The organism is Bacteroidota bacterium (assembly GCA_013360915.1).
Classification (GTDB): domain Bacteria; phylum Bacteroidota; class JABWAT01; order JABWAT01; family JABWAT01; genus JABWAT01.
The window spans coordinates 1-57,671 of record JABWAT010000013.1 but is presented as its reverse complement, the minus strand read 5'-3'; the positions used below and the strand labels follow the sequence as shown (position 1 = coordinate 57,671).

60 protein-coding genes (1 of these 60 running past the window's edge) are annotated in these 57,671 nt (G+C 47.3%); 45 read left to right on the top strand and 15 right to left on the bottom strand.

Annotated elements, in window-relative coordinates; translation table 11 throughout:
- The 15 genes from HUU10_12465 to HUU10_12395 all read left to right on the top strand — a co-directional run.
- Positions 1 to 1,439: the final stretch of an AAA family ATPase gene (locus tag HUU10_12465; protein ID NUQ82417.1), read on the top strand. 1,906 nt of this gene lie to the left of the window's left edge; only the last 1,439 of its 3,345 coding nucleotides appear in the window; the start codon falls outside the window, past its left edge; its stop codon occupies positions 1,437 to 1,439.
- A complete protein-coding gene (locus HUU10_12460) occupies positions 1,436 to 2,791 on the top strand; it encodes a hypothetical protein (protein NUQ82416.1) in 1,356 nt (451 codons plus the stop codon). The genes HUU10_12465 and HUU10_12460 overlap by 4 nt, the downstream gene beginning before the upstream one ends.
- A gap of 32 nt (positions 2,792 to 2,823) precedes the next feature.
- A complete protein-coding gene (locus HUU10_12455) occupies positions 2,824 to 5,178 on the top strand; it encodes a site-specific DNA-methyltransferase (GenBank protein ID NUQ82415.1) in 2,355 nt (784 codons plus the stop codon).
- A complete protein-coding gene (locus HUU10_12450; protein NUQ82414.1) occupies positions 5,178 to 7,862 on the top strand; it encodes a DEAD/DEAH box helicase family protein in 2,685 nt (894 codons plus the stop codon). Before HUU10_12455 ends, HUU10_12450 begins: the two co-directional genes overlap by 1 nt.
- A 5-nt stretch (positions 7,863 to 7,867) precedes the next feature.
- Positions 7,868 to 9,613, top strand: a complete 1,746-nt coding sequence (locus HUU10_12445) for an AIPR family protein (protein ID NUQ82413.1) — start codon at positions 7,868 to 7,870, stop codon at positions 9,611 to 9,613.
- Positions 9,598 to 9,804, top strand: coding sequence for a hypothetical protein (locus HUU10_12440; GenBank protein ID NUQ82412.1), 207 nt, complete (start codon positions 9,598 to 9,600; stop codon positions 9,802 to 9,804). The genes HUU10_12445 and HUU10_12440 overlap by 16 nt, the downstream gene beginning before the upstream one ends.
- 217 nt (positions 9,805 to 10,021) lie before the next feature.
- Positions 10,022 to 10,279: a hypothetical protein gene (locus tag HUU10_12435; protein NUQ82411.1), complete on the top strand. Its 258-nt coding sequence runs from the start codon at positions 10,022 to 10,024 to the stop codon at positions 10,277 to 10,279.
- The gene (locus tag HUU10_12430; GenBank protein ID NUQ82410.1) at positions 10,272 to 10,589 is read left to right on the top strand and encodes a hypothetical protein; all 318 of its coding nucleotides are present in this window, start codon (positions 10,272 to 10,274) and stop codon (positions 10,587 to 10,589) included. The genes HUU10_12435 and HUU10_12430 overlap by 8 nt, the downstream gene beginning before the upstream one ends.
- 305 nt (positions 10,590 to 10,894) lie before the next feature.
- The gene (locus HUU10_12425; protein ID NUQ82409.1) at positions 10,895 to 11,368 is read left to right on the top strand and encodes a nuclear transport factor 2 family protein; all 474 of its coding nucleotides are present in this window, start codon (positions 10,895 to 10,897) and stop codon (positions 11,366 to 11,368) included.
- Positions 11,369 to 11,419: 51 nt separating this feature from the next.
- Entirely contained in the window at positions 11,420 to 11,881 is a 462-nt protein-coding gene (gene arr / locus HUU10_12420; GenBank protein ID NUQ82408.1) for an NAD(+)--rifampin ADP-ribosyltransferase, read from the top strand.
- Between the two features lie 71 nt (positions 11,882 to 11,952).
- On the top strand, positions 11,953 to 12,519 hold the full coding sequence (locus HUU10_12415; protein NUQ82407.1) for a pentapeptide repeat-containing protein: 567 nt from the start codon (positions 11,953 to 11,955) through the stop codon (positions 12,517 to 12,519).
- A gap of 129 nt (positions 12,520 to 12,648) precedes the next feature.
- Positions 12,649 to 12,885, top strand: coding sequence for a DUF4160 domain-containing protein (locus HUU10_12410; GenBank protein NUQ82406.1), 237 nt, complete (start codon positions 12,649 to 12,651; stop codon positions 12,883 to 12,885).
- Complete coding sequence (locus HUU10_12405; protein NUQ82405.1) at positions 12,882 to 13,403, top strand: helix-turn-helix transcriptional regulator; 522 nt, start codon at positions 12,882 to 12,884, stop codon at positions 13,401 to 13,403. Before HUU10_12410 ends, HUU10_12405 begins: the two co-directional genes overlap by 4 nt.
- A 220-nt stretch (positions 13,404 to 13,623) precedes the next feature.
- Positions 13,624 to 13,986, top strand: coding sequence for a DUF4406 domain-containing protein (locus tag HUU10_12400; protein NUQ82404.1), 363 nt, complete (start codon positions 13,624 to 13,626; stop codon positions 13,984 to 13,986).
- Positions 13,987 to 14,083: 97 nt separating this feature from the next.
- Positions 14,084 to 14,743 (top strand): YdeI/OmpD-associated family protein, encoded by a 660-nt coding sequence (locus HUU10_12395; GenBank protein NUQ82403.1) that lies wholly within the window; start codon positions 14,084 to 14,086, stop codon positions 14,741 to 14,743.
- 162 nt (positions 14,744 to 14,905) lie between these two features.
- Here HUU10_12395 and HUU10_12390 read toward each other — a convergent pair whose 3' ends face one another.
- Positions 14,906 to 17,236 (bottom strand): hypothetical protein, encoded by a 2,331-nt coding sequence (locus HUU10_12390; protein ID NUQ82402.1) that lies wholly within the window; start codon positions 17,234 to 17,236, stop codon positions 14,906 to 14,908.
- 195 nt (positions 17,237 to 17,431) lie between these two features.
- On the opposite strand from HUU10_12390, the gene HUU10_12385 reads away from it, so the two are divergent.
- The 6 genes from HUU10_12385 (at position 17,432) to HUU10_12360 (ending at position 22,419) form a co-directional block, all read left to right on the top strand.
- Complete coding sequence (locus tag HUU10_12385) at positions 17,432 to 19,690, top strand: pullulanase (GenBank protein NUQ82401.1); 2,259 nt, start codon at positions 17,432 to 17,434, stop codon at positions 19,688 to 19,690.
- Between the two features lie 12 nt (positions 19,691 to 19,702).
- Positions 19,703 to 20,209 carry a DUF1905 domain-containing protein gene (locus tag HUU10_12380; GenBank protein ID NUQ82400.1) on the top strand — a complete coding sequence of 169 codons (507 nt, stop codon included), beginning with the start codon at positions 19,703 to 19,705 and terminating at the stop codon, positions 20,207 to 20,209.
- Positions 20,210 to 20,291: 82 nt separating this feature from the next.
- The gene (locus HUU10_12375) at positions 20,292 to 20,837 is read left to right on the top strand and encodes a Spy/CpxP family protein refolding chaperone (protein NUQ82399.1); all 546 of its coding nucleotides are present in this window, start codon (positions 20,292 to 20,294) and stop codon (positions 20,835 to 20,837) included.
- Between the two features lie 71 nt (positions 20,838 to 20,908).
- A complete protein-coding gene (locus HUU10_12370) occupies positions 20,909 to 21,484 on the top strand; it encodes a sigma-70 family RNA polymerase sigma factor (GenBank protein NUQ82398.1) in 576 nt (191 codons plus the stop codon).
- Positions 21,481 to 21,804: a hypothetical protein gene (locus HUU10_12365; protein ID NUQ82397.1), complete on the top strand. Its 324-nt coding sequence runs from the start codon at positions 21,481 to 21,483 to the stop codon at positions 21,802 to 21,804. Before HUU10_12370 ends, HUU10_12365 begins: the two co-directional genes overlap by 4 nt.
- A complete protein-coding gene (locus HUU10_12360) occupies positions 21,805 to 22,419 on the top strand; it encodes a hypothetical protein (protein NUQ82396.1) in 615 nt (204 codons plus the stop codon).
- Here the strand turns inward: HUU10_12360 and HUU10_12355 are convergent, their stop codons facing one another.
- Positions 22,420 to 25,518, bottom strand: a complete 3,099-nt coding sequence (locus tag HUU10_12355; GenBank protein ID NUQ82395.1) for a hypothetical protein — start codon at positions 25,516 to 25,518, stop codon at positions 22,420 to 22,422.
- A gap of 144 nt (positions 25,519 to 25,662) precedes the next feature.
- Between HUU10_12355 and HUU10_12350 the strand changes: the two genes are divergently transcribed.
- The 10 genes from HUU10_12350 (at position 25,663) to HUU10_12305 (ending at position 34,902) form a co-directional block, all read left to right on the top strand.
- A complete protein-coding gene (locus tag HUU10_12350) occupies positions 25,663 to 27,408 on the top strand; it encodes a family 43 glycosylhydrolase (GenBank protein ID NUQ82394.1) in 1,746 nt (581 codons plus the stop codon).
- A gap of 5 nt (positions 27,409 to 27,413) precedes the next feature.
- The gene (locus HUU10_12345; GenBank protein NUQ82393.1) at positions 27,414 to 29,108 is read left to right on the top strand and encodes a hypothetical protein; all 1,695 of its coding nucleotides are present in this window, start codon (positions 27,414 to 27,416) and stop codon (positions 29,106 to 29,108) included.
- Between the two features lie 16 nt (positions 29,109 to 29,124).
- Positions 29,125 to 29,655 carry a dihydrofolate reductase gene (locus HUU10_12340; GenBank protein ID NUQ82392.1) on the top strand — a complete coding sequence of 177 codons (531 nt, stop codon included), beginning with the start codon at positions 29,125 to 29,127 and terminating at the stop codon, positions 29,653 to 29,655.
- A gap of 129 nt (positions 29,656 to 29,784) precedes the next feature.
- Complete coding sequence (locus HUU10_12335; GenBank protein ID NUQ82391.1) at positions 29,785 to 30,126, top strand: hypothetical protein; 342 nt, start codon at positions 29,785 to 29,787, stop codon at positions 30,124 to 30,126.
- Between the two features lie 6 nt (positions 30,127 to 30,132).
- Positions 30,133 to 30,663 (top strand): hypothetical protein, encoded by a 531-nt coding sequence (locus HUU10_12330; GenBank protein NUQ82390.1) that lies wholly within the window; start codon positions 30,133 to 30,135, stop codon positions 30,661 to 30,663.
- Complete coding sequence (locus HUU10_12325; GenBank protein ID NUQ82389.1) at positions 30,660 to 31,241, top strand: hypothetical protein; 582 nt, start codon at positions 30,660 to 30,662, stop codon at positions 31,239 to 31,241. The genes HUU10_12330 and HUU10_12325 overlap by 4 nt, the downstream gene beginning before the upstream one ends.
- Positions 31,241 to 31,846, top strand: a complete 606-nt coding sequence (locus HUU10_12320; protein NUQ82388.1) for a YdeI/OmpD-associated family protein — start codon at positions 31,241 to 31,243, stop codon at positions 31,844 to 31,846. The genes HUU10_12325 and HUU10_12320 overlap by 1 nt, the downstream gene beginning before the upstream one ends.
- A gap of 53 nt (positions 31,847 to 31,899) precedes the next feature.
- Positions 31,900 to 32,121: a heavy-metal-associated domain-containing protein gene (locus HUU10_12315; protein ID NUQ82387.1), complete on the top strand. Its 222-nt coding sequence runs from the start codon at positions 31,900 to 31,902 to the stop codon at positions 32,119 to 32,121.
- A 26-nt stretch (positions 32,122 to 32,147) separates the two neighbouring features.
- Positions 32,148 to 34,298 (top strand): cation-translocating P-type ATPase, encoded by a 2,151-nt coding sequence (locus tag HUU10_12310; GenBank protein NUQ82386.1) that lies wholly within the window; start codon positions 32,148 to 32,150, stop codon positions 34,296 to 34,298.
- Between the two features lie 79 nt (positions 34,299 to 34,377).
- Complete coding sequence (locus tag HUU10_12305) at positions 34,378 to 34,902, top strand: CoA-binding protein (protein NUQ82385.1); 525 nt, start codon at positions 34,378 to 34,380, stop codon at positions 34,900 to 34,902.
- Here the strand turns inward: HUU10_12305 and HUU10_12300 are convergent.
- The 5 genes from HUU10_12300 to HUU10_12280 all read right to left on the bottom strand — a co-directional run bounded on the left by HUU10_12300 (position 34,899) and on the right by HUU10_12280 (position 40,497).
- Complete coding sequence (locus HUU10_12300) at positions 34,899 to 35,246, bottom strand: hypothetical protein (protein ID NUQ82384.1); 348 nt, start codon at positions 35,244 to 35,246, stop codon at positions 34,899 to 34,901. The genes HUU10_12305 and HUU10_12300 overlap by 4 nt on opposite strands.
- Positions 35,247 to 35,398: 152 nt before the next feature.
- Complete coding sequence (locus HUU10_12295) at positions 35,399 to 36,463, bottom strand: hypothetical protein (GenBank protein ID NUQ82383.1); 1,065 nt, start codon at positions 36,461 to 36,463, stop codon at positions 35,399 to 35,401.
- A 7-nt stretch (positions 36,464 to 36,470) separates the two neighbouring features.
- Positions 36,471 to 39,662 carry an ammonium transporter gene (gene amt, locus HUU10_12290; GenBank protein NUQ82382.1) on the bottom strand — a complete coding sequence of 1,064 codons (3,192 nt, stop codon included), beginning with the start codon at positions 39,660 to 39,662 and terminating at the stop codon, positions 36,471 to 36,473.
- Between the two features lie 23 nt (positions 39,663 to 39,685).
- The gene (locus HUU10_12285) at positions 39,686 to 40,132 is read right to left on the bottom strand and encodes a chemotaxis protein CheX (protein NUQ82381.1); all 447 of its coding nucleotides are present in this window, start codon (positions 40,130 to 40,132) and stop codon (positions 39,686 to 39,688) included.
- Entirely contained in the window at positions 40,129 to 40,497 is a 369-nt protein-coding gene (locus tag HUU10_12280) for a response regulator (GenBank protein ID NUQ82380.1), read from the bottom strand. Before HUU10_12280 ends, HUU10_12285 begins: the two co-directional genes overlap by 4 nt.
- 333 nt (positions 40,498 to 40,830) lie before the next feature.
- On the opposite strand from HUU10_12280, the gene HUU10_12275 reads away from it, so the two are divergent.
- The 13 genes from HUU10_12275 to HUU10_12215 all read left to right on the top strand — a co-directional run bounded on the left by HUU10_12275 (position 40,831) and on the right by HUU10_12215 (position 51,894).
- Positions 40,831 to 41,382 carry a hypothetical protein gene (locus tag HUU10_12275; protein NUQ82379.1) on the top strand — a complete coding sequence of 184 codons (552 nt, stop codon included), beginning with the start codon at positions 40,831 to 40,833 and terminating at the stop codon, positions 41,380 to 41,382.
- Positions 41,372 to 42,571, top strand: coding sequence for a helix-turn-helix domain-containing protein (locus HUU10_12270; protein NUQ82378.1), 1,200 nt, complete (start codon positions 41,372 to 41,374; stop codon positions 42,569 to 42,571). The genes HUU10_12275 and HUU10_12270 overlap by 11 nt, the downstream gene beginning before the upstream one ends.
- A gap of 75 nt (positions 42,572 to 42,646) precedes the next feature.
- The gene (locus HUU10_12265) at positions 42,647 to 44,401 is read left to right on the top strand and encodes a hypothetical protein (protein NUQ82377.1); all 1,755 of its coding nucleotides are present in this window, start codon (positions 42,647 to 42,649) and stop codon (positions 44,399 to 44,401) included.
- A 176-nt stretch (positions 44,402 to 44,577) separates the two neighbouring features.
- Positions 44,578 to 46,815 carry a TonB-dependent receptor gene (locus HUU10_12260; GenBank protein ID NUQ82376.1) on the top strand — a complete coding sequence of 746 codons (2,238 nt, stop codon included), beginning with the start codon at positions 44,578 to 44,580 and terminating at the stop codon, positions 46,813 to 46,815.
- 12 nt (positions 46,816 to 46,827) lie between these two features.
- A complete protein-coding gene (locus HUU10_12255; GenBank protein NUQ82375.1) occupies positions 46,828 to 47,289 on the top strand; it encodes a YhcH/YjgK/YiaL family protein in 462 nt (153 codons plus the stop codon).
- Positions 47,290 to 47,336: 47 nt separating this feature from the next.
- Positions 47,337 to 48,503, top strand: a complete 1,167-nt coding sequence (locus HUU10_12250; protein NUQ82374.1) for an acyltransferase family protein — start codon at positions 47,337 to 47,339, stop codon at positions 48,501 to 48,503.
- 91 nt (positions 48,504 to 48,594) lie between these two features.
- On the top strand, positions 48,595 to 48,927 hold the full coding sequence (locus tag HUU10_12245; protein NUQ82373.1) for a hypothetical protein: 333 nt from the start codon (positions 48,595 to 48,597) through the stop codon (positions 48,925 to 48,927).
- Positions 48,924 to 49,295 (top strand): hypothetical protein, encoded by a 372-nt coding sequence (locus HUU10_12240; GenBank protein NUQ82372.1) that lies wholly within the window; start codon positions 48,924 to 48,926, stop codon positions 49,293 to 49,295. Before HUU10_12245 ends, HUU10_12240 begins: the two co-directional genes overlap by 4 nt.
- Before the next feature lie 12 nt (positions 49,296 to 49,307).
- Entirely contained in the window at positions 49,308 to 49,637 is a 330-nt protein-coding gene (locus HUU10_12235) for a TfoX/Sxy family protein (protein NUQ82371.1), read from the top strand.
- Positions 49,638 to 49,685: 48 nt separating this feature from the next.
- Entirely contained in the window at positions 49,686 to 50,117 is a 432-nt protein-coding gene (locus tag HUU10_12230; protein ID NUQ82370.1) for a VOC family protein, read from the top strand.
- Positions 50,118 to 50,127: 10 nt separating this feature from the next.
- Positions 50,128 to 50,697, top strand: coding sequence for a GNAT family N-acetyltransferase (locus tag HUU10_12225; protein ID NUQ82369.1), 570 nt, complete (start codon positions 50,128 to 50,130; stop codon positions 50,695 to 50,697).
- Between the two features lie 12 nt (positions 50,698 to 50,709).
- Positions 50,710 to 51,375, top strand: coding sequence for a Vat family streptogramin A O-acetyltransferase (gene vat, locus HUU10_12220; GenBank protein NUQ82368.1), 666 nt, complete (start codon positions 50,710 to 50,712; stop codon positions 51,373 to 51,375).
- A gap of 60 nt (positions 51,376 to 51,435) precedes the next feature.
- Positions 51,436 to 51,894 carry a DUF1801 domain-containing protein gene (locus HUU10_12215; protein NUQ82367.1) on the top strand — a complete coding sequence of 153 codons (459 nt, stop codon included), beginning with the start codon at positions 51,436 to 51,438 and terminating at the stop codon, positions 51,892 to 51,894.
- 446 nt (positions 51,895 to 52,340) lie between these two features.
- On the opposite strand, the gene HUU10_12210 is transcribed toward HUU10_12215, so the two are convergent.
- From HUU10_12210 to HUU10_12185, 6 genes are all read right to left on the bottom strand, one after another.
- Positions 52,341 to 53,135 (bottom strand): hypothetical protein, encoded by a 795-nt coding sequence (locus HUU10_12210; GenBank protein NUQ82366.1) that lies wholly within the window; start codon positions 53,133 to 53,135, stop codon positions 52,341 to 52,343.
- Positions 53,136 to 53,224: 89 nt separating this feature from the next.
- Complete coding sequence (locus HUU10_12205; GenBank protein NUQ82365.1) at positions 53,225 to 53,368, bottom strand: hypothetical protein; 144 nt, start codon at positions 53,366 to 53,368, stop codon at positions 53,225 to 53,227.
- Between the two features lie 118 nt (positions 53,369 to 53,486).
- Positions 53,487 to 54,173, bottom strand: coding sequence for a hypothetical protein (locus HUU10_12200; protein ID NUQ82364.1), 687 nt, complete (start codon positions 54,171 to 54,173; stop codon positions 53,487 to 53,489).
- A 41-nt stretch (positions 54,174 to 54,214) separates the two neighbouring features.
- The gene (locus HUU10_12195; GenBank protein NUQ82363.1) at positions 54,215 to 54,982 is read right to left on the bottom strand and encodes a hypothetical protein; all 768 of its coding nucleotides are present in this window, start codon (positions 54,980 to 54,982) and stop codon (positions 54,215 to 54,217) included.
- Between the two features lie 53 nt (positions 54,983 to 55,035).
- A complete protein-coding gene (locus HUU10_12190) occupies positions 55,036 to 55,203 on the bottom strand; it encodes a hypothetical protein (protein ID NUQ82362.1) in 168 nt (55 codons plus the stop codon).
- Positions 55,200 to 55,601: a hypothetical protein gene (locus HUU10_12185; GenBank protein NUQ82361.1), complete on the bottom strand. Its 402-nt coding sequence runs from the start codon at positions 55,599 to 55,601 to the stop codon at positions 55,200 to 55,202. The genes HUU10_12190 and HUU10_12185 overlap by 4 nt, the downstream gene beginning before the upstream one ends.
- A gap of 313 nt (positions 55,602 to 55,914) precedes the next feature.
- On the opposite strand from HUU10_12185, the gene HUU10_12180 reads away from it, so the two are divergent.
- On the top strand, positions 55,915 to 56,091 hold the full coding sequence (locus HUU10_12180) for a hypothetical protein (protein NUQ82360.1): 177 nt from the start codon (positions 55,915 to 55,917) through the stop codon (positions 56,089 to 56,091).
- Positions 56,092 to 56,115: 24 nt separating this feature from the next.
- Here the strand turns inward: HUU10_12180 and HUU10_12175 are convergent, their stop codons facing one another.
- Entirely contained in the window at positions 56,116 to 56,691 is a 576-nt protein-coding gene (locus HUU10_12175) for a hypothetical protein (GenBank protein ID NUQ82359.1), read from the bottom strand.
- A 12-nt stretch (positions 56,692 to 56,703) separates the two neighbouring features.
- Positions 56,704 to 56,961 carry a hypothetical protein gene (locus HUU10_12170; GenBank protein NUQ82358.1) on the bottom strand — a complete coding sequence of 86 codons (258 nt, stop codon included), beginning with the start codon at positions 56,959 to 56,961 and terminating at the stop codon, positions 56,704 to 56,706.
- Positions 56,962 to 57,671 lie beyond the last annotated feature (710 nt).

Here is a 57,671-nt window from a genome sequence, read left to right as displayed (position 1 = left end):
TTACTGCTCCAAGAGTTCCTATTATTAGAAAACATACTTTAGACCGTAAACTGGAAGGATGGAAACAGCAAGTGAGAGAAACTGCTGAAAGAAACTTCAAAAATAATATAAATAGTTTCAAGCAAAATCTTCAAAAAAGCAATCCATTTGCATCAACGATTTTTGAAATATTAAATGAAGTAAAAGACTGGAATAAAGCAAAAGAAAAAATAGAACACATTGTTAGCCGAATTCAAAATCTGAAAGAACTTCATAATTTACCTAAAACCAAAAGCGAAGCAATTCCATTCATTGACAATGTACTTAAAACAAATATCGGTGAATTTGTTAAACGGCAAGATTTGCACAGAGACTGGATTGTAACCATTAATTCACTTGATGAAAAAAGTGCATTAAATCAAAAGCTTGTTGATAGTATTCGGGTTATTGGTGCAACTTGTAATCACATAGCAGCAAAGAAATACAACAAATACCACTTCGAATTTGACTATGTAATTATGGATGAATCTGGCAAAGCGACTACAGCCGAAGCTTTGGTTCCAATTATAACTGGGAAAAATCTGATTTTCGTTGGTGACCATAGGCAATTACGCCCCATGCTCACAGCGACAAGAGAAGTCGAAGGTTGGCTAAGAGAGAAGTTTAAAAAAGAATCCGATGATCTGGAAAACTGGGACGATTATTTTAACCGCCCAAGTTTATTTGAACAGGTTATAACACAAATAGAACCCGATTACAAAGCACAACTTACTGAGTGCAGACGTTCATCTGAACAGCAAGTTCTTTTAACTTCAAAATGCTTCTATGAGCCAGAGGGCGATGAACCTATTATTCCGGTAAAAAGAGATATTTCCAAAGAACACAATCTTCCTTTAGCCGTTAATAGCTCAATTTTATTCATTGATATTGGGAGTCACACCAAAAATGAAAAGGACAATAATAATTCTTCGTTTAATAAATTAAGTGCAGATTTGATTGCTGAAATTCTGGAGCATCTAAATAAATATCCAAAAGTTAAAGAGTATTCCTTTGGTGTTATTACTGGATATACTGCACAATTCAGAGAATTAAAAAAGAAAATTGACAAGAAAAAATATCAGAACGGTATAAACAATATTTGGAAGTGGAATAAATCCGAAGATAAACTTACTGTTTCAGTTGTTGACCGTTTTCAGGGTTTAGAACGTGATATTGTAATTGTTGACCTTGTTAAAAGCGGAGCTGGCTTAAATCTTGGTTTCCTTGAAGTACCAAACCGAATTAATGTAGCCTTATCACGACAAAAGAAATTGCTCATTATTGTGGGTGATTATCATGGCTTAATCAATGCCCCGACAAAAAGGCTTAATGGGAAAAAAGCAGCTTTGCAATTGTATCTTGAATATCTTAAGCCGGAATGGGTTGCAAAGGCTGAATTTATTAAACAATTGGCGCAATGACAGAATTAGAAGCATATAAAGAATTAAAAGATAAATCGCCAACCGGATTTAAGTTAAATGAACTTATTGCATTTAGCTATCCTGTTAGAAAGATAAAAATTGATGCACTTGTAAACAAGCAGCCTGACGGCTCTCTTGTGAAGGTTTATAATGTCCTTCTTAGAGCAATTCAGCAAGGTTTTAACACTCAAAAAACTCTATTTCAATTCCTCGGATTGGGTGAGCAGGATGAGTTTATACTTCGAGAGTTATTTCTTCTTAAAGAAAAGAATTATGTTGATTTAATTGCAGATAAATGGATTGTAGCACCCGAAGGGGAAAAGTTTCTGGAAAACGAAAAGATTCTACGTATTGAAGAACACGAAGAATTTGAGTTTTTATTGGATGGAATTTCAGGTGATGTTTTGACAATTAAACAGGAATCTGCTAACAAAGCCAAACTGCAAAAATATCTTACATCGGAGATTAAAATACCGAACAGAAGCCCTGAGATTATTGAGAATAAATTTCAACAGATTGCAGACACGTTCAAACAACTCAATGAAAACAAATGCTATTTAATAAGCTATAATGCCGATGAAATTAAGTTTGACAGTTTCAGAGATGGTGAAAGTGGCTTTTGGTTGAATTATTGGCTGATTGAGTACATTCCAGAAAGAAATTCAAATCTTGAAGCGAAGTTGGAAGTAAGAGATTTTGACACACTTAAACCTGATAAAACATTATCTGCAAAATTCAACTCGGAATACCGACACTACATTTATTCATTAAGCAGTTCAGACCGCACCAGTTTTGAAGAACTTGCAGCAGTAACCGAAGAACCAGTACAGCCTATTAAACCACAAGTTATAACTTCAGAACTTGCCACATTAACAATATGGGAAACCAAACATAAATTTCTTGAAGCATTAAATAATGTAAAAGAGAAAATCTTGATTGAAAGCCCTTGGATTAAACGTGCCACAATGGAATACCTACCATTGTTTGAAAAAATGCTGAAAGACAAAAAGCAGTTGATAATACTTTACGGAATAAACGAAAAAGACGAACACGATTACCAAACACTTGAAAAAGTAAAGGAACTGCAACGCGAAAACAAAGAAACATTCATCCTCATTCATTTACCGACACATTTTAACAGCATTGGTTCACGCCTGACAGGCACGCACCGCAAACTGGTTATCAAAGACAATGACTATTATATTGCAGGCAGTTTCAATTTTCTATCATTCGGCAAGAATGAGAAGCAACAGGTAGCAAATGAAGAATCTATGATGATTTCGAAGGATGTGCAAAAAAAGTGGGAACAGGTAATGAAGGAATATAGCCTGAATCTGAAAACAAACAAGTAATTTAGAAACCTGAATTTAGATATTTTGATATAATGGCAAACGACAAAAAAGGATACATAAAAGTTAAAGCAGAATACGAACTGGTTTATGCTGACAAAGAACCAAGAGCAAGTATTTTGACCAATACACTTGAAGCCCCATTGCAGGAAGTGAGAGTTTTTAATGAAGGCAACGAATGGGAGGACGGTTGGCGGAATATGCTCATTTTTGGCGACAACTTACTTGCACTAAAATCTCTTTACGAAGACCTGAAAGAAGGTGGCCCAAACAAATACGGACTGAGAAATAAGATAAAACTCATTTATATTGACCCGCCTTTTGCTACAAAAAGCGACTTTATGAAAGACAAGGAAAAAGCTTATGCTGATAAAGTTGCTGGTTCAAAATTTATTGAGTTTATAAGAAGAAGACTTGTGTTTCTTAAAGAAATTTTAGCAGATGGTGGTTCTTTATATCTCCATCTTGACTATAAAAAGGGAAATTATATAAAAGCAATTTTGGATGAAGTTTTTGGTGAGGAAAACTTTAGAAATGAAATTATTTGGCAAAGGTCGGATCCTCATAATGATGCTAAAAATAAATATGGGAATATTCATGATGTAATCTATTATTATACTAAAGGGGAAGCAGATTATTATTGGGATAGAATTACAACAGCAATGTCCAAAAGTGCTTTGAAAGAGTATTCATGGATGAAATTGCAAGATGGGAAAATCGTAAAACTGAAATTTCCTTTGCCAGTTGGAGCAAAACCTTTAAAACTTGAAAGGGCTACTTGGAAAGGAAGTAATAAAGATAAATATTTTAATTGGAGAGGAGTAATACCCAAAAAGGGATTGCAGTGGATTGGAACAGAAGAAGAAATGGAGGAAAAACTTAAGACTGGTTATTTATTCCTCCCACAATATCCTAAAGGTGCTCAAAGATGTAGAGTTGTGTATTTGGAAGATAGAATAAAATCTGGGCAAGTAATTCAAGATATTTGGCAGGATTTAGGACGTATGAAGGGTGGCAAAGGAAATTATCCAACTCAAAAACCTGAAAGGCTTCTTGAACGAATTATTAAAGCATCTTCAAATGAAGGTGATATTGTAATTGACTGTTTTGCTGGTAGTGGAACAACTTTATCTGTTGCGGAAAAACTACATAGAAAGTGGATTGGTATAGATTGCGGAAAATTATCCATATACTCTATACAGAAAAGACTTCTTAATTTACATTCTGAAATAGAAGGTAAACAGAACGAAAAACAGAACGAAATTGAACGTTTAGATGATATTGAAAAAGCTCTCTCTAATAGCATAAGTATAATATTTACAGACAAATCAATAAAAGCGATAAAAAGTATAGACTATAACTATCTTGAGAAACTTACTTTATTCATTAAAGAAACTACAAAGGAAAAAACTATAAGTTTATCATTAAACAGAGACCAACTTAAACTTACTGATGAAGAATTATATGAAAATGAAAAGGGATATATTTGTTTTGAAATAAACGACATCGAAATTCAATTTTTATTTATTGAGTCAAAAGGCAAAAATGAGACGGGTAAAATCATAAACACTAAAACATTTTCATATTTGACGGCAGGTGTTTATGATAAAGAGAATATTTTAAATCTTCATTGGGAGCAATACAAGGAATTTGTAATGAAGTTGTTTGAAGTCCGAAAAAATGAACACAGTATTAACGGCTTTAATGTTGATGGTTACATTGGTGTTCATAGTGCTTACATCTGGAATTATCCTGAAAAGAAAAAAATTGCCATTGATGAAGATTACGTTTCGGAATTGCACAGTTATTTGAAAGGGAAAGCCGGTGAACGTTTTTATGTGATTGCACCTACGCAAAGCATTAACTTTATGCAGGATGAAATTAAGCTGGGCGATACTGTTTACACTTTTCTGAAAGTTCCTGTTTCTGTTCTTATCCGACTTATTCAAAGCGGAGAGTTAAGCAGTTTCAAACAACCCAAATCAGAAGAAAATGTTAACGAAGTTATAGATGCGTTTGGCTTTGACTTTGTTTCTCAGCCACAAGTGAAATATAATTTGCATAAGCAGAAAAAGAAAGAAGGAATGTTTGAAACAGACCAATTTACAATCAGGTTGAGTGAATTTTATTCTGATGGTTTGCTTTATTCTCCGGAGGATTTTAAAAATTTTGAAACACTTTCATTGGTTTTAATTGACCTTGATTACGAAGCCGACCCGTTTACAATGGATATGCACCTTTGGGGAAAAGACTTGGTAAAAGATGAAACAACTCCTGTTGAAATCAGCATTGATGCGGAAAAGTGGAAAAAAGCAAAGCTTGCAGTCATTTTGATTGATGAATACGGTAACGAGAAAAAATTAGTTTTAGACAAAAAAGATTTTAAATAATGAGTATAAGCATACGCAATACCGATTTGGTATTAAAATTCGATGATGATGCCGTTAATGACATCCTGAATAAATACGACACCTATCTTGAAGCATTGTACAACGATGATTATTCTTTTCATCGTGATGCAGTTAAATCTGCCGTTGGTTTTCTTCTCTCCGAGAAATATAAAACAATGGAAGATTTAGCAAAGGAAAACTATTTAAAAAATCCTAAAATAAAAGACCGTTATCCAAGCAAGGATGATTATTTGTCGGACAATGCAATTCCATTAAGAAAATTCAAAGCCTGCTCAATGGACTTGGCAACAGGTTCAGGAAAAAGCTTTTTAATGTTTGGTATTGCTCAGGTAATGCTTTGCGAGCAAGCTATTGATAAGGTATTGGTGCTTTGTCCGTCTTTAACCATAGAAGAAGGATTAACAGATAAATTCAAAACACTTAACAGCCGTAAGGATTTGGTTGATATTTTGAAAGCGATTAACCCAAAATATGTTCAACCGGAAATCAAAAATGCTTCTGAAACTATTTTGCCAAACGACATTTGCATCGAAAACATACACGCAACATATCAGCGGACTGGTTCATCAATTCAGGCAAGTTTTAAAAGCGAAGGTCAGAGTGTTTTAGTTATGAATGATGAAGCACATCATATTTTTTCAGGTGAAGCAGACAGTAAGGATAAAAAATGGATTGAATTTCTGAAAGACAAGGAATACAATTTTAAATACATCGTAAATGTAACCGGTACAACTTACTATGGTTCAGATAATAACGACTATTTTAATGATGTCATATATCGGTTTGGCTTAAAACAAGCCGTTGACAAAGGCATTGTAAAAAAAGTTGACCCAAAAACTTTTGATGAATACAAGGATGATAAGGGCTATCAACAAATATGGGCAGTACACCAGGAAAATATTAAAACATACGGTAAATATGTAAAACCTATTTCTATAGTTGTATGTGCCAGCATAGCAGAAGTAATAATTGAATGGAATGAATTGGTGAAATTTATTTCAGAGAAAGAAAAAATTAGTTTTGAAGAAGCTGCAACAAATGCAATTTGGGTAACATCTGGATTGCCTGGGAAAGACACGAAAGATGGCAAAGCAATTGCTCCAATATTATCAAAGGACAAAGAAGGCAGAGCCGGAGAGAGTATCAGAAAAGACAATCTGAAATTATTAAAATCGGTAGATAATCCTAAAGAAGTAAATCCCGTTGAATGGATTATTTCAGTCGCAATGCTTACAGAAGGTTGGGATGTGAAAAATGTATTTCAGGTAGTGCCTCACAAACAGAAAGCTTTTAATTCAAAATTGCTTATTGCACAGGTCTTAGGTCGTGGTTTAAGAATACCACAAAACCTTAAAGATGCCATTGGTGCGGATAAAATTTTTCTGAAAGTAAATAATCACGAGAAGTGGAATCACGAAATCCAAAACCTATATAATGAGATATTGGAATTAGAAAACCGGCTTTCATGGGGTTATGATAAAAGCAGAAGTAAATATGCTTTCAAGTTGCATAACCTGAAATATGAGCCAAAGGAAACAACAAAAGAAACCAAAAAAGAAAAAGCACAATCCCCAAAGACATTTGGTTTTAATCCACAAAGAAAAGTGTCGGAATACAAAGCCGATTTTCAATATAATTCTATCAGTTATGTATTTGAAGAAAAAGAGGTTTACGGTATTGATCAGGCAGTTACCAATCTTTACACATATTTGAAAGATAAAGATCCAAAAATTGCTCAAGAATATCCAAAAGGGAAATTAAAAACATCCATTCAAAAAGAACTGAAAGATAAAGGGTATGAGAATGATTTTTTAAGCAAGGAAAACTATTTATCAGCTCAACAGGCATTTGGCCCAATGTTCAGAGAAACCGGAAAAGAAGTGCCAAGGGTATCAAATGTTTCTGATGCACTTTTTGAAATAAACCCAGAACACTTTCCATCACTTTCATTCAGCGAAGACAGTTTGAAGAGAAATGGATTTTTGTTCTACACAGAAAAAACAATTGACTTTTACAAAGACGATGAAAAGACATTGTTTAAAACCTATACCAGTCTTGATAAACAAATAGCAGATTTAACGGCTGACTTATCAAAGCCCGATTCCGACAAGGTTGCAATTGCTTCAAAAATTGCCGAATTAGCATCTCTTCAGACAGAAATAAATAAGCACTTGCAAAAGGTTGACGAATCAAAATTTAAAACAAGTCTTAATTCATTGTACGTTTCATATACTCCTGAAATTGAATTTGCAAAAACACTTTTCCTGAATATTGAATTGGTTGATGCATTCCTAAAATCGGCTGATAAGGGATTTTATGGTTTCCCATATTCATACAAACCGGAGACTAAAGCAAGAACTCACGTTAAGAACGAAACATTCAATCCTGACTTTTTCCTGAAAGTAAAAGGCACAAATGACATCCTCGTTATTGAAACCAAAAAGAAAGATGATGACAGCAATAAGAACAAAGCGAAATACAGAGATGGTAAAGTGCATTTTGATAATTTAAACAAGAAATTGGAAGAAGGTAAATTGGAAGAACGGTATTATTTCAAGTTCCTTTCCGATGATGGAAGCGATATTGCAGCATTTTTCCAATCAATAAAAGACGAAAAGTATAAAATCTGGAAATCAACATTAATGAATCAACTTGAAAAATAAATATTATGAGCATACTACAGAAGATAAAATCAGAAATAAGTAATGATAAATTTTATCAGGATCATTTTTCTAATGATGGATTTAGATTCGTTGCTTGGTACGTCAGAAGAGTTCTTTTACAATCTCCACAAGCAACAAAAATATGCGTTGTTGATGGTGCAAACGATAAAAAAATAGATGCTCTGGTTATAGATGATGAAAACAGAAATATTCTGATTATTCAAGGCAAATTTTATGAATCTGGAAATGTTGACAGTGGCCCTTTACAAGAAATTTTATCTGCATGGGTTAGAATTCAAGATCTACATTCATTACAAACGGATGGTAATGATAAGCTAAAGGAAAGGATTGAAGCTCTGAGACAGGCATTAGATGATGAATACGATATTACATTTGAATTATTGACCACCGGGAAACTTACAACTGCTGCTGACAGCGATTTTAAAGTGTTTGCTGAAAAATTGGAACAATCAAAGGATTTCAATGCAAATATAACTCTTGTTGATTCAGAAGTTATTGAAACAAGATTAACCGATGCTGAGTCTAAAGAATTGCCAGCAATCAATCATACCATAAAAATTGAAAGTGATAAAGTAATGTCATTTGATATTAAAGGTACAAGGAGTGTTATTGTTGCCTTGCCATTAAGTGAATGTTTGAAATTTCCTGGAATATCCGATCAAAGGCTTTTTAGAAAAAACGTAAGGCAATCTTTAGGTTGGAATACAATAAATAAAAAAATAAAACAGTCAATCAAAAGTGATAGACCGCAAGATTTTTTCTTTTCTCATAACGGTATTACAGCTATCTGTAAAGAATTCAAACTTAACGAAGCCAAAACATCACTTGAATGTTTTGATCTAAATGTAGTAAACGGTTGCCAAAGTTTAACGACAATTTATAAATGCTCTGAAGATGTAAGAAGAATTGAAAAAGAAACAAGTTTTATTTTATTCAGGTTTTATGAGATTCCGCAAAAGGACTTAGCAGATAAAATAAGCATAAATACAAATAGCCAAAGCGCCGTTAAACCACGTGATTTAAAGAGTAACGATCGTGTTATTTTGAGTTTGAAGCGTGCTTATGAAGCAATGTATCCTGATGGGTTACTAATAAATCAAAGGGGTATGGAAATACCTGGCAATAAAGATAAAAGTAAAGTTGTTGATGTTTCGGACTTTGCTAAAACAGTAATGGCTTGGCAATGCCAAAGACCAAATATTTCTTACAATGAGAAAAAACTATTCGATGAACTGTATAGAAACGTATTTAAGTCCGACTACAATCCAGTTTCTGTTTTAGCATTAAAGAAATGGGATTCGATAATAATGAAGGATTGGGATAATTTGCCCTTAGACGATTTACTGAAAGCAACAAAAAGTTATGTGAGATTCCACATTCTATTCTCAATATCTTCAATAATTGCCTATGCAAATAATCAAGGTGATAAGGTTCCATTTCCATCTGCAACATTAGCCATTGTTGAGCAATATGGTAAAGAAATTTTGCATTATGCTTCAACTTGTTTAAATCAAGCATTAAAGAGCGCTAATCAACAAGCCCAATTAAGTGGAAAAATATTTAGCCCTCAAAATTGGTTGAAAAAGAATGATAGCGTAATGGCTCAATCTTTAGTTGCTAGTACGATGGTTGGAATGATGGAAGGAATGAGTTCAATTGGTGGTAAAAATATAAAAGAGATATTGAAACTGAATCCAGATCAATTTGAGTTAAGATGGAAAGCAGATTAAAACCCACGCATTTGCAAGCACATTGCCAAAGCCCCGCAAGCCAACGCTTCAACCAAAGCTTTGTCAAAGAGCTTGCAAAGCCAACCCAAGAGATGAATTTAAAAATTTTTCTCCCACGCTTAAAAGAAAAAATTAAAACACGCCAGCACACGGGCGACACAGACAGAAAAGAAAATGAAGTAGTAATTTGACAAGTTTAATATGAAAGAGCAATTTGACAGGAACCTACGGACAGACAAGAACCGCCAGTGCATAACAGGCGGTATATTTTATTGCCGAGATAGTGGGTATTTCAGCGTTTGTGCATCTAATAAACTTTCGTGTAACTTGACAGGACAGTGCTTCGAAATCGGCAACAAAAACATACCGCCAAACCGTTATGCGGCAGCTTAAAACGACAGACAGACAATGACAACAAGAAAAATATTTGGATACATTTTTATAGTAGTTTCTATCATACTGACGCTTGCAATCGTTGGACAACTTGCTAAATTTCTTGGTGCCATAGTCGGGGTTATCAAAATATTTAGCGGTCAATTAGATAGTTATCAGGTTGGACAAGTCATTGGGACTTTCATTTATTGGGTGTTCCACATTTCATTGACAATTTTTCTTTGGACTATTGGCAGACGTTGGACAAAAAACAAAAACACAAAAAATGAATAAATGGAAAATTGCGTTTTGGTATTGCTTGACACTATTGGTTGCCGTGACAGTTTTTTCCGTTTATTCAATTATTGACCATGGCGTGACAATGACTTACCAAAATGAAGGTTACACAGACACAGAAAACGACCTTGACCAGCTTATTGAAATCATAAATGAAACTGACTTGACAAAATCAGCGATTAAAAGCGAACTAAAAGACCATAGACTTTTTGAATATATGGACTTCAATTCTGATACAATTTCGCTTGACAGAGTTTCACTTATTTTCGAGACAGATAAACTTAAAAACGTAACGAAACAATGGTAATACAAGAAAGCCGACCGCATAACAGCACCTACCCAAAAGGCGGGGTTTCATGTTCCAAAGACAGTTTTGTGGTTAATCAAGCAATTGTTTTTCAAATCATGTTTTGTGGTAAAAGTCCCGCCCTTCGGGTAGCTGCAAAACGTTATTCATGAGGCAACGTAATGTGCAACCCTCAGTCTTTTCATCCGGTCCTTTTCCATGATACAATACCGGCGACAACCGGGTGACCCGAACCCACACTTTTCTGCTGGTCACAAATTGATAATACAACCATCCTGCGGAACATTTTACCCCAGAGGCGAGCCATGAGCATTAAATACGTGTTTTCAACCTTCCTGGCATTGACTCTTTATACATCCGGCCATTGCCAGAATCTAACGGATGATGAAATAAAAACAGAGGCATGGAACACGGTTAAGACCATTAACCGCCATTGGGCTATCACCGAAAACATGGATAGTCTGGGATTATTCATTCACCCGGATATGGTTATTTTCTTGCCGGATACACCGGAAAGAATGAGAGGAAAAGCCAGCATCATTGAGTCATATCAAAGTTATGCCAATTATGCACAAACCATTTCATTCATCGAAACAGACCCATTGATTCAGTTGTATAATGAAAACAAAACCGCAGTTGTGACCTATTATTACACCCTGGAATTCCTGACTTCGGCCGGCGAGACCCGGCGCTTCAATGGCCGTGACATGTATACGTTCATTTACGACAATGGCCGATGGGTGGCCGTTGCTCAGCAGTATACCCAGATTCCAGACTAAGTAAATTCCCGGTCACCACACACTTTTCAATACTTAATATATAATGCCCTGATGACCTCAGAAAACACACAGCCTGATGCACCCACACCCGTAGCCGGTGCCACTCCGTTTGTCCAAACCTATTTTCATGGGACCAAGGCAGACCTCAGAATCGGTGACCTGATTAAGCCCGGTTTCCATTCAAACTACGGACAGCGAAAAAACGCCCCCTTTATTTTTCTGTCTGCCACATTGGATGCTGCCATCTGGGGAGCTGAACTCGCCGTTGGTGACGGTCCGGAAAGAATCTACCTGGCAGAGCCCACCGGAGCAATCGAAGATGACCCGGATCTGACGGATAAAAAGTTTCCGGGCAATCCGACAAAATCATATCGCTCCAGGGAACCTTTCAGAGTGGTTGGTGAAGTGACCGTATGGATAGGCCATCCGGCAGAACAGGTGAAGGCCATGAAAGAGGCACTGAAGAAACTGAGTGAACAAGGATATCATTCACTGAATGATGAACAGTCCTGAACCTCCTTCACCAGACCCCGATTTACATCAGACAACAGCCAACCTTCTACCAGGACAACTCAATCAGCCCCATGCAGGAAACTTACCACTCCGATAAAACCTTCGACCGGATCGACTCAATAGAAAAGGGCGAGTATGAAGCCTGCCGGTTCGACAGTTGCAACTTTTCCAATTCCAACCTTTCCGACTTCGTTTTTACGGATTGCACGTTTACCCATTGCAATCTCAGTCTGGCCCGGCTCGACCATACCGCCTTCCGGGAGGTCCGGTTCAGGGATTGCAAACTGCTGGGACTCCGGTTCGAGTTTTGCAATGACTTCGGACTGGCCTTTTCATTCGAAAATTGTCAGTTGAATCATACAACCTTCTTCAGGAAGGATATCCGGAACACGGTTTTCCGCAATTGTCAGTTAAAGGAATCCGATTTCACCGAAGCCAATCTGACCAGTGTGGTATTCGATCTGTGCGATCTGTCCAAAGCAGTGTTTGACCGTACCATCCTTGAGCATGCCGACTTCCGGACTGCCTATGGTTATTCCATTGATCCGGAGCTGAACCGCCTGAAAAAGACACGTTTTTCTTTAGCGGGTTTGCCAGGATTGCTGAACAGGTATGATATCGTTATTGATAACGGATAGCAGGCAAAAAGCTGACCATCCGGTCATGAGAACCCCTTCCCAACCAAAATCGTCGTCAGACTGACTGGTTTATTCAGAAACTTGAAAACGTGTACCTAATTAGATACATTCGCTTATACGAACGCTACCATGCCTTTAATTGATCGTTTCAATGGTATCAAGATTCACGTTTATAATGGGGAGCATCGTCCTCCGCACATTCATGCAGTTTACAATGACCATGAAGCGTTAATCGTGATTGAAACCAGGCAGATTTATGCTGGTTATTTACCAAAAAAACCGCTTAAGCTGGTTTTTAACTGGTTAGCTGAACACTCTGAGTGGGCACTTGCCATTTTTTATGAATTAAATCCGGATTTAAAATGAGACAACGTATTAAAATCCCCCGGATCATTAAAATCAACTGGGTAAAGGAATTAACCGTATCGGTCGTTTTTAATAATGGGGAATCCCGACTCATTGACTTTCACCAGGTGTTTAAGTCAATTGGTGTGTCAGAAAAGTCACCAGCCTTTGTGCTCTTTAATCCTGACCAATTTTCAAAAGTTGAGCTTCAGAACCATACCCTGTCGTGGGAAACGGTCGATCAATTCATAACCAACCGGGATGGCCGGAAAGTCAGGGTTCCCTTTGAAATCGGGGCGGATGTATTGCTGAAGTTCAGCAAGCCGGAACAATCAGATCATTCCAGCAAAATCGGGCAACTGGTACGTGAAGAGAGGTTAAAGTCTGGCATGACCCAACAGGATCTGGCAATCAGGAGCGGAACCACCAGAGCCTATATTTCAAGGATTGAAAACGACCGATCCGATCTGGAATTGGCCACACTAAGAAAAATCGTCGAAACAGGATTGGGGAGGAAACTGGATATATCAATCAGGTAAGAACTGACTCTCTCTCGTCAGACTTACCGTTGAATTTGAGATCACCTGTCAATCAGCATGGAACCCAAATCCATTGAACAGGTTTCTTTAACAGTCCCATCCCCTTCATTTTACCCCATCTCTGCACCCCGGTCCTGAATGACACACCTGTATCTTTGATCACACGCCGGTTAACCGATTACCGGCGAGCATCTCAACACACACCAAAACCCACATAGCTATGATGATTTTAATCGCCGGTCCCTACCGGGGCGGCACCAACGATGACCCTGTTTTAATCAAAAAGAACCTGGACCGGCTCGAATCAGTTGCGCTTCCGCTGTTCAGAAAGGGTCATCTTCCCGTGATCGGTGAATGGGTGGCCCTGCCGCTGATGCATCTGGCCGGTTCCACCCGGATCGGCGATGCCATCTGGGATGAAATCCAATACCCGGTCGCTCACCGGCTGCTCGAAAAATGCGATGCGGTTCTCCGGCTGGAAGGGGCCTCAAAAGGCGCCGACGAGGACGTCCGGCTGGCAAAGGAACGAGGGTTACCCGTGTACTACCATCTGGATGACATTCCGGATGTGAGCGGAAAATAACACCGATCCTGCCGGGCGATTTGCATCGATTCTGCCCTTCCCTTGCCTGTTTCGCAACGGCCGGTGTATTTTCCGCCATTTAAAACAGGAAGGCTCCATGTCACATCCCAATCCCGATGTTGATTCCTATTTCACCGATGGATGCATGCGTTGCGAGCATGGCGGCACCCCGCAGTGCAAAGTGCACCGATGGGAGCAGGAAATGGCGGTGTTGCGGTCACTCATTCTGCAATGTGATCTGACCGAAGAACGGAAATGGGGTGTGGCCTGTTACACCCTGAACGGAAAGAATGTGGTCATCCTCGGGGCATTTAAGGAGTACTGTGCGCTGGCCTTTTTCAAAGGGGCACTCATGAAGGATCCGGAAGGCTTGCTGACCAAGGCAGGTGAACATTCACAGGCGGGCCGGCAGATCCGGTTTACCTCGATGGCTGATATTGAAGGCAAAGAGGACGTCTTACAGGCCTATCTCTTCGATGCAATTGAGGTGGAATTGTCGGGAGTTCCCATTCCGCGTCAACCGGAATCGGAGTTCCCCATGCCATCCGAACTGGCTGACCGGCTGGAATCGGATCCCTTTCTGAAAGAAGCGTTTGAGGCGTTAACGCCAGGCCGGCGCCGCAGTCATCAGCTGCACATCTCACAGGCCAAACAAGCACAAACACGCCTGTCACGTGTCGAGAAATCCATCCCCATGATCATGGCCGGACTGGGTTTTATGGAGGACCGGTATACGGGGAAAGGATCACGGGAGTGAGTGGTGAGTGGTGATCAGAAATCGGTGAGCAGAGAACGGTAAATGCCGGTTATTGCTGATTGGAAAAGACCGAACCCATCACAAGGTTCTCCCCCTCCGCCGGAGGGGGAGAAATTCTGAATTCTGAATTCTGAATTCCTTACTCCTGTCTCCTGCCTTTTCTCACTCCCTCCAGACGGGGGGACCATCCATTCCGCGGTATCGCGGACGGGGAGCGGGCTGTGCGAAGGTCATGCCGGCAAAAATCCGGTTGGCCTGATCGATGATGGCTTGTTCAGCCGGATTAATAAACAACACCCGTTCGGCGCGGGAAGAGCCGGTGGAATCGATCAGATCCAGTTTGAGTTTCGTGCCCTCGATGGTGACAACGACTTTTTCCCCGGTATAGACCACGGCCGGGACTGGTTCAAATCCGGGAAATTTGATAATCAGGGTCAGGTCAGAGGAAAGACTATCCACACTCCAGGTCCAGCGGATGTGTTCGAGCGACCGGTGAAAACTGCCGCTCAACTGACCATCGAACAAACCAACCCGGTAATCGAGAGAAAACAGACTGTCTGGCATTTGCGGCATGAGCACCACCTGGCGTTTGCGGCCATCCGGCCGGATGCCCAGAAATCCTTCATACCAGACGCGCAGGAACTCTGACATGGACCAGGCCTGAGAAAAGGTGCCACTCAGGCTCGGCTGGGTTTTCCCTTCATGCGGAAAGGCATCGAGCAATTCGGGCATGGCACCGACAGCCCCGGGAGGTTCAATGGCCAACCGGGCCTGATTCCGCCAGAGTGCATAAGCCGGATCCGGTTGAAACCCTTCAATCATGCGCTGAAGAATGATGCCGTTGTTCCAGAGCCAGACTGACCCGTTGTGATAAGCCCAATCCTTATGATAATCGGACCGGTAACCCTGCCAGCTGGTGTGGTACGGGTAGAAATTGTCATGGGACTGATTCAGTGAACCGATTCCCCACGGATAAACCAGATCCTCCCAGATTTTCCGGGTCAGTTTCCAGCGAAGACTATCCGGACGGATGAGATCGTATGTAAACAATTGGTTGGGCCGGAGGCTGTAATCGGGTTTCCCTGAACTCAGCAACCGGTCGGCGACCAGCAACCGGGATTCATCAACAAAATCGGACTGGAACCGGGACCGCAACTGATCGGCCAGCTGAGTCCAGGCACGTGCATCTTCCCAGGAACCGGCAATGCGTGCAATTTCTGCTCCGGCACGAAGCTGCCCGTACCACAGGGCCTGAATGTCATTGGCCCGGTTTCCGCGGGGAGAGAGCGGAATTCTGTCGGCAATTTTTGCATCCATCCAGGTATCGGCATCGTCGTGAGTGAGGTAACCGTTTTTATCCACCCGGTATTTCAGCGGACCTTCCATGGCCTTTTTCACTTTGGGATACAGAATCCAGGCCAGGGTGGTGTCACCCGAATAATGAATGTAATTAAGAAGTTCAATCACGAATCTCGGTGTTCCGTCGGTGGTGTTGTAGATGATATCATCCGGACGCAGACGGTTGGGAACCCGACCGTAATCGGGAGATTGTTCCTGATTGTTCTGAAAGTTGGCAAAAGACATCAGGATGGAACGGGCCACTCCGTACTGTCCGGTTACCAGCGTCGCGCCAGGCAGGGTGATAAACAGATCGCGGCCCCAGTAATCGTTAAACCATGGCAGTCCGGCAAAAATCCCATCACCGCGCTGGCGGGTGATCAGGGCATCGAGTGAGAGCAGGGTCCATTTCAGGGATAAATCCAGACTGGCATCATTCGACCGGAAAAAGTTGGTGGCCAGCAGGTTTTCCATCCGGGATTCCCGCGCGGCAACAAGTGCTGCCCGGTTGGCACGCATGGAAGCCAGCAGGTCGGTGATCCGTGCTTTGGATGAATCGGCAATGAGGAAAAAACCACCCGAGGCGGCGTTGGTCGTCAGGGTCGGGCGACTGCGTTTCCCTTCCACCCGCAGGGGCTGGGCATTGACTGGTGCCACTCCGATGAGAAGACCATTGGCCGATTCGATGCAGTTGTAAAACGCCACATCATCCCGTGATTCGCTCCACGCCAGCTGATAGCCATCCGGAATGATCGAGATTTCTTCACCCGGCGTTCTGATTCCGACTTCCAGCACCCTCAGATTGTCATACATCCGGAACGTTTCAGCGGTTTCTCCCCATTCTCTCACCAACTGATGCGGATACACAGTCACGGAGGCTTCGGGGCGTTTCAGGCTGTCACCATCCACCAGAAGCGTGTAATCCTGCAGCACCCGGTGGGTGGCAATGTTCCATCCGGAGAACCATTCAACAGAGGTCTGATGGGATTTTACATAGTAGTAGGCGGTCCTTTTATCGGTAAAGGTCACATCGCGGTTATCGGCGGCGGGAACCATGATCCCCATCGAGTCAATCATGCGTGGGGCGGGGCCTTCGGGCCGGCAGGCCGTCAGGAAGGAGGTAAGGAGAAATAAGGTAACGGGAACCGGTTTCATGGGTAAATCCAAAAAATGTGACTGGATCCGGAACAAAAATGCAAGTTAAGACGGTTCCATCACATGATGACAATTTGTATACATAACAAAAACCGATTTTAACATTTTTTGACGACATGGTGAGTATTTGGTGTGGGGATTTTTCCCATCTTGCAGAAATTTTTTGCGGTTGCTCTGGTGTGTTGAAAGTCCCACATGTTTGCTGAACGTCCCCATTCAGAAGGTCATCCCTTCTCCCATTCCCCTGTTTCTGTCTCGATTGTATCGGCTGATCAGTTAAGTCTGACCACCGTCTTTGTGCGTGTACAGGGACTTCATGGTTTACCCGAATTCGGTCATATACAGTTTCTGCCCGGTCTTCAGGTGGTTTCTGTCAGTCAGGCGTACGATGGTCTCATGATCGAAACCAGTCCGATGCGGTGGGATGAAGTGTACCGGATCAGCATTGGCGGGTGTGAACCACGGCTGCTTAATCAGGATCCCTGGCTGGACAGTCTTTTCAGCGAAAAACCGCTTGGCTATGAATTAACAGACACCTACACACGGTTTGGCGTGTTTGCCCCCCGTGCCACCGAGGTCCGGCTGGTGCTTTTTGCCGATGCCAGTTCGGAGAATTATACCGAGCACACCATGAACCGGGATGAGGAGGGGGTCTGGGAACTGTTTTTCCCCGAAAGTCTAGATGGGTATGCCTATGGGTACCGGGTCTTTGGCCGTCAGGGAGACGGGGAATGGTTCAATCCGGAAGTGATCATTGCAGATCCGTACTCACCGGCTGTCACCACCATGAACACGTTCCACCATCAGGCGAGAACGCTGATCCGCCGGTTCGATTTTGACTGGAAGGATACCAATCCGGTGGCCATTCCGCGGAATGAACTCATCATCTACGAAGCTCATCTCCGCAACATGACGGTTCATCCGTCGGCCGGATGTTCTGCACCGGGCACCTATCTGGGTTTTGTTGATGATTCTCAGCGCGGCGGTCTTCCTCACCTGAAACACATGGGAGTGAATGCTGTCGAGTTTCTTCCCCTGATGGAATTCGGCAACATCGAAACACCCTACCAGAAACAGTCCGATACGGGAGTGTTTAATACCTGGAATCCGTACGCCCGAAATCACTGGGGCTACATGACCAGTTATTTCTTTGCTCCTGAAAGCTACTATGCCTCGGATGGACATTTGAATCCGGGTCAGCGGACGGGGGCTTCGGGCCGGCAGGTTTCCGAAATGAAGGAAATGGTGAGGCGGTTGCATAGTGAGGGATTGGCCGTCATCATGGATGTGGTGTACAATCACGTCTCACAATACGACTACAATCCGCTGAAACTGATTGATAAAAAATATTACTTCCGGCTGGATTCACACGGAAATCCCCTGTCGGAAAGCGGATGCGGGAATGATCTGAAAACCGAACGTCCCATGACCCGCCGTCTGATCATCGACAGTGTGCGGCACTGGATGACCGAGTATCACATTGACGGATTCCGTTTCGATCTCGCTCAGCTGATCGATAAGGAAACCTGTGCGCAGGTGCTTGCCGAGGCGCGGAAAATCAATCCGGCGGTGATCATGATTGCCGAACCGTGGGGGGGCGGCTACGATCCCAACGGATTTTCTGATATCGGCTGGGCGGGCTGGAACGACCAGATCCGGAATGGCCTGAAAGGATTTCATCCGCAGGACGATGTAAAGGGTTACGTGTTCGGCCGGTTTTTTCATCACAACGACTATTTCTCGCTGGTCCGTTACATCCGCGGATCGCTGCGGGTCGATGGCGGTCCGTTTCACAAGGCCGAGCACACCATCAACTATCTCGAAAGCCACGATGATCACACCTTTGGTGATTTCATCCGGATTGGAATCGGGAAATACCGTCACGGACAGAAAATCGACAATCTTGAAGAACATGCCCGTCTGAATGAGCATGAGCTGAAACTGCATAAACTGGCCGCCCTGTTTCTTTTTTCTGCACAAGGAAATGTGATGATTCATTCGGGCCAGGAGTATGGCCGCAGTCAGGTGGTTGCTCCCACCTCGATTCACGACCCGCAGGTGGGTGAAATCAGTTCCAATTCCTACGATAAGGACAACGACACCAGCTATATCAATTTTGAGCATGCCGATCTGAACCAGTCTCTGGTCGATTTCTACCGTCAGCTGATCCGGCTGAAGAAAACATTCCGGGTGTTCACGGCTGCTTCTCACCGGGATATCAATTTCTTCCCCTCACTTAACTCACTGGCCCTGTTTTTCGAACTGGTCGGAACCGCTTTCGATGAGCCGAACTTCTTCGTGGCCATGAACAGCAACCACCGGCACCCGAGCGAATGCTTTCTGCCCGAAGGAAAGTGGCAGGTTCTTCTCGCCAATGTGGATGGTTACAAGCCGGTTCAGTCCGGCCGTATGGTCATTCATCAGGGCGAAGCATTCCTGCTGATGAAACTGTAAGCCAACCGTCTTATGGAAAGCGGACCACTGACGTTCACCACCCGGGTCGGGCGATTGGGGTACCTGAACATGCATTGCGTCGAAATTCCGGCCGATGTGGTTTCCCATTTTGGCGGAACGTTTAAGGGACGTTTTCTGGTCACCGTTAATGATCGGGTGACCTGGCAGGGCGGACTGATGACTTATGGCAATGGCATGGCCTACATCATGTTCAGCACCAAAAACATGAAAGCAGCAGGAACCCAGGCCGGCGCCACGATCACCGTCCGGATGGAAAAAGACACCAGTCCGTACGGACTTCCCATGCCGGAAGAACTTCAGGTCCTGCTCGATCAGGATCCCGAATCAGACAAACGGTTTCATGCACTCACCCCGGGCAAACAACGATGGATTATCACCTGGGTTTCCAGCGTTAAGGATGTGCAGAAACGCATCGACCGGTCGGTTCTGGTCATGAACAATCTGAAGTCCATACCGCCAGGAAAGGAGACTTTCCGGCTGATGGTGGGACTGGACTGAAAAAAAAAATTCCTCACCCCGCAAGTTTATCTGCCTCTGCGGCATCTGAACCATCAGAACCAATCAAACAAGGAGATCTGATATGACAACCAAACTTGCCCTTTTCACCTTCGCCGGTCTGCTCATTGCCACCAGTCTGACTGCTCAGGAAACAGTTCAGAAACGGGTGATTGTCAAAGGAGGCCCCGACCAGATGGAAGCCATGGCCCCCGGTCAGGAACATGAAATCATCATTCAACGTGGCGACGGACCCGATATGATCGGATTCATTCCTGATCTGACTCCCGAACAGGAGAAGAAAATTGATGACATCCGGTTCAAATACCGTAAGCAGTTAAAACCTTTGAAAAACCAGATGGGTGAACTGCGGGCGAAAATGCGCACCGTCATGTCTGCCGATAAAATCAATAAATCGGATGCATACAAGCTGGCCGAAGAAATGAATGCAGTCGAGCTGAAAATGGAAAAGCTGCGGATTGATGAGAAAATCGAAATTTCGGAGCAACTGACCGAAAAGCAGCGGCTTGAATGGACCGACATGCCTGGACCGGGATTCGGACCGGGAATGGCACCGGTCATGAAAAAGATGCGCTGGATGCAAAAAGAAGTCGACACAGATAAACCCTGAAAACGAACTGAAAACAGCCGGGCCGGTTTCCCTTGCGGGGAACCGGCTTTTCTGCTTATTCAACGGACCCCATGACCCCAACCGATCAGGTACTGACCGAACAGCTCAGAACAGGACATCCCGGTGCCTGCGAGGCTCTGCTTCGCCGGTTTCAGGATAAGGTCATGAGAACGGCCTATGGCTACACAGGAAACCAGTCCGATGCAGAGGACATTTTTCAGGACACATTTGCCGAGGTCATCCGATCCATTGGCACCTTCCGCGGCGAATCGGAACTGGGAACGTGGATTTACCGGATTACCATCCGGAAAGCGCAGGAACACCACCGGCGCAAGCAGCGGAAATGGATGTTCAGTTGGTTCTCCGATTCAGAAGACGAGTCTGCAGATCCGGCCGACCCGGATGGTCACACGCCCGAAAGTCTGTACATCGGCCACGAGGATCTTGAAAACGTAAGGCAGGCCGTGAACCGGTTACCCGATCTGCAGCGACAGGCCATCACCCTGTTTTATTTTAATGATTTACCTTATCAGGAAGTGGCTGCGGTCATGGAAACCAGCGTTTCCTCTGTGGAATCGCTCCTGTTCCGCGCACGCCGCAACCTGAAGAAAACGCTTGAACGACCGAACGAAGAGGTATCCGTATGAAACCCGATGCTTCATATACCGACATGGACCAGCCTTTACGCAGACTGGCTTCACAACCCATTCCATCCATATCAGACCGGCTGATCCGGCAAACCCTGGACCGGATGGAACGCAACCAAACGGCCCCGGGCGGATTGGTGATTCCGGGCTGGCAACTGGTTGCAGCAGCCATTCTGCTTGCCATTAATCTGGCTACCGGTGTGGTTCTTGCCACCGGCAATCAGACCCCGGCCACCAATGACCGGGTGCAATGGGCCGAGGCGTACAACATGGATGTGCCCACCATATATGATCAACCCCAGACCACCACGGAGGATTAAGTGGAACTCATACTCAAAAACAAACTGGTCACCGGCCTGATTGCCGTGCTTCTGCTGACCAATGTGGGATCCCTGGTGACCTTGTGGATTCTGCACTTCCGGAAGGAAGCCAGACAACCACATATGATGGTTCTGGAATCGGAACATGCCCCGCCGGCCGATATGATTTCGACCGTCCTGACCGACCGGTTTCATTTTAATGACGCTCAGCTGACCAGCGCCGGAACCCTCAGAGAAACCCACTTCAGACAGACCAAAACCATCCGGGATTCCATACTGGTTCTGAAGGAGCAGCTGAACAGTGTGCTGTTTACCGACAAGCCAGACATGGGAACGGTTAAACGAATCACCTCGGGGATCGGAATTCAGCAGGCGAGGCTGGAATCACTCAATTTTGATCATTTCCACCGGTTATGGTTACTGGCCGATCAGGATCAGCGACCGGCATTCGAGGCATTTATCCGCAGCATCAATGAAAGGATGGCGCCGAAAGCCCGCATGGAAAAGCGGATGATCATCCGTCAGAATCTCGGCTCGGGTAAGGATGAAGTGAAAGAAATGATCTGGGTGGAAGGCGAATCCGGCCCTGAAGAAGTGGCCCCTCCTGCCCCCTGATTATAACCGGACCGGCATGGTGATCGTGACGGTGGTTCCCTGTCCTTCGATACTGGTCAGGCTGATATCACCACCCTCCTGCTTGACCATGGTGTAGGTTTCATACAGCCCGAGACCGGTGCCGGCGCCGGGGGCCTTGGTGGTAAAAAAGGGTTCGAACACTTTGCTCTGGTTCGACTCGGGAATGCCGGTTCCATTGTCCCGGATGATAAACTGAAAACGGTTCAGACCAGAGAGTCCGGCCACCAGACTGACCACACCGGATTCGCCGGCCAATCCTCCTGCCTTTTGTTTTTCCCGGACCGCTTCTGCCCCGTTGGTCATGACGTTAAACAGAATCATTTTAAGACGGGTGCCCTGCAGGCGGCGCGAAACCGGCAATTGGTTTTCCACATCGACCACCACATCGGTGAACTGTCCCCGGACCATGTCGGCCACTGAATCGAGATATTCACCCGGCGGCATGGGTCGGTCAAAATCTTCACTTTTCGAGAACTGCCCCATTTTATTAACAATCCGGCGGATCCGTTGAATGCCGTTTTCAATCCGGCCAAGTGAATCGTTGAATTCCTTGTCATCGGCCAACGTGGGATGTGCATCGGTTTTCATCCGCATCAGTTCTGTGTTCAGTTGAAGAATGGTCAGCGGATTGTTGATTTCGTGTCCGAGGCCAGCAGTTAACTGCCCCATTGAGGCCATTTTCTCGGCATGAAGCAATTGCACGGTTTTCTCGGCCACCTGTATTTCGAGCAGGTTTTTTTGTTCCTTCAGAACCAGAGTGCGCCAGCGGATGATCCATGCAATAGACCCGATGGCCAGGAGTGAAAACAAGGTCCAGGCATACCATGTGCGGTACCAGGGAGGCAGAATCCGTAAAGTATACGAAGCCACTTCCGATTCACTTCCCGGCGCCAGTCTGGACTGCACCCGGAAAGTATATGTGCCCTCATGCAGATTGGAATATTCCTTTTCGGGGAGGTGGGTCCAGTCGGACCAGACCGGTTCTTTGCCAGTATTCATCGACACACGATACTGCACTGACTGAATCTGATTATACGTCGGGGATACAAACCGGAACCGGATTTCCTGATCGCCAAAGGGCAGGACCGGAGCCGGACCTGAATAGAAGCTTCCGGTGAGAACCTCCCTTCCGTTAATCACCACCTCCCGGATAATAGGTTCGGGGGGCATGGATACCCGGTCCGGATTGGTTCCATCGAACCGGAGCAGGTACTCACCGAGCACAAACCAGACGGTTCCATCGGGTTCGGAAAACAAATCGGAGTAATTCTTATCGGACGGATTGATAAATGGCACCTGAAGCACCGGAAAGCCGGCACCGGGAGTAAGGTCAATGGCCAGCACATCATACCGGCGGCCATCACTGATTTTCATCCAGAGCCGGTTACGGGAATCGAGGTGAAGATGCCGGACCTGGTTCATGCCAGCCGGCAGGCGTTCATTCACAAGGCGCCAGGCAGAAAAACGGTCCTCTTCAAACCGGAAAACTCCTTCTGACGTACCGGCTAGTACATCATTGCCTGCTGTGAATACATGTATGGACTGGCCGGCAGGCAAACCGGGGACCGGTCCAGACAGGACTGCACGGGAAAGCGTTCCGGCGGGGTCGGCAGCCATTTCAGATTCGCTCGCGCGGAAAACACCGTGACGTACGGTGGAAATCCACAGATCACCATTCAGGTGTCTGATGGACGAAATGGGATAAGGGAATGTTTGAATCACTCCATGATCGGTGAACGACCCACCCTGTCTGGTGATCAGGCCGATTCCGATGAAACGGTCGCTGTACAGGATGGTGTTGGGGAAATGGGGCAACGGCAGAATAAAATCGATATCGAGCGAGGAAATTTGTCTGAGATTCTGACCATTCCAGTAGTAAGCGGCAGTGGAAGATCCGATCAGAAGTCCGTTCTCATAAGGCACCACCGAGCGGTAAATTCCCGGCAGCCCCTGAATCGGAACCGCACGCGGGAAGCGGTCGGGGGTAAGGGTATCCGCCTCGTCAATGCGGAACAATCCCTGAGAGGTGGCAATGAACAACCGGTTATTCACGCGGGTCATGGCCTCCAGGTTTCCATGCAGACCCGATTGTCTGTCGAAAACGGTAAACGGCTGACTTAAGAAAATACGGCTGAGACCATTGTTATGCCCGATCCACAATCCGCCTTCCCGGTCCTTGAAGCTGAACAAGCCATAATTATCATGCAGACCGTTGCTCTCATTGTAAATCTGCAGTATTCTCCCCTGTCCGTCAGCCAGCACCACGCCGCCCAGCAACGTGACGAAAACATACCTGCCGGGTCCCAGCCGGGCCGAATCATAAATAAACCGGGTTTTATAATATCCATTATCGGGTGAAGGGACCGGCCACACCTTGCTGCCATCATATCTGAACAATCCATCCATCCGGCTGACAATCAGAATGGATCCGTCATCAGAGGGCAAGTAACCATTCACTTTCACCCCGGCAAGAGAACCGGTACCCGGCAGCAGGCGGAGCGAATCACCGGTCACCGTGTAAATCCCCCTGCCGGCCAAACGGAAAAACAACTGATCCCCGACAAAGGAAATCACATCGAACCGGTCCACCCCGGCCGGCCGGTCGAACACAGTCATCTTTCCATGATGCCACCGGACCAGGTAACGGAATCCGCGGAACCACACTCCCGAAGAAGGTGACGAGCGGACTTCCCAGAATTCACCATAATCGGGGGAACGGGGGGGAAGGAGGTTCATGAGGGACCGGTAAGTGAGCGATCCGGTAGAATCGGGGGCGAGATAGCCGATTTCATTCACACCGGCTACATAAATGGTGTTCGCCGAATCAATATCCAGCCAGAGTGGTTTGGCCTGTCCGGGAAGTTCTATCAGCCTCCATTGATTTCCGTCGTACTCCAGAACCCCGTTTTCATTGGCCACATAAATCAGTCCAAGCTGATTCTGGACGATACACCAGTTTTCACGGCCGGAGACATATTGGGAATAATTGATGGTGCGGATAAATGGTTTTCCCGGACCAGCCAGTAAACTGAACCCACAACACAACAATCCGATCGCCACGGCGGTCAGTCGCAACACCCGTACTCCTAATTGATCGCGGAAAAATAAGAAACAAATATAAGTAGGTGAAGGTGTAAACAGATGATTGCACACCGGGCGGACGCGCAGGATTCCAATTCTTCCTGCCGATTTGTACCTTTTGGTTTTTTCAGGACTCTGCCCATGACCCTGCGTGTGACCCTTCTTCTTTTGGTGGGACTGTTTTTCAGCAACCTGTCTGCACAGAAGCCAACCACTTACTGCAACCCGATGAATCTCGATTACGGATTCACACCCATTCCGAATTTTGCCACCGGAGGAAAACACCGGGCTACGGCCGATCCGGTCATTGTCACTTATAAAAACCATTACTTCCTGTTTTCAACCAATCAATGGGGTTATTGGTGGAGTGCCGATCTTGCAAACTGGACGTTTGTTCCCCGGCTGTTTCTGAAACCCTGGCACAAAGTGTATGATGAACTCTGTGCCCCGGCCGTCTGGACTTCGGGTGACACCATGTTTGTCATTGGGTCCACGTACGAAAAAACGTTCCCCATCTGGATGAGTACCAATCCGTTTAAAGATGACTGGAAGGAAGCCATTGATTCCTCACAATCCGGAGCCTGGGATCCGGCCTATTTCCTCGATGACGACGGTAGGCTTTATCTCTACCATGGCTCCAGCAATTTCTATCCGTTATACGGTCGCGAAATCGACCGGAAAACCCTTCAGCCAAAATCGGAACGGGTCGATCTGATTCGGCTGAATGACGAAGAAAACGGCTGGGAACGCTTCGGAGAGTACAATGACAATAACTTTCTGGATCCGTTCATGGAAGGGGCCTGGATGACCAAACACAATGGGGTGTATTACTTGCAGTACGGCGCCCCCGGAACCGAGTTCAGCGGTTATGCCGACGGAGTGTACACCAGTTCTTCCCCGCTCGGTCCCTGGACGTATCAGACCCACAATCCATTTTGCGCCAAACCGGGCGGATTCGCACGCGGTTCGGGCCATGGCGCCACGTTTAAGGACGTGTTCGATAACTGGTGGCATGTTACCACAACGGTCATCAGCGTGAAAAACAATTTTGAACGCCGGAACAGCATTTTTCCCACCGGATTCGATTCGGACGGGGTGATGTATTCCATCACTCACTTCGGTGATTACCCGCATTATCTGCCCAACGGACCCGCCGATCACCGGAAAAGCCGCTTCACCGGCTGGATGCTGCTGAACTACCAGAAACCGGTACTGGTCTCTTCCACACTGGGCGGACTGCTGCCGAATTATGCAGTCGATGAGGATATCAAAACCTACTGGTCAGCTGCTACCGCCAATCCCGGCGAATTTATTCAGACCGATCTCGGACAACCGTCGGTGGTCAAAGCCGTTCAGATTAACTATGCCGATCAGGATGTGCCCTATCTGGGTAAACGGACCGACATTTACCATCAGTACGTTCTCTCTCATTCTGCCGACGGAAAAACCTGGAATGTTCTGGTCGATAAATCGGCCAACAAGACCGATGTTCCCCATGATTATCTGGAACTTCCCGCACCGGTCACCACCCGGTTTTTACGTCTGGAAAACCGTCACATGGCTGCCGGAAAATTTGCCATCAGCGGATTCAGGGTTTTCGGAAACGCACCGGTTGCCCTTCCCGACACGGTTCGCGGATTCATTGTGCTGCGGCAGGGAAGCGATAAACGGAATGCCTGGATCAAATGGCATCAGGAACCCAATGCCACCGGATACCACATCTATTACGGCACAGCTCCTGACAAACTGTATTCATCCATCCAGATTTACGGCAAGAACGAGTATTACTTTAAACTGATGAACTCGAAAACCACCTATTATTTCTGCATTGAACCGTTTAACGAAGCCGGTATTGGCCCCCGCACGCCGGTTGTTCGGGTGGATTAATTCCAATGTTGGCTCAACCTGTTTTTTCAACCCGGACCCGTCTGTTTCTGGCAGGCGGATTGGTGTTACTTGCCTTGCTTCAGGGGTTTAATTTTTCGGGCAGTGACCTGGATACCTACATTCCTTTCATCCTTCATGAATCGGATCCGTCTCTGTTTGCCAATGATCTGCTGATTCAGACCATCAACGACCATCCGGTGGTGGTCTGGAAAGCGGCCGGATGGCTGACCTCGGTAACGTCACTGGAATTTACCCTGGTGACGCTCTGGTTGGGTCAGACTTTTCTGATCGCGGCAGCCCTCTGGTTCTTTTACCGGCATTTTTTCGGACCGGGAAATGGTGCGTTGGTTTTTCTGGCTATGCTTTGTCTCGCCCATGGTGCCGCAGCCATGAGCCGTTACGGCCTGAATCCGTATCATTACTTCCAGCCCCACGTGGTCGGATTGTCCCTGTTGCTACTCAGTTATACCTGGTTCGATCAGGGGAAGCGATTGCTGGCTGGCGGAACGGCTGGTTTCATTTTTCTGATTCACCCGTTTTCGGCGGTGGCAACCGCAGCCGTACTGGGTTGGCGGTTTCTGCTCGATGCCTGGCGAGACCGGCAAACCTTGCCGGGATCCCTGGCCTCCGGAGCCACCCTGCTGGTCATTGCCTCACCAGCCTGGTTGCCTTTTCTGATTCACAAACTCGATGCCCCACCGATCCCCTTTGATGGAGCGGCCTGGCTGGATTTTGTGCGGGCACGGATGAATCATTCCTTTTTTCTGAGTTCCTGGGTCCCCGAACGATTCGTTTTTCTGGGTCTGATGGCGGTGGTGACGCTTTGGGGATTCAGAAATCATCCGGTCTGGTACCGGCTGCTGCCCTTCTCGCTGGGGGTGCTGTCACTTCTGCTTCTGATGGCGCTGGGAGAGTGGTTTTCTGTCGGATTGATCCTTCAGCTTCAGCTGGCCCGGCTCAGTTATCTGATCACCCTGGTTGCGATTGGCTTAATGATTCACCATTTGCTGACAAAACAGGAACCCGGGAACAAATGGCTGACCGGAGCGACCCTGTTGTTTCTTGGCTGGTATGCAGTGGAAAACACCTTCTCTCCGGCACCTGGTCCTGCCAGACTGCTCCTCATGGCCGGAATTCTGGCAACGGTTTTCATCGGCCTCTTCCGGCCGAAGTGGTGGATTTACGCCTTTTTAATTCTGGTTCTGATGGGCGGACTTGCACGTATCAGCGGACAGTGGATCCGGTACGGCCAACCCATTCTGATGTCACAAGGCAGCGACTGGGTGGATATTCAGCAAAAAACCCGCCAGCTGACTCCGGCCAATGCCGTTATTCTGTCCCCCTCGTACATGGAGGGATTCCGTTACCACTCTCACCGTGCCATTGTCGGGACGTATAAGGACGGGGCCCCGCACAACTACAGCAAATCCACCTTTGCAGAGTACCTGCGCCGGATGGAACTGATCGGCTACCGCACTCCGTGGGACCGGAAAGATCTGCCGGCACTGTACCATCAGCATGCCGGATCGGCTGCCCGTCAGCTGGGGGTCCGGTACGTGGTGATAGAAAACCGGCTGGCCACCCCGACAGGTCCGGTACTGGCTGGTAACGCCTCCTGGTCCCTCATCGATCTGGAAATCTCGGGGGTTTCATCCGTGACAAATTCTGCCGATATTCCAACCCAATCACCGACCGAGTAAGGAAGAAGGGACTCCCATGGCCAACCGGGTTTTTATTGCCACCAGTCTCGATGGATATATTGCCCGTCCCGATGGGTCCCTTGACTGGCTGACCTCGTTTCCTGTTCCCTCTCAGGGTGATTATGGATTCGACCGTTTCATGGAAGGAATTTCGGCCATTGTAATGGGAAGGAACACCTACGAAACGGTCCTTACCTTCGGCGATTGGCCTTATTCGAAACCGGTTGTGGTGCTCAGTTCAACACTGGAAAGAATTCCTGACCACCTGCAATCCAAAGTAACACTGCTACAAGGCCATCCGCGGGAAATCACCTCTGAACTCAATGCGAGAGGTTTCAGTGATCTGTATATCGACGGAGGAAAAACCATCCAATCTTTCCTTTATGCCGATGCCATTGATGAACTGATCATTTCTCAGATTCCCGTTATCCTTGGCGGCGGCATTCCGCTTTTTGGTTACCTTGAAAAACCGCTTTGGCTCGAACATGCAGGAACCACCGTTTATCAGACCGGACTGGTCAAATCACGTTACACCCGAAAAACCTGACGAAAGGACTTTCCGTTGAAACATCTGCTCACCCTTTTTGTATTCCTGCTGGCTGCGGGTGCAGCCTTTGCCCAGAACCTTTCTTATGATTCCACGCTGGCGGCCCGGCTTGGTGCCGAACCCAATGGCATGAAACGATACGTCATGGCTTTTCTGAAACGCGGGCCGGTCCAGATTAAGGATTCTCTTGAGCGGGTGAATCTTCAAAAGGCCCATTTGCAGAACATCGAACGGATGGCCGACGAAGGCAAGCTGATTGTGGCCGGCCCTTTTCTGGATAAAGAACCCGTGCGTGGCATTTACATTTTCAACGTGTCCACCATCGAAGAGGCGAAAGCCCTGACCGAAACCGACCCGGCCATTCAGGCCGGCACACTCGAAATGGAACTGAGGCCCTGGTATGGATCAGCAGCCCTGATCGAAGTCACAGCCATCCACAAGAAAATCTCAAAAAAATCCATTTCACGGTAACCTGTCGTGAATAAATGGCTGCTTCTCTTCACAGCACTTCTGACCGGTTGTGGTTACACCCGGCTGCCTGTTCGTTCGCCTGAAGTGCCAGAAACACCCATCACGCGGCAGGAAGTATTACTGGACTATGATAAGGTGGTCGCCGCTATCCATGATCCGGATGAAAGGCAGATTGAGATGTACCCGGTCCTTCATCTTTGGACCACCAATCAGTATGGATCAGGCAACCACCGGCTGATCACCAGTCTGGACCATCAGAATGGGGTGATCACCATAACCATTCACGGTGTGCTTTCACCAGACGGAATATCCCTGGCTGTCATGCAACCTGCTCATGCTTTGATTGAGTTGCCCTATCTTTCGGGTGAGTACCGTATTCAGTTTCTGGCAAAGAATACCGTAAGTACCGGAATTCTGGTGATCCATTCACCCACCGCCAGATTGTATGACCTGCAGGGTCCGGTGGTGATTGCACCACCACCAAAAAGAATTGATTTTTATTATCAATCAGAACAGACCATCTCAAACCAACCATGAAAACCCTGTTGCCTCTTTTTTCTGCTCTGGTCCTGCTCTCCGGCTGTATGTCCATGGTGAATCTGAACGATCCGGTCCCGCTGGAACCCGGTCAGGTACAACTCGCCATCTCCTCAACCATTCATCCGGAGTTCATCGCCCCGGAGGCAGGTGTGCGCGTGGGTATCATCAGCGACCTGGATATGGGTCTTAAGTACATGTTCCCTTCCGGTTTCGCAACCGATGCTAAATACCGTCTGATTGACTCAAAAGTCGACCTCACGGCGGATGTCATGTATTCCTATTTCACCGATGGAAAAAATTATCGGATGCATGGTTTTTATCCGTCCTTATTGGCAGGAGGAGACCTGATCTATGGCGGAGTGAGAGGGATGTTTTTTGTCTCGAGAGGTACCATCGATTTATTTGGGTCAGAAGAAAGCCTTGAAGCAGATGGGTATTTTGGAACCGGTCTGTTTTTAGGTGCCCGGGTGGGGAAAAATACTTTCCGACTCTTACCCGAAATCAATTTGTTGATACGGGGTCATGACGGAGAGGTGGTGATGTTACCTGCCCTTTCCTTTTCAGTTGTGTTCTGATGATTAAAAAAACCGGACCACAAAATGATCGCTCAGTCGAAGTTAAAAGCATAGAGGAACTGCGCAGCTGGCTTGAATCAAACCACCGGACTGAATCGGGTTTATGGCTCATCCGGTATAAAAAACACATGCCCGACTGGTACACCGACTATTCAGCAGTGGTGGATGAACTGCTCTGTTTTGGCTGGATCGACAGCCTCCCCCGTAAGCTCGATGCCGACCGGTCTATGTTATGGATTGCACCCCGTAAACGGGGAAGTGCCTGGTCGAAAATCAATCGTGAAAAGATTGCTCGCCTCGAATCTCAGAATCGGTTATCCATTGCCGGAAAACAGGTGGTGGAACAAGCCCGCCAAAATGGTTCCTGGTCAAAACTGGAAGAGACTGATCATCTGGCGGTTCCAGATGATTTAAAGGAGGCTTTTGAAGAATTTCCAGAATCAGAGGGCCATTTCTCCAACTTTCCTCCTTCAGCCCGCCGGGCCATTCTCGAGTGGATTTTACAGGCAAAAACGCAGTCAACCCGGCAGAAAAGGATCGTGGAAACGGCAAGACTTGCAGCATTGAACCAGCGGGCCAATCAATGGAAAAAAGGTCCATCCTGACACTTTCTTCCACTTCCTGCATCCAATCTCATTCAACTTAACGGAGAATCACCATGGCAACTTACAAACTGACCATTCAGGGAATGCACTGCATGAACAGCTGTGTGCGGTCGGTGCGCGAAGAACTCTCCGGACTGAAGGATGTTTCCATTCAGGATATCCGGGTCAACGAAGCCACCATTTCCACAGACAACCTGCCCGCCCTGCAACCGGAACTGGATGCAGCCATCCGGGAAGCTGGCTTTCAGCTCGTGTCGGTCCAGCCGGTAGCCTGAGCCTGTCAACCATCGATTAAACCGATATGGCAGATTCCCAAACCCTCCGCATCACCGGAATGACCTGTGCCAACTGCTCGGCACGGATTGAACGGAAATTGGGAAAAGCACCCGGTATCAGTCAGGTGTCGGTGAATCTGGCCACCGAAATGGCCAGGATTCAATACGATTCCTCGGTTACCAGCCTAGATACCATCCGTCAGACCATCCGTGATATCGGGTACGATTCCGCCATTCCGGAATCAGGAACAGGAGCCTCAGACTCCGGACTGAAACGACAGCAGACCGAGGTTTTTCTGTCACTCATCCTGACCGCACCATTTATACTGGCCATGATGCTGATGGCAGTGGAATGGATGACCGGTTATCATGTTCATGCGGCCATGTGGTTTGACCAGAGTATCTGGCCCTTCTTACTTGCAACTCCCATCCAATTTTACTTCGGCCGTCACTTTTACCGTCAGGCCTGGGCAGCCACCCTTCAGAAAACAGCCGACATGAATACGCTGGTGGCTCTCGGAACCTCCGCTGCTTATTTTCTGAGTCTGTATCTGTACCTGACAGGCGATGCCCACCACTATTTTGAATCCTCAGCCATGGTAATCAGCCTGGTGCTGCTGGGCAAGTACCTCGAAAAACGGAGCAAACTGCAAACCAGAACACTCATTCAGTCGCTGGCCGCTCTTTCCATTAAATCAGCCCGGGTAATCAGGGATGGAACAGAACGTACCATTCCGGTGGCGGACTTACTGTCGGGAGATGTCTTTGTTGTGCTTCCCGGAGAAACCATCCCCGCTGATGGAGTGGTTCAGCAGGGAACCATCACCACCGATGAAAGCATGCTGACGGGCGAAAGTCTGCCCATGACCCGTCAGCCGGGTGATAAAATTTTCTCGGGGACCCTGGTCACCGACGGCCGTTTGATGGCCAAAGCTTCCTCGGTGGGCGAGCAAACCGTTCTGGCTGGCATCATCCGGGCCGTGGAGGCTGCTCAGGGAAAGAAGGCCGCCGTTCAGGCCATGGCCGACCGGGTCTCAGCCGTTTTTGTTCCGGTGGTGCTTGTCATTGCCGCAGGGACGTTTACCGGCTGGTATTTTTTCACTGAAGCCCCGCTCCGTGATGCCTTGCTTCATGCCGTGGCCGTTTTGGTCATTTCCTGTCCGTGTGCGCTGGGTCTGGCCACGCCCGTCGCGTTAATGGTGTCCCTCGGATCGGCAGCCCGTCATGGAATTCTCATCCAGAACCCCGATGCACTGGATCTGCTTCGCTCGTCCCGGTCACTGGTCTTCGATAAAACCGGCACACTCACAACCGGCAAACCAACGGTTTCACGGTTCGACGATCCTACCGATTCCCTGAGCCGATACGGCAGCGACCTGATGACCATCCTGGGGCAATCAACCCATCCGCTCTCACAGGCCATTCACCGGTATCTGTCAGAAAAGACCTTTGTTCCCGCTTCCATTCCCATCGATGCACTCGATAACCGTCCCGGGGCAGGATTTTCCGTTTTATCCGGTCTGAATCGCTGGGATGTGGGCTCGGGTGACCTGGTTTCTGATGAGTCGGGTACCACCGGAACCCCTGGTGAAACCGTGGTTCATGTGGCCTTAAACCGCACACGTCTTTTTTCATTCTGGCTGCACGATCCTCTGAAACCCGAAGCCGCCGGCACCATCACAAAACTGAGCCAGCGAAACCTGAATATTCATATACTCAGCGGAGATCGTCAGGAAGTCGTCAGCGCCCGTGCATCAGAAGCCGGACTGCCGCACGTGCAGGCTACCGGCAATCTGAAACCCGATGAAAAAGCTGCACACATCCAACGGTTAAAGGAATCGGGTGGCGTGGTCATGGCCGGTGATGGAATCAATGATGCTCCGGCGCTCGCCTCGGCCACAGTCAGTATTGCCATGTCAACCGGCGCCGATCTGGCCATAACCACCAGCGACATCAGTATTCTGAATGGCCGGCTCTCCCTGATCCCGATGGTTTTTGACCTGGCCGACCGCACTCATCGTACCATCCGCCAGAACCTGTTCTTCGCCTTCCTTTACAACAGTCTTGGAATTCCGCTGGCGGCCGCCGGACTTCTGGCGCCCTGGATTGCGGGTGCAGCCATGGCCCTCAGTTCGGTATCGGTGGTCAGCAACGCCCTTCGACTCCGTAAATTCTGATCAGGCCCCCCCGCCGTTTTTTATTCTCGCCCCAACCGGATATTTTCATCCGTTTTTAAAACCAGTTGTCGGAGTGATCATGTCTGCTATCACAGAACGGGCCAGACAGTTTCTGAAAGGAAAAACCTTTGCCATTGCCGGCGTGTCTCAACGTCGCGATGATGCAGCCAATTACAATTACCGCACCTTGAAGAAAAAAGGATACCGGGTCTTGGCAGTCAATCCGAAATATGATCAGTTCGATGGAGATCCCTGCTATCCGTCGCTGAAGGCTTTGCCCGAAAAACCAGATGGTCTGATCATTGTAACCAGTCCGGCGATCACGCTCGACCTGGTCAGAGAAGCTGTGGAAGTGGGCATTCCCGCCATCTGGATGCACCGGGCCACCGGCACCACGAATGCGTTTAAATCGAGTGAATCACCCATGCAGAGCAGCGTGTCAGAAGAGGCCGTCCGGTTGGCAGAAGAAAATGGAATTCAGGTGATCCCGGGAAGTTGTCCCATGCAATTTGCAGGTGATGTGGGGCATCGTTGCATGGGCTGGATTTTCAGAATGACAGGGGGCATGAAGGAACCGGTATCGGTTCATCCGGAAAAGGCTTAGTTGGCTTTATCTGACAATTGCTCCTGAATGGATTGTTCAAGCGATCCGATTTCGCGCAGGATGACATCGACCTTTCCCACCAGCATGTGGGCCACATCATACTCACGCTGACGGCACAGCGTCACGATCAGTGAGGCGAGTTCAAGCAAACGCTGATGTTCGATTCTTGCCTTGATGATGAGCGGATTGCCCGGAACCATCCACTCCAGTTTTTTCAGGGAATCGGTTGCTTCCTTCAACGGACCAATCTGAACCCCATCCATGGTCGGATATGCCTGGTTCTCGGTGATCTGATAGACATAATCCCGGATCTTGCGATAATCAACTGCTGAAAGCCGTGCCATTGGAACACCTCGTCTAAGTACCCTTATGAGGTGCAATTCCTGTACCAAAGTGGCAAAAACCCCTTATTCCACGCGTAGTGAAAGGGTACGTGATCACCATCACCTACGAATGGTAATACCCACCCCTGGTGAAAGTGGATTTTGGTAATTATTCAGAGCAACTGGGACAGCTGAAAAACGCCCACATTGAACGGTCTGGCACCAGCAGGAAGGGCTACTTCGAGGCTTTTCTGCGGACTGTCAATGGAATTCATGGTCTTGTCATCAATCAGAACCGGAATGCCTCGCAATTCTCCGTAAGCCTTTAACTGATCGGCCAGTGTAACGGCCTCACCTAACACAGAAAACTCAAGCCGGCGAACCGACCCGACCAGACCTGCAAACACCTTCCCTGTGGAAAGACCAATGGCAACGGATAAGGGCTGTTTGATAAATTTGGGTCTGACATCATTGATGGTTTGCAGATACTCCACAATTTCAAGGGCACATTTGGCCGCCTTAAATGCATCTTTTTCCGATGGAACCGGTACTCCGAAAGTGGCAATCAGACCATCGGCCAGAAGTTTATTCACCGACCCGCTGTTTCCGTAAATCAGATCCATCAGATCGGTAAACATTTCATTCAGAAAATCAGCCAGGGTTTTGGGATCCTGATTCTCGGCAACCACATCCAGACCGATCACCCGCAGGTTCATAATGGTGGCTATCTGCTGACTGCCCCTGAGTTCCACTGTTCCCGTCTGATTGGTAAGCTGATCAACCAGATCATCAGAAAAATACTTTTTCACAAATTCCGACATCCGCTCAACTTTTCCGGACAGGTCCTTGGCTCTTGTGAGTGTATTTTTCCCCGAATGGTGATGGTTCAGCTTGTGCAGAAGATAAGTGCCAACCACCGGCTTCCTGATAAAATCGGTCACACCTGATTTCAGATAATCAGTGACCAGTTTATCATTCAGTTTATCCACCTGAAGAATGATCGAACAGAATTTCATTCCGGGCAGTCCCTTGATATCAGCGATCAGATCCAGAACTTTTCCATCATGCAAACCATCATCCATGATCAGGTAATCAGGAACCCAGGTTTCCAGAATTTTAGGAATATCGAAGCTGGAACTGGTCGACCGGAATTCGTATTCCTGCCTTGCGAAAATGCTCTGAAGGGCCAGCAGGTTGTACTTGTTGCCGTCGAAGGCAAGAATTTTAATCCGGTTCATAGATTAATCAGGATTTCAGGGGAAGTTTAATGGTGAATTCACAGAACTTGCCCGGACCTGATGACATCGAAATTTTTCCGCCGGCCTGGGTGACATTTTTACGGATCAGATCCATGCCCACTCCTCGTCCGGCATCCATGGTTACTTCATCTGCCGTGGAAAATCCGGGCTCAAAGATCAGTTTCGCTACCTGACCAGCCGGCATGGCTCTCAGTTGCCCTTCATTCCATTTACCCATTTCAATGGCCTTCTGGCGGATTTTCTCGATCTGAAGTCCCCGGCCATCATCCCGGATCTTTATGGCCAGATATCCCGGTTCCTCAGTAACCGAGGTGATAACTGAAATGGTACCTGTTACAGGTTTTCCTGCACGGGTCCGTTCATCGGGTGACTCAATGCCATGAACCAGTGAATTTCGCATCAGCTGAATCAGCACATCGCGGATAAGCGGGACCTGATTATCGGGAACCACCGAAGCCTCGAATTGTTTAGAGTTGAATTCAACTTTCTTATTCAGACCTGCACTCAATTTCCGGGCAGCATCGTTTAACTGATTGATCACCAGATCGACCTGACGGTCCGGAGCACGGCGTTCAGAGGCAGGCGCCGGTGCTGGTGACTCGGTTCCGCCCGCAGAACGGGACACTCCCTGATAAGCCATCAGCCGGCCAACCAGGGCTTTGATGTCATCAATATTGGATTCCAGTTCTGAAATCTTAAACAGCAGGGTGATAAAATCCTCGCCTTTAATCGATGGCTTCGACTGGACCTCCCTGATCATATCTTCCAGTTCATGTGCCGATTCGGCAAAGAATTTCAGATCGAGGATACTGGCATTTCCCTTGATGTTGTGGACAATCCGGTAAATGTCGGTAAGCAGGAGATAGTAATCATCGGCGATGGCTTTATCTGCAGCGGCCTTCAGCGTGGATTTAATTTTCCGAACTGACTCATCTGATTCTTCAACAAATGGTTTCAGTTGCTGCGGATCGATGTGAAGAATGTTAAACAGAAGCGACATCTGATTTTTGGTCCGCTCTTCACTGGCTTTCAGCTCCCGGGCCAGCAGTACCTGTTCCGTCACATCAGAAACAGTCGTCATCAGGTGACTGACCCGTGCTCCATGATAAATACGGCTGAATTTAAACTGGAGATACTGAGTGGTGAACTGGCCGGTTTCTTCCTCAAAATTCACTTCGATCTGTTTCAGCGGATTCAGGTTGTTAACAATGTCTTCGTCAATATCCAGCTGAAACATCAGTTCGAGATAATCCTGGATCGACTGATAGATTTTGGCCGGAACCAGTTTGGAAAACAGAAGCAGCAGGTTCATCTGCGTCAGATCCTGACGCCGGAAAATTTTTCGCAATGCCAGAGAGTGCTGCGAACCGATCTCGAACTTTTCATTCAGAAGAAAGATACCTTCGTTGATATTATACAGAATATCATCGGTTTCTTTCTTGGCCGCCAGAATGGCTGCTTCGGCTTCTTTCCGGTCGGTGATATCACGGAACATGCCGGTGTAGAATGATTCGAAACCCAGGTCAGCTTTGGTAACAATCACTTCCATGGGAAACACCGACCCATCGGCACGTTTACCCACCAATTCCACCGGGGTTCCGGTTTCCTCAACTTTTCTGAATACCTCTTCGGCCCGGCGCTCATTGAATTCCTTGTACCCGGCGTTTTCATGATCGAACAACCGGATGAGTGAAGTGCCTGCCAGATCCTGCTCATTGATTTTAAACATGGCCTGACCACCCGGGTTCACCGTCAGGATTTCATACCGGTCCGGTGTGAAGGTGATAATTCCATCCAAAGCCGTGGTCACGATCGCTTCGGTCTTCCGGATGGCTTTTTCGAGCGCTTCCATCACCTTGTTATACCGGTTGGCGATTTGTCCCACCTCGGTAAACGGTTCAACCGGAACCCGGAGACTCATGTCACCGGTCTTCGCCTGCTGATCCATGGCCATAAACAGGTCCAGGATTTCGGTGGTCGCCCCGTGTTCTGACACGTTCAGACCAATGTGCTCATCCTCGGCAGAGACCCGGAGTTTCAGGAATTTATTCACGATCCAGAGTACGGTAAAAACAATCAGGAACGTCCAGAGCCCGGCAACTGCCACTCCCAGCAGCTGTACACCCAACTGACTTCCGAAGCTGAGGCCGGTACCCAGCGTGTCATAATCTGCGAAAATGGCAACCGCGATCGTTCCCCAGATTCCACCACCAAGGTGAACAGGGACGGCATCAATGGCATCATCAATGCGGAAGCGGAGCAGGAGGCGGTGAAGTGAGAAAAACACAGGTCCGGCAATTAATCCGATTAACACAGCAGACAAAGGTGAAATCACGTTGGCACTGGCCGTTACCGATACCAGACCAGCCAGAGATCCGTTAAAAATCAGATCAACCGAGATCACCTTCCGGTTTGCAATGTAACCCATCAGAATACCGGAAAGCCCACCGGCCGCTCCTGCCAGGAATGTATTAACAATAATCATCGGGACCCGCTCGGTCAGTCCAAGGGTCGATCCGCCATTGAAACCGAACCAACCGAACCAAAGCAGGAGAACACCCAATGCTGCAAGCGGAATGTTACTGCCCGGAATCTGCCGGGGAACCCCGGCTTCATTGAACCGGCCCGCACGGGGTCCGATCAGGAGCAAAGCAGCAAGAGAGGCCCAGCCACCGATGCTGTGTACCACGGTTGAACCGGCAAAATCACGGAAACCCAGTTGTCCGAGCCACCCTGTGTACTGATCGGTCATTGCGCCATTCCAGGCCCAGTGACCAAAGAACGGATACACCAGAGCAGAGATGACAGCCGTCATGACCAGATAGGCCTCAAACTTCATCCGTTCTGCAACAGCACCCGACACAATGGTGGCCGCTGTGGCCACGAACATGGCCTGGAACAGGAAGAAGGCCACATTCCATGAACTTTCCGTAAAGGGAATCATGAATTCATTTGTCCCGACAATTCCCGATTCCGAGATTCCGAACATGATGCCGAATCCCACCAGCCAGAACAGAATCAGGGCGATCATGGCATCGGTTACGTTTTTTACAGCCACGTTAATGCTGTTTTTTGAGCGGGTCAGTCCGGATTCCAGACAGGCGAACCCGGGCTGCATAACAAAAACAAGTCCGGCGGTCACCAGGACCCACATTACATCAATCAGTGATTTTTCCATTTTTCAGGGTACTCCGGGGGGATTCAGGATTCGATTCCAACCACAAGGAACGACTTGAACGTCTTCCAGGTAATCGGGATAACAAAGGTGGGGGCGGCTACTTTCAGGTGGACGGGTTTTCCTTCAATGATAATGGGAACCGAAATCATAAAATTGGCACCGAAAACCTGACGGGCATTGCCGGCAATGGTGTTGGCAATCTCACCGGTCATGTCACAAAGTGAGCCCGAATCGGGATTTTTATCCCCGAGAATGATTCCGACCAACTCCTTAACCATGGGAGACGGACAGGTAATGTAAATGACTCCCTTTTTATTGCCGGAAATACCTATGGCTCCGGTCAGGTCGAGTGAAACTTCCTCCTGCGTTTCCTTAATGTAGGGAACGCCCATAACAGCGGGGGTTCCTGATACCTCGAGGAAATAGTTGACGGTTCCTTCCAGGAAAACCTGCAATTCTTTGTCTGTCATCGCTTTGGCCCCTCTATCAGTTTTTGAAATGCATCGTTCAGTTTTTCGGGTGTGAACGGTTTACCCAGAAAGTTTTTTGCCCCCAGCTTCAACGCCCTCAAACCAGTGGCATTGTCGGTCAGGGCTGTGATTACCATGATTTTGGCTGACGGCTTAATCTTCAGCAACTCCTGAAGACAGGTCAGTCCATCCATTTCCGGCATCGTGATGTCCATGGTAACCAGGTCGGGATCGGTCTTTTTAAACACATCAATGGCTTCCAGACCGTTACCTGCCATTCCAACCACCTCAATCCGGTTCTCATCGAGGTACTTCTGAATGGCCCGCCGCATGATGCTCGAGTCATCTACAATTAATAGCTTCATAGTCTCCAGTTCCGTTACTTTCGGTGACGAGTGTCACACAGGGGTGCCAAATTAGTTTGTCGACTTAATGATTGCAAGACTTCTGCGTCATTTTTAGTTAATTTTTTAAGTCGTTGTCATTTATCTACTAAATAATCTAAGTTTGAATCATATAGAACCTTCACAGGCAGTCTCAGCCGGTTTTGATTGCTGGCCATAAATCAGTACGAACAGAATTTTACCCCCTTTTGGGTTCCCCGACCGGAGGAATGGAACAGATTTTCATGTGGACTGCAGCACGTGGACATGAAAAGAGCTTACACATTGGGCAGGTGGTTTGTATTTTTAAGGACGATGCTTCGGGAAATTAACAACATAAAACAGGACAGTGATGATCAGCGGACCCGTTGGTTTGCCAACGAGTACTTCGATCTGTTTGTCTGGCAGGACGACAAAGGTTTCGTGACCGGCTTTCAGCTTTGTTACGGCAAAAACCGGAATGAAGAGGCCATCACCTGGAAAAAACTGACCGGACTGACTCACGCCAAGATTGACTCGGGTGAACGGGATGTGGCCGGAAATCTGGCCCCGATTCTGGTTCCGGATAATAAAAAAATTGACCCGTCGGTCCTGGACCGTTTCGGAAAAGATGCTGTCACCATCGATCCGGGCGTTTCACTGGCCGTGAAAGATGTCTTGAAGTATTACATCCGGAATGAGCAACCTCCTCATCTGAAAGGCCCGGTTCCCGTGGCCGGACCGAAACCACGGATTGATTTCTTTGCCAGGCTGGCCGAAACATTGCCTCCCAAACCGGATCCCGTGCCGACTCCCCCTCCACCCCCTGCTGGTAAACATCCTGTCCGGTCGTTCGCTGATCTGGCCAGACAGACGCATGCCGTTTGAATCGAATCTGTTCAGCAGCCTTCTTCTTCCATCCGTCGTTAACGGACTGATTTGTTCGTTCATCTTCCTGTTTCGGACGGGAACCACAGACCGGTATGCTGATCGCTTTTTTGGAATTCTGCTTCTGCTGATCACTTTCAGAATTGCTTCCTGGATGTTGGGGTTTATGGGTTGGTATGATAGCCGTGATGGCTTTTCTACCTTTATGTTCTACTTTCCGTTCAGCAATTGGTACTTCATGGGGCCCATTGCTCTCTTTTATTTCAGAAGTGTAACTAATTCCCGTTTCACCATGACCAGAACCGATTGGTTCCATCTGATTCCGGGATTGATTTCAATCATCACCACTCTGATCATCACGGTAACCGATCTGGTGATAACACCCTTCTTCACCGGTCAGCCGCTGCCTTATCATGGCCATACTCAGGGAGAACTTGCCTTAAATGGAATACCTGTATGGTCCGACCTGCTTCATGCAGGGATCTATATCTCGGTCGGGGCTTACTCCTGGCTGATTTTCCGTGATTTCCGATTGTATCAGAGATATATCCGTCAGAATTATTCATTCACTGATATTCTTTCAATGGCCTGGTTTGGAAGGTTTTTGGTTGCTTTGGCTTTATCGGTCCTGATCTGGCTTGGTTTCAGAATCTGGAACAGTTTATCTCCTCTCAGCTACCAGGAACTTTGGTTTTCCTTTTTTGTATGGGGATTAATCAGCTATTACCTCTCATTCGCCGGCCTTCTGTGGAAAAAGGATCCGTCCTGGAACCTGGAGTTCTCTCCTGATTGGCAGGAACCTCTGAATACTGATAAAACCGACCAACACCCGCAGCTGATCAGTCTCCTGCAGAGCGGAATGTCTGACCAGAAATGGTATCTGGATCCGGAGTTGACCCTGGAAAAACTTGCACGCCTGATGGACGTTTCACCAGCAGCCATTTCAAAAGCCCTGAATAGCGGGCTGACTGTTAATTTTAATCAGTTTGTCAACCGCTTCCGGGTCAGACATGTCCAAAACCTGATTGATACAGGCCAGGCAACCGATTTCAGCCTGCTTGGAATCGCACTTGATTCGGGGTTTAAAAGCAAGGCCACCTTTAACCGGGTCTTCAAAACAGAAACAGGAAAAACTCCTTCTTCCTACTTGTCCATGGCAGAAAACAGGTCTCAAAATCTTCACAGTTGATCGCTTGCAGGAAATTGAGACGATCAGCACCTCCCAAAGCAGCCATCTTTGCTGAAAAAAAACACTAGGTCTGATATGAACTGGCTCTATCCAATGGTATTCCTTCTCATGCTGTTATCGGCAGGTTGCAGCACGATCGATCAGCAGAGCAAAGTCCCTTTCCAGACAAAGGTCCACTTTAAGGTTAAATGGCCTGATTCAACCAACCCTCCCGCCTCATTGGGTCTGCGGGGGTCGATAAATCCGCTTTCATGGGAACGGACATTTTTCCTTTCCGGACCCGATTCCGCTGGTTTCTTTACCGGGTCCGTTCAATTACAGATCAATCATCCTGTTCAAAGTCTTCAATGGAAACTGATCGCCAATGATACCCAATGGGAACTGGAAGGCTTTACCAACCGACGGGAGTGGCTGTATGCCGATTCCTCCAGGGTTGTAAATGCACGGTATGATAATCCTGACCATCCTGACTCTGTAAAAATATCTGCGGAGGGATGGCAACAGGACATCCGTTTATTAACCCGGGCACTTGCTGAGTTTCATCCGTCTTTGTACCGGTTTCAGGATCGCGACTCTTATCTCAGTCAGGTCAGAATGCTGGAAAATTCCCGTCCCGTTAACCAGACAGAAGCTTATCGTTTAATGACAGCTTTTTTAAGCAGCATCCGGTGCAGTCATACCTGGGCTAACCGATATAACCAGGCTGTTTCATTAAACAAATACTGGCTGGAAGAAAAACAGGTTCTGCCCTTTTTCACAAACTGGATTGAAGGTTCCTTTATAATCAGCGATGCAATCGATACGCTGGCGTTCCCGGTTGGTTCACGACTAATGACCATTGATTCAATATCAGCCGATTCGGTTGCCAGCCAGTTGTTTCCGCTTACACGTGCTGACGGGACCCAGCATGCCAAGCGAATGACGCAATTGTGTACAGGCAATAACCTTCAGGTGACCGACCTTTTTCTCAATCTGACCGATTCATCGCATGTCACCATACTGACACCCGATTCTCGGGTAAAGCGAATGGATGTTTCAGGAACAACCTTCAAACAGAGACAACAACAGCTTCAACGTCCGGCCGATCCGTGGACCCTGACCTTTCACCAGGCTGATCGGTTGGCTATCATGAAACTGAACTCCTTTACGGTCTGGAATTTCGGGTTCGACTGGAAAAAGAAACTGGAACAATGGTTTTCCAGGTTAGCCGAAAAAAAGACTCCGCATCTGATTATCGACATCAGAGAAAATGAAGGAGGGGCTGATGAAGTGATCTCAGAATTAACCAGGTATGTGATTGATCAGACGGTTACCTGGAAGCCAGGGGGAATTCCTGTGATCCGGTATGAAACGGTTCCTGATAGTCTCAGACCTTTTCTGAGTACCTGGGAACCTTCCTGGTTTGACAGACGGGGAACGGTAAAACCAACGGAAAACGGATTTTATGAATTGACCTCCCGCACCGGGTCACCAGTCGTACTGGAGCCCGCAAATAACCGTTTCAACGGAACGGTCTGGTTGTTGACCTCACCGATAAACAGTTCCGCCACACACCATCTGGCTGTTTTGTGGAATCAATTCAAACTTTCCATTCAGGTGGGTACCGAAACCGGTGGAAATCTGAAGGGTTCTTCCGGGGGTCAGTTTTTCTTTCTTCACTTACCCAATTCAGGACTCGAAGTTGATATTCCCCTCCTGACCACTCTGCTGGCAGAGCCGGGACCCGACACCGGACTGGTACCAGATCTGCCCGCTGAACAAACCATCGGTGATTTCCTGAATCATCGGGATACCGCGATCGAACGGGTGTTGGAAGAAATCAGGAAATAGCCAGTTCAGGTTTGAAATGGTCAAATAAACCGCAAGATGACAGGACGGCAGCACTTCTGAAACAGGTTAGGTCGTTTGTGTACGATTGAATTAATATCTGATTAAATGAGAGTCAGGATACAGGATATTTTTGTCTGTTTTTAAGCCTCTGTCTATTTTTCCTTCAGGAGGTAGTCATGACTCGTCGTTTTTGGCTGTTATTCAATCTTTTAATCCTGGTTCCACTTCTCACCTATGCTCACCCCGGTCCCATTCAAACCGGAACGGTCAGTGCCGGTCCGGGCCAGAAACTTGATCAGGTGTATGTGGTTAATTTCAGAACGGGGTTCCACGATCACACCGATGAGTCTGGCCGGTTTACCCTTCCCGATTGTCAGGCGGGCGATTCACTGGGCATTTACCGTCTCGGTTACTTCAGTCAGGTGGTTCATTTAAAATCGGTGGGAACTCCGCTGGATATTATCCTTCAACCGTCCCCGATTGTACTCGATCAGCTGGTCGTTAACGGATCGGTCAATCCGCTCAGACAGGTGGCCGAAATCGACATGAAGGTCAGTCCGGTTGCCAACTCACAGGAACTGCTCAGGAAAACACCGGGCCTTTTCATCGGGCAACATGCCGGTGGCGGAAAGGCCGAACAGTTGTTTATGCGCGGATTTGATGTGGACCATGGAACCGATGTGGCCATCTCGGTTGACAACATGCCCGTGAACATGGTCTCTCATGCTCATGGTCAGGGATATGCCGATCTTCATTTTGTCATACCGGAAACCATTGGAAAAATTGACTTCGGAAAAGGACCCTATTACGCGGATCGCGGAAATTTCAACACTGCCGGGTATGTGAATCTCGAAACCCTTCCGGTGATCAGTCAGAACCTGATTGCCATGGAAGCTGGTCAGTTCAATTCCTATCGCATGGTCGGATTGCTGAACCTGCTTCCCACCGATGGAATCCACCGTGCCTATCTGGCCGTGGAAAATGTCATGACCGATGGTGCCTTCGACTCTCCCCAGCAACTCAGCCGCACCAACTGGTTTCTGAAATATTCAGGTCAGCCATCATCCCACCAGCACCTGATCCTGACCGCAAGCCGGTTTGCCAGCCGCTGGGATGCCTCGGGTCAGATTCCTGAACGGGCTGTTAAGTCGGGAGCCATCGGATGGTTCGGAGCCATCGATGACACCGAAGGTGGTTCAACCAGCCGCAGTAACCTTCAGGCGGACCACCTGTTTTTGCTGGATGCTCATTCTTTCATCAAAACATCGGGCTACCTAAGCCAATATGACTTTGATCTGTATTCCAACTTCACCTTTTTCCTTATAGACTCTCTGAATGGGGATCAGATCAGACAAAAGGAAACCAGATTGCTCTCCGGGGTCCAGTCGGTTTACCACGCTTCCTTGCGTCTCGGAGATTGGGAAGTCGGTTACCGGGCAGGAGCCGGTTTCCGGACTGATGAAATCGACGATATCGGACTGACTCACACAAAGGACCGCCTGATCACTCTCGATACACTGGCCATCAGCGATATCGTTGAAAACAACTGGTTCGGATTTGCCGATGCAGAGTTTGATTACGGTGACTGGAAACTCAATCCGGCGCTGAGAATTGATTATTTCCGTTTCACTCTGCTGGATGCTGTAAAAAAACCCTTTGGAACGCAATCTTTTTACGATACCAGATTCAGTCCGAAATTCAACGTCATTTACACACCCACCGATCAGTGGCAGTTCTATCTGAAATCTGGCATGGGATTTCACTCCAACGATACCCGCGTGGTTGCCTCAGGAAAAGGAACGTCGATGATTCCCATTGCTGTCGGGGCTGATCTGGGATCCATCTGGAAACCCATTCCGCGGCTGATGATCACCACCTCTGGATGGATCCTGAATCTGGAACAGGAATTTGTCTACGTCGGTGATGCTGGTGTGGTGGAACCATCCGGGAAAACCCGGCGGATGGGTTTCGACGCAGGGTTCAGGTACCAGATGCTCGATTGGCTTTTTGCCGATGCCGATGTGAATTATGCTCATGCACGGGCAGTCGGTGAACCCGCTGGTGAAGACCTCGTTCCGCTGGCTCCCGAATGGACCAGCACCGGTGGTCTGACCGTCCGCCATGAATCGGGTTGGAAGGGAACCTTGCGATACCGCTGGATGGGTGACCGTCCGGCCAATGAAGATGGCACCATTACAGCCGAGGGCTATGTCATTACCGATCTGATGGTCGGGTACCAGACCGGACCCTGGTTTGCAGAACTCTCTGTCGATAATATCTTTGATAATGACTGGAAAGAAACCCAGTTTGCCACCGAAACTCGTCTTTTAACCGAACCATCTCCGGTCACCGACATTCACTTTATTCCGGGCACACCCCGGTTTATCAGACTGAAAACCGGATTCGAATTTTAAAGGAACTTTTTCATGATTGTTGATCAGTTGTCTGCCTCGGCCAGATACGAAGCCATCCATCCTTACCTGAAAACGGCCTTCAGCTATCTTCAATCCACCGACTTTTCCTCCATGACGCCGGGAAAATACCCGGTTCTGGGCGATGATATCTTTGCCATCCTCAGCGACTATCAGACCAAAAACCGCGATGAAACCAAAATGGAAGCCCACCGGATTTTCACCGATATCCATTTCCTGATTTCCGGTGAGGAATGGGTCGGGTACCTGCCCAATACCGGTCAGGTTCCATCGGTTCCCTACCATCCGGAAGATGATTACATGCTGTTCGATGAGCGCTGCGCCTATACCCGCCTGGTCCCCGGTCAGGTTGCCATCTTTTTTCCACCTGAATTGCATATGCCTTCCATCCACAATGGCTCACCGGCACCCGTCCGTAAAGTGGTGATGAAACTACGCCTCAGTTTTCCTCTGTAACCTGACCCGTGAACCATCCGTAAGATTCCGACAAAAAAGGGTTTTTTATGTCCGGATCCCCACAACGGTTGCATGATCTCGACTGGCTTCGGGTGATTGCTGTTCTGCTGGTGCTGTTCTTCCATGTGGGCATGTTTTTCAATCCGTGGGGATGGCACATTAAAAATGAGGAAACCAGCCCGCTGTTTATTTACCCCATGCACTGGATGCATGAATGGCGGATGCCTCTGCTGCTGTTTGTGTCGGGTGCCGGAACGTTTCTTGCACTGCGGTCGCGGACCATGCCTGCTTATGCCGGAGAGCGGTTCCGGCGTCTCATGATTCCGCTTATCGTGGGCATGCTGGTCATCGTTCCGCCCCAGATTTACATCGAGAAAAGTGCACAGTATTCCTCCTTTCTTCAGTTTTACCCCAGCATTTTCACCACTGGACCTTACCCGGCCGGTAATCTGAGCTGGCATCACCTGTGGTTCATCCTGTATCTGTTTCTCTACTCGGTCCTAAGCATTCCCCTCCTGCGCTGGCTGAAAAGCGACCGGTCGGAAGGCTTTTATGCATGGCTGAATACCTGGATTTCGCGTCCTTACGGATTCCTGTCGGGTGTGCTGGTCATTCTATTGACTCAGGCGATTCTGAGACCCTTTTTTCCCGAAGAAACTCACGGTCTGATTGATGACTGGGCGGCCTTCACCCAGTATTATTGTTTCTTCATTGCCGGATTTATTTTCTACCGGTCTCCCGTGATCTGGTACTCCATTTCAACTCACCGTCGTATTCACCTCGCCACCGGTCTGATTTCCCTCGCTGTGATGATGACCATGGTCTCAAGCGACTACTGGCCATGGCGCACGTTTCCCGACTGGAACGATGCCATCAGCCGTTTCTGGTTCATCAATGGGGTGCTGATGGGATGGTCGTGGGTTCTGACCATCATTGGTTACGGCCAAGCGTACCTGAACCAGCCACACCCCTGGCTGAGCCGGCTGAATGAAGGCATCTATCCCTTTTACATCCTGCATCAGACGGTGATCATTCTCGTGGCCGCTCCTTTCATTTCCATCCATTGGCCCATCTGGACCGAGTACCTGCTGATCAGCCTTCTTTCCCTGATCTGCACAGTTGGTATTTACTGGTTCGTGATAATGCCGGTGCCTGCCCTCCGGTTTCTCTTCGGTATGAAAACTCCCCGACCGGCGGCCTCTAAGCAAAACTGAAAGGGCCGGTTTTGCCCGACCGGATGGCCGCGGGTTGCTTCCTTTTCCGGTTTCGGGTACATTTCAGAAAAACAAAAGCCGGATTCCGGGTATGACCATTTCTCTCCGTTGGGCCATTGCGGGTATCATTGTCACCTTTTTAGCCGGGGCCATCACCGGTTGGCTTTTCACCCATTCCGGGCAGCCCGACTCATTGAAACCAGCTATCCGGACTGTGGAATCGGCCGATTCGCTGCTGACCCAGCTTCGGGTCCGGAACGCCGATCTGGATCACCAGATACGCATTCTTCTTTTTCAGATTCAGGATCTCGACCGGATTCTGGCGGCCAGTAATGCCAGACATGATGCCCGTTATAAAGCCTTTCAGGCAAGGCGGGATTCTCTTCTGTCACTCATTAACCAACCCAAAGCGGATCGACCATGACCAGCCTTCTGATATGTCTGAACCTGTTGGTTTCCACTCCTGATTCAACGCTATCAAAACAGAAAGCGTATGATCAACTGATTAATCTGCAGGAATCCTACATCCGGGATCTGGAATCGGATCGTGAGCAATTGCTTTTGATCATCGAACAATTCCGGAACCGGCAGGTGGCAGGTCTGTCGGTAGCAGCTGATTCTCTGTCGGCACAATCGGCCGGTCTGGCTGCCGTACATGACGAACTGGCAAAGGCCAGAGAGACCCTGAAAAACTACCGTGATCAATCACAGGCCAACGAGTGGAAAATCGGTTTGTTATGGGGTGGTTCCGGCCTCCTTGCCGGACTATTAATCGGGTTACTGCTGAATTAAAGAAAACACACCATGCCCTCCGACAAATCTTTTGCCGCTTACATCGCCGATCAGGCATCCGATGCAGGCGTTATCACCACCCGCTCCATGATGGGCGAATTCATGGTGTACTGCGATGGAGTCTACACAGCGATCATCGCCGACAACCGTGTGTATGTTAAGGCCACCGAAGCAGGCCGGGCCTTTATCGGAACGCCGGTCGAAGGACAACCCTATCCCGGCGCAAAACCCTGTTTCGACATCGGCACCCGGTTCGAAGATTCCCGTTGGTTTTCACATCTGATCCGTATTTCCAGACAGGAACTGGAATCGAAACCAACCGGCAAATCCCGAAAAAAATAGTCGTTTCAATTAACAACCGTTTCAGATTTTAATAAAGGACTTCTGCCCATGCCAACCCCTGTGTACCCATGTCTCTGGTTCGATGGAAAAGCCCATGAAGCCGCCGACTTTTATTGTTCAGTATTTCCCAATTCACGTTTACTGAGCCGGAATGATTTTATCGCGGTTTATGAAATCAATGGCAGCCGGATGATGAACATGAATGGCGGTCCGGAATTTACGTTTAACGAGGCCATGTCGCTGGTGATTTCCTGCGACACTCAGGAAGAAATTGATTATTACTGGGAGAAACTGACAGCAGGTGGTCAGGAAAATAAATGCGGCTGGCTGAAGGACCGGTATGGCGTTTCCTGGCAGGTGATTCCCTCCATTCTTGGACCTCTGATGAACAACCCGGCCACTGCTCCGAAAGTATTGTATGCCTTCATGCAGATGAAAAAATTCATCATCGCCGACCTTGAAAAAGCTGCAAACTCCTGACAGGTTACCGATGATCATTTATGCAGAAACCGACCGCTGGATTTTACGCGATCTTGATTCATCCGATCAGGATGGTATGTATTTGCTGGATTCCGATCCGGAAGTAGTAAAATATCTGGGTGGCGTAACGGTCAGGTCCCCGGCTGACAGCCTGAAAATCATTGAATATGTGCAAAGCCAGTACCGGGAGTTTGGAATCGGACGGTGGGCGATCCAGTCAAAACCCACCGGGGAATTCATCGGATGGTGCGGATTAAAATGGGTCACCGAACGGATTAACGATCAAGCCGATTTTTACGATTTTGGCTATCGCATCCGGCGACCGTTCTGGGGACAAGGCTTTGGAACCGAAACGGCCATTGCCAGTCTGCAATATGGTTTCAATCAACTGAATCTGGATCCGATCATTGCAAATGTGCATCAGCAAAATGCCGCCTCGAACCACATCATCAGAAAACTCGGATTTAAGAAAACCGGTGAGTTTTTTTACATGGATCAACCACAAAACTGGTATGAACTGACACCAGCATATTTCAGATTCCGGCATACAGATTCAGCCGGCCCTCAACACACATTCTGAACGGGATACCCTATGCCAATACCTGTCGGCCCTGATCCTCTGAACCCGCATCCGATGACCGGATTTCCGCAAATCTGTTACATCAGAAATACAGTAAAAAATCCGAACATTCTGATCGGCGATTTTACCTATTATGATGACCCGGAGGACTCTGAAAACTTTGAGCGGAATGTATTATATCATTTTCCCTTCATCGGAGATAAACTCATCATCGGAAAATTCTGTGCAATCGCCCACGGTGTGAAATTTATCATGAATGGAGCCAACCACGCCACGGCCGGATTTTCCACCTATCCGTTTTACATTTTCGGTAACGGGTGGGAATCTGCCATGCCAAAGCCGGAGGATTTTCCATACAAAGGTGACACAGTGATTGGTCATGATGTCTGGATCGGATATGAGGCACTGATTATGCCCGGCGTCAAAATCGGAAACGGCTCCATCGTTGCGGCACGGAGTGTGGTAACCTCCGATGTGGAACCCTATTCCATCGTCGGCGGAAATCCGGCCCGGGTCATCAGAAAACGGTTCGATGATCAAACCATTTCCCGTCTGCAAACCATCGGCTGGTGGGACTGGCCGGCGGATCACCTGACCAGGCATTTATCTGTCGTTTTGGGAGCTGACCCCAATGAGTTGGAAAAGGCGGCGCCGGCCGGATTCAGTTCACCTGCCTGACCCGTTCTGAAATCATCCGCACAGGCCCTTTTAAATTGCAATCAGACTGAAAGGATTATCATGAAAATTCTTTCCATTTCACCCGATGACTATCTCTCTAAAGTGCCCGACGACCGCCGGGAGGCCATGAGTAAACTGCGTGAGGTTTTCCGGAACCATCTGCCACCGGGATTTGAGGAAACCATTTCATACGACACGATCGGATTTGTGGTGCCGAAATCGGTTTATCCGGCGGGTTATCACTGCAATCCCGAAACGCCGCTTCCGTTTATCAATCTGGCATCACAGAAACATTTTATGGCGGTTTATCACATGGGCCTGTACGCTGATCCGGTGCTGCTCGATTGGTTCACGGCCGCCTATCCGACGCACAGCAAAACCAGGCTGGATATGGGAAAAAGTTGTATTCGTTTTAAGAAACCAGAGTCCATTCCCTTCGGCCTGCTTGGTGAACTGGCCGGGAAGGTTACCGTTCAGCAGTGGATTGATTTGTATGAAAAGACTTTCAGAAAACGGTAAATTTAAGTGAGTGGTGAGTGGTGATGGGTGAGTGGCGATTGGGGGATGGAATTCCCCGGTCCCCGAGTGCCGAATCCGGTGGCTGAGGCTCTCGAAGCCATCCGGATGAGGATTATCGAGGGGCAATCGGGGGTTCTTGGTTAGCAGTGATGAATTTCCCAACCCTGAAGGGGTTGAACTCGAAAACAAAATCAATTGTTCGACCCCGTCAGGGTCGGAAATCACCTAATTCGTTCTTGTTTCCTTTTATCTACTTAACCCCCGGGTTGACACCCGTGACTATTCATGGTTGGACTCCTCCTGGAGTCCTGAACCAAACGCATCTCAGACAGCAGATTCGGTCTTAACGGAATCTCCGCTCACAAGTACGTCGGCTGGCCGATGTCGGCAAATAAAAATTAAACCAGAAACAAACCCTTATTTACAAGTGGGTTTCACCCCACCGCCTACTTCTTTTCCGTGTATAACCCAACGGGCAAAGGCTCATTCCTTATAATCGCCAGATTCTCATTGTATCGTCGGATTGCCTTAACCAAATCGTTATCCTTACTCGATAAATTGAAATAGTAAAGTGTTGAACTGATTCCTGCCAATACTATTCCAAGCATGGTGGCAGGACCCAAACTGCCTTTATCAAATGACTCATCATCATCAGACCCTTTATCAGAATCAAAGGTTGCAACTGCTAAAATCAAACCACCCCAAAAAGTAACAACACTCACCGTGCTCACCTTATCTGCGAACTTCACCTTTTCGAGATCAGGGACTAATTGCGGATCGCTTTCCAAATATGGTATTACCTGCTCGCGCCAGTCACGTTCATTCAGAATACGGTTATTCACTTTCAGCTTATAAATCCTTGTTGTACCATGTGAAAAAGTTTTGAAGTCAGCGTTGTAATGACTGGTTGGGAATAATTGACTTTCCACGTAAATGTACGGCCGTTCTGCAGGGGAGATGGCAACCGACTGACCAGTTGGTGTCGTCACGTCCTCCTCTTTCCCAAAGGACCGTACCCACTTAATACCCGGATATGCAGATGCTAACCGGCTTTGCAGCAGTTGCGAGGTAGTGAACAGCCGGATGGTTTTGGGTGGAAGATCCAGCCGGAGGGCCGAATCGGGAGCTGAAAAGTATATGGTATCCTGCTGACTGGTTACCGCCATCAGGTTGGGCGACTGCTGTGCGTGCGCCACCGTGCTTAGTAACAGAAATGCGGTGAGTGAGAGAAATGATTTCATGGGTGGATGAATGTTTTGGTGAATGGTGCCCGGTAGGCCGGAAGGCAAACCGGAATTGGAAATGAACCTTTTTCTTTATGGACTACTCATCAAGGTAACGTCTTAATCATCTGTACCCGTGCCTGCACAGCCCCCTCATACCGATCCATCATGTTAGCCGATTCGACATACTCGATGGATGGACGCGTGACAACCACAAAAACGGCTGCGGCAAGGGCGAAAATAGTAACCAACCAGAGTGGCCAGTTGGAGGGAATGGTTGAATGTGTGGGGATTTCATGTTCTGCTTATTTATAATCTATTATTTTGCTAGTAAATGAATTTTTAAAAACGAAAATATTTAAATCCAATTCAAATCAATATTTCCGAACTTTTAAGCGATAACAGACTTTTATCCTGTCGATTTGAATACACCTGGCTTAGAAATTGCTCTCTATTGAGGACTATACCCTTTAATTTTTCAATCCAAATGTCAGTCCTTCCATTTTTCCACTCGAATAAACCAGACATCCATAAATCAGATTTTTCCTTGATTTCATTCATAGTCATCTGAATTGATTTCTGATCATTTAAATATAACGCAATAAGTAACTTACCTTCCAATAGATACGCTTGTCCAATAGGACTAGACTTAATCAGTGTTTTTGAGAATTGCCTGTCAATTAAACTAAATATTTCATTTACTTTGACATCCCCCTCTAACGATAGAAACATTTGTTGTCTCGTTGCATCTATTGCCTCGTTTAAAACAGTGTCACCAACATTATATGGTATGTCGAATTGTAATCCCTTTTTGTTTCTTATTTCGTATAAAACTAACGGTTGATTTAAACACTCTTTTAAGGTTGATTTCCAAATTGGATACCAAGCCACATATGGTCTGTATTCCACTGTTTTTTTCAGATCAAAGAATTCAATACCTCCAACAAGGGGACCAAGTAACTTGAATAATTTACTTTTAGAGAATGAACTCAATTCTGGAAACTGTGAGTTCCACTTTTGGAATATTACATTTTTTGCATTCTTTTCGATTTTCATGGCCTAATAACTTGCGTTGGCAACCCAAATGTTTTTTGATATCAAATCATTTGAGGCAATTTATTTAATTGTTGAATTGTCTTGCCTACTTGAACACCAAACTTCCAATCATAAATTACACCATTTTCTTCGTCAAGGACATCTAAGATTGAACCAGCTTCCCTTACCTTAAAATTTAATCCTTTATACCCGTATATGTTTTGGTATCGTTTTAATAATGTTGTAGCGACTTCATGTTTTAATGTACCAGTTACACCTGCATTCATAGTAGCAGGAACAAATTTGTCTGCAAATGATGCAGCTCTTTGTACGAGTTGTGCATTCGAAAGCCCTTCATTTGCAACACCGGATCCCACCTTAACAACCACAGAGGCAGCGTTTGAGGTAACAGCCACTTCCTTAATTGCAGTTACTGCTGTGGTATGAATAACCGTTTTGGCTGTTTCGATTGCCCGCATTACACCGCGCATAGAGGAAGCCACACCTGCCACAGGCGTAACGGCCGTGGCAATCACCACTCCAATTTCAGCCATCTTTTTATGAAATTCAAGCATTTCATGGAACTCAGAATAGGGCATGATCATTCCATGCCAGACATGCTGAGACATGTGATAACTGAAGTTTCGGTCGGCCTCAACAAGAATCTCATCGGTTGCCATCCCAACCGGTTTTCCGTTTTCAGAGACCGTGTGGGTACCACCTTCACTATTCATCCCATCCGGGTCAACCAGATTGATGGGGTTATTGCCAACGTACGTGTACGGAGAGTGAAACTCATCGAGCGGGTCCACTGTCAGCCAGCGCCCAATGGCGGGGTCAGTATTTTAAAGAACAGAAGAAAAATCGCAATGAATCAAACGACTTAAACCAGTACAACTGCCCCCTCATACCTATCCATCATGATGGCGGACTCGACATACCCGATGGATGGACGGGTGACAACCACAAAAACGGCTGCGGCAAGCGCGATAATAGTAACCAACCAGAATGGCCATTTGGTGGGAAGTGTTGGGGGTGTGGGGGATTTCATGATTTTAAACTAAAGTTGTTTTTTGCGGTCAAATCAAGGTAATTTTTTTTTGTTTTTTCAATATCGGTAAAATATAATATTTTATTATTACTTATTTTATCGAGGTATATTAAGTCAAATATTTTGTTATGATACTCTATTTCAAGCGACTTTAAATTTATTCTTGCCAACTTAAATGCAACACCAAAAAACCGCTTATAAAGGGCAGGTAAATAAATAAATTCATCATTAAAAATAATAGGGCCACCAAATTTACCTTCTAATTCTCTATCGTTTACACTCAATTCACCAACCTCTGGTCCTCCTTGCGAAATTTCTACCACATTCTTGAATCGAAGGGTACTTCCCCCAATTACTCTATTGATTATAATTGTTGTTGGTGTTTCAATCTTATTCATCTTTCAATCCGGTAGAAGGTATACTGAGTTGAAACAAGTCACCTGGATATTTATAGAATGAATTTTGTTTCACGATTGCTAATAATATAACCTTCGCATCTTAATAAAGCACAACTTTTTATAATATGATAAATCCTAACATTCATTAAGTGTCCTTTCTAGCAACTTTAAAAACTCGTTGCACTCCGCACGAGAAATTAACACCTCAGTATCTCCACCATTTCGTAGGGATATACAAATCGAAATGTTTCCCTTGACTATCCGAACGATGGCAAAGCCTTCATTCTCTATGTCCAAGGAGTTAAAATGAACCATGCCTACTTCTTTGTCAGTCATGTTGCTAACCTTTTTTTATTACCTGGCATTGCTTCACCAGGCAAGTATCTTTTATGGTTTTGTCCTGGCGTATTCAAATGCCAATGAGGACCCTTATGATATTCAGGTGCGGATGGTATGGGTGTTGTTCAAACGTGATCTTCATTTTTTCTGAAGGTTGAAAAATCACCTTATTTCTTCATGGAGTGTGAGGCAAATCTGGTATATCTATCCCTCTAACTCCAATCATTTCCTCTATTTCGGTTGCTGTTTTGGGCCATACCTTATCTGGTTTTATGAGGGCACCAGAGGAATTATCGGCTTTGCATATCGCCTTCGACTCAGCAATTATCTCGCTGGATTTGGTGGCAGTCTGAACGATCTCTTTCTCGGCTGCCCGAAAAACACCTTTCGTCAGTTTTCCGGCCTTTGCAAGATCTCCCACATAGGGAATGATTCCAAGTAATCTGATGCCAGCTTCACTCCATTTACCCCTTCCTGCATAGATAACTGCGTTACCCAAATCTACCGCACCCGTTGGATCTGCAATGCCTGCAACATCCAGAGTTGTCTGAATGTTATTCAACCACGCAAAGTTATCATCTTGCGGAGATATTTCTATCTCCCTTAGCCACATTTGTCCTTCTTTAACATATACATCACTTCCCTCGCTCGCCATCCCATACGGGTCAACCAGATTGATGGGGTTGTTGCCAACATATGTGTACGGAGAGTGAAACTCATCGAGCGGGTCCACCGTCAGCCAGCGGCCAATGGAGGGGTTCCGTCAGTGGCCGGATCTCCGCTTCGCTCCGACATAGAATCGCGCACCATCTCCGTTCAGATCGGCAATGGTGGCCCGAACGTTACCCAGATGATCTTTGAAATCCAGCTCATACCGCCAGTTAGTCTGCCCTGTAACGGGTGTAGCCCGTCCTTCTGCGGTGCCCATGAAGGAGAGGGTGTTGTTAACATATTCGTAACCACCCACATACTCCCGGGTCACTGTCAGGGTTCCGGCCGTATACACTTGTTTCCTGATCATGGAACCACTGGCCGTGTACGTCCAGACTATTTTATTGCCACCTCCGAAATTCAAGGTGTCCGGCAGAATTCAAGGTTTAAAAAACCATGATCCAGAGACGGAGCCCTGACATCTCGACGGCACCAACATGGAGACCACAAACCTGATTTGCCATCACCGGATAAGATGTCACCGCTACGCTGCTGAAATTCCATCAATCCAACAGCAGCGGTTCCTGGTTTTTCACAGACATTGAACTGTGATCAGCCAAAACAAGTGAGTGGTGAGTGGTGATTGGTGAATGGCATTGACAGGAAAACCTGAACGCAAGTCAAAGAAAAGAAATCAGTGATCAGAAAAACCCGGTTTCCCACGACCCCGAATGGGGTCGAACCATGAATAGCCCCCTATTCGGTCCCCGAGTGATTCGACCGAAGGGAGAATTGCTGAAAGTCCGGCCCTGACGGATATCGAGGGGCCCGGTTTATCCTGCCTTTTCCGCAACTACTGCACAAACCTGCCAGTTTGGTTTGCTCCGCAGGGTGACTTTTGACGGCCCAAAAGTCACCATCCCTCGGCTCCGCTCGGGAACCGCCCAAGCCCGACCGCCCAGCCTGAGATCCCGACTAAAGTACGGCACTTCGATAAACTCAGTGTACCAGATTTCGGAGTACCTCAACTCGTTCGTGGCACTCCAGGCCTAAAACGATTGAACTCGTCCCGATGAATCG

Coding starts and splice junctions, on each gene's coding strand:
- HUU10_12295 (NUQ82383.1), bottom strand. CDS start 36,463: ATGAACCGGATTAAAATTCTTGCCTTCGACGGCAACAAGTACAACCTG.
- HUU10_12190 (NUQ82362.1), bottom strand. CDS start 55,203: ATGAAATCCCCCACACCCCCAACACTTCCCACCAAATGGCCATTCTGG.
- HUU10_12440 (NUQ82412.1), top strand. CDS start 9,598: ATGGAAAGCAGATTAAAACCCACGCATTTGCAAGCACATTGCCAAAGC.
- HUU10_12285 (NUQ82381.1), bottom strand. CDS start 40,132: ATGACAGACAAAGAATTGCAGGTTTTCCTGGAAGGAACCGTCAACTAT.
- HUU10_12380 (NUQ82400.1), top strand. CDS start 19,703: ATGGAAAGCGGACCACTGACGTTCACCACCCGGGTCGGGCGATTGGGG.
- HUU10_12415 (NUQ82407.1), top strand. CDS start 11,953: ATGCAGGAAACTTACCACTCCGATAAAACCTTCGACCGGATCGACTCA.
- HUU10_12365 (NUQ82397.1), top strand. CDS start 21,481: ATGAAACCCGATGCTTCATATACCGACATGGACCAGCCTTTACGCAGA.
- HUU10_12255 (NUQ82375.1), top strand. CDS start 46,828: ATGATTGTTGATCAGTTGTCTGCCTCGGCCAGATACGAAGCCATCCAT.
- HUU10_12315 (NUQ82387.1), top strand. CDS start 31,900: ATGGCAACTTACAAACTGACCATTCAGGGAATGCACTGCATGAACAGC.
- HUU10_12345 (NUQ82393.1), top strand. CDS start 27,414: ATGTTGGCTCAACCTGTTTTTTCAACCCGGACCCGTCTGTTTCTGGCA.
- HUU10_12350 (NUQ82394.1), top strand. CDS start 25,663: ATGACCCTGCGTGTGACCCTTCTTCTTTTGGTGGGACTGTTTTTCAGC.
- HUU10_12180 (NUQ82360.1), top strand. CDS start 55,915: ATGCCTACTTCTTTGTCAGTCATGTTGCTAACCTTTTTTTATTACCTG.
- HUU10_12215 (NUQ82367.1), top strand. CDS start 51,436: ATGAAAATTCTTTCCATTTCACCCGATGACTATCTCTCTAAAGTGCCC.
- HUU10_12200 (NUQ82364.1), bottom strand. CDS start 54,173: ATGAAAATCGAAAAGAATGCAAAAAATGTAATATTCCAAAAGTGGAAC.
- HUU10_12325 (NUQ82389.1), top strand. CDS start 30,660: ATGAAAACCCTGTTGCCTCTTTTTTCTGCTCTGGTCCTGCTCTCCGGC.
- HUU10_12225 (NUQ82369.1), top strand. CDS start 50,128: ATGATCATTTATGCAGAAACCGACCGCTGGATTTTACGCGATCTTGAT.
- HUU10_12300 (NUQ82384.1), bottom strand. CDS start 35,246: ATGGCACGGCTTTCAGCAGTTGATTATCGCAAGATCCGGGATTATGTC.
- HUU10_12460 (NUQ82416.1), top strand. CDS start 1,436: ATGACAGAATTAGAAGCATATAAAGAATTAAAAGATAAATCGCCAACC.
- HUU10_12270 (NUQ82378.1), top strand. CDS start 41,372: ATGCCGTTTGAATCGAATCTGTTCAGCAGCCTTCTTCTTCCATCCGTC.
- HUU10_12395 (NUQ82403.1), top strand. CDS start 14,084: ATGTCACATCCCAATCCCGATGTTGATTCCTATTTCACCGATGGATGC.
- amt (NUQ82382.1), bottom strand. CDS start 39,662: ATGGAAAAATCACTGATTGATGTAATGTGGGTCCTGGTGACCGCCGGA.
- HUU10_12430 (NUQ82410.1), top strand. CDS start 10,272: ATGAATAAATGGAAAATTGCGTTTTGGTATTGCTTGACACTATTGGTT.
- HUU10_12240 (NUQ82372.1), top strand. CDS start 48,924: ATGACCAGCCTTCTGATATGTCTGAACCTGTTGGTTTCCACTCCTGAT.
- HUU10_12385 (NUQ82401.1), top strand. CDS start 17,432: ATGTTTGCTGAACGTCCCCATTCAGAAGGTCATCCCTTCTCCCATTCC.
- HUU10_12435 (NUQ82411.1), top strand. CDS start 10,022: ATGACAACAAGAAAAATATTTGGATACATTTTTATAGTAGTTTCTATC.
- HUU10_12245 (NUQ82373.1), top strand. CDS start 48,595: ATGACCATTTCTCTCCGTTGGGCCATTGCGGGTATCATTGTCACCTTT.
- HUU10_12210 (NUQ82366.1), bottom strand. CDS start 53,135: ATGAAATCATTTCTCTCACTCACCGCATTTCTGTTACTAAGCACGGTG.
- HUU10_12250 (NUQ82374.1), top strand. CDS start 47,337: ATGTCCGGATCCCCACAACGGTTGCATGATCTCGACTGGCTTCGGGTG.
- HUU10_12185 (NUQ82361.1), bottom strand. CDS start 55,601: ATGAATAAGATTGAAACACCAACAACAATTATAATCAATAGAGTAATT.
- HUU10_12260 (NUQ82376.1), top strand. CDS start 44,578: ATGACTCGTCGTTTTTGGCTGTTATTCAATCTTTTAATCCTGGTTCCA.
- HUU10_12340 (NUQ82392.1), top strand. CDS start 29,125: ATGGCCAACCGGGTTTTTATTGCCACCAGTCTCGATGGATATATTGCC.
- HUU10_12275 (NUQ82379.1), top strand. CDS start 40,831: ATGCTTCGGGAAATTAACAACATAAAACAGGACAGTGATGATCAGCGG.
- HUU10_12305 (NUQ82385.1), top strand. CDS start 34,378: ATGTCTGCTATCACAGAACGGGCCAGACAGTTTCTGAAAGGAAAAACC.
- HUU10_12235 (NUQ82371.1), top strand. CDS start 49,308: ATGCCCTCCGACAAATCTTTTGCCGCTTACATCGCCGATCAGGCATCC.
- HUU10_12320 (NUQ82388.1), top strand. CDS start 31,241: ATGATTAAAAAAACCGGACCACAAAATGATCGCTCAGTCGAAGTTAAA.
- HUU10_12170 (NUQ82358.1), bottom strand. CDS start 56,961: ATGATCAGGAAACAAGTGTATACGGCCGGAACCCTGACAGTGACCCGG.
- HUU10_12410 (NUQ82406.1), top strand. CDS start 12,649: ATGCCTTTAATTGATCGTTTCAATGGTATCAAGATTCACGTTTATAAT.
- HUU10_12450 (NUQ82414.1), top strand. CDS start 5,178: ATGAGTATAAGCATACGCAATACCGATTTGGTATTAAAATTCGATGAT.
- HUU10_12230 (NUQ82370.1), top strand. CDS start 49,686: ATGCCAACCCCTGTGTACCCATGTCTCTGGTTCGATGGAAAAGCCCAT.
- HUU10_12375 (NUQ82399.1), top strand. CDS start 20,292: ATGACAACCAAACTTGCCCTTTTCACCTTCGCCGGTCTGCTCATTGCC.
- arr (NUQ82408.1), top strand. CDS start 11,420: ATGACCTCAGAAAACACACAGCCTGATGCACCCACACCCGTAGCCGGT.
- HUU10_12310 (NUQ82386.1), top strand. CDS start 32,148: ATGGCAGATTCCCAAACCCTCCGCATCACCGGAATGACCTGTGCCAAC.
- HUU10_12400 (NUQ82404.1), top strand. CDS start 13,624: ATGATGATTTTAATCGCCGGTCCCTACCGGGGCGGCACCAACGATGAC.
- HUU10_12405 (NUQ82405.1), top strand. CDS start 12,882: ATGAGACAACGTATTAAAATCCCCCGGATCATTAAAATCAACTGGGTA.
- HUU10_12265 (NUQ82377.1), top strand. CDS start 42,647: ATGAACTGGCTCTATCCAATGGTATTCCTTCTCATGCTGTTATCGGCA.
- HUU10_12280 (NUQ82380.1), bottom strand. CDS start 40,497: ATGAAGCTATTAATTGTAGATGACTCGAGCATCATGCGGCGGGCCATT.
- vat (NUQ82368.1), top strand. CDS start 50,710: ATGCCAATACCTGTCGGCCCTGATCCTCTGAACCCGCATCCGATGACC.
- HUU10_12455 (NUQ82415.1), top strand. CDS start 2,824: ATGGCAAACGACAAAAAAGGATACATAAAAGTTAAAGCAGAATACGAA.
- HUU10_12335 (NUQ82391.1), top strand. CDS start 29,785: ATGAAACGATACGTCATGGCTTTTCTGAAACGCGGGCCGGTCCAGATT.
- HUU10_12425 (NUQ82409.1), top strand. CDS start 10,895: ATGAGCATTAAATACGTGTTTTCAACCTTCCTGGCATTGACTCTTTAT.
- HUU10_12370 (NUQ82398.1), top strand. CDS start 20,909: ATGACCCCAACCGATCAGGTACTGACCGAACAGCTCAGAACAGGACAT.
- HUU10_12445 (NUQ82413.1), top strand. CDS start 7,868: ATGAGCATACTACAGAAGATAAAATCAGAAATAAGTAATGATAAATTT.
- HUU10_12390 (NUQ82402.1), bottom strand. CDS start 17,236: ATGAAACCGGTTCCCGTTACCTTATTTCTCCTTACCTCCTTCCTGACG.